The sequence below is a fragment of the Microbacterium phoenicis genome (genome assembly GCF_047302325.1).
Taxonomy (GTDB): Bacteria; Actinomycetota; Actinomycetes; order Actinomycetales; family Microbacteriaceae; genus Microbacterium.
This window is the reverse complement of sequence record NZ_CP154849.1, coordinates 338,834-395,324: the sequence shown is the minus strand read 5'-3', so window position 1 is coordinate 395,324 and position 56,491 is coordinate 338,834. Positions and strand designations below refer to the sequence as shown.

At 70.0% G+C, this 56,491-nt stretch carries 50 protein-coding genes and 1 tRNA gene (2 of these 51 cut by a window edge); 28 read left to right on the top strand and 23 right to left on the bottom strand.

The genetic code is table 11. The features are described from left to right. Positions 1–636, top strand: partial view of a carbohydrate ABC transporter permease gene (locus ABCU91_RS01895; RefSeq protein ID WP_091357480.1) — the 3' portion only. The gene continues 258 nt to the left of window position 1, outside the view; the window shows 636 of its 894 coding nt (coding positions 259–894); its start codon lies off the left edge, out of view; its stop codon occupies positions 634–636. A gap of 2 nt (positions 637–638) precedes the next feature. Next, entirely contained in the window at positions 639–2,549 is a 1,911-nt protein-coding gene (locus ABCU91_RS01890) for a glycoside hydrolase family 127 protein (protein ID WP_413354572.1), read from the top strand. A gap of 686 nt (positions 2,550–3,235) precedes the next feature. Here the strand turns inward: ABCU91_RS01890 and ABCU91_RS01885 are convergent. After that, entirely contained in the window at positions 3,236–3,496 is a 261-nt protein-coding gene (locus ABCU91_RS01885; RefSeq protein ID WP_413354571.1) for a hypothetical protein, read from the bottom strand. A 651-nt stretch (positions 3,497–4,147) separates the two neighbouring features. On the opposite strand from ABCU91_RS01885, the gene ABCU91_RS01880 reads away from it, so the two are divergent. The 4 genes from ABCU91_RS01880 (at position 4,148) to ABCU91_RS01865 (ending at position 6,042) form a co-directional block, all read left to right on the top strand. Continuing rightward, positions 4,148–4,864, top strand: a complete 717-nt coding sequence (locus ABCU91_RS01880) for a hypothetical protein (protein WP_413354570.1) — start codon at positions 4,148–4,150, stop codon at positions 4,862–4,864. Positions 4,865–5,134: 270 nt separating this feature from the next. Next, on the top strand, positions 5,135–5,395 hold the full coding sequence (locus tag ABCU91_RS01875) for a hypothetical protein (RefSeq protein WP_413354569.1): 261 nt from the start codon (positions 5,135–5,137) through the stop codon (positions 5,393–5,395). A gap of 32 nt (positions 5,396–5,427) precedes the next feature. Then, a complete protein-coding gene (locus ABCU91_RS01870) occupies positions 5,428–5,634 on the top strand; it encodes a hypothetical protein (RefSeq protein WP_413354568.1) in 207 nt (68 codons plus the stop codon). 198 nt (positions 5,635–5,832) lie between these two features. Then, on the top strand, positions 5,833–6,042 hold the full coding sequence (locus ABCU91_RS01865) for a hypothetical protein (RefSeq protein ID WP_413354567.1): 210 nt from the start codon (positions 5,833–5,835) through the stop codon (positions 6,040–6,042). A 24-nt stretch (positions 6,043–6,066) separates the two neighbouring features. Here ABCU91_RS01865 and ABCU91_RS01860 read toward each other — a convergent pair whose 3' ends face one another. Together ABCU91_RS01860 and ABCU91_RS01855 are read right to left on the bottom strand one after the other, a co-directional pair. Beyond that, a complete protein-coding gene (locus ABCU91_RS01860) occupies positions 6,067–6,534 on the bottom strand; it encodes a hypothetical protein (RefSeq protein ID WP_413354566.1) in 468 nt (155 codons plus the stop codon). Between the two features lie 62 nt (positions 6,535–6,596). Further along, positions 6,597–6,830 carry a hypothetical protein gene (locus ABCU91_RS01855; protein ID WP_413354565.1) on the bottom strand — a complete coding sequence of 78 codons (234 nt, stop codon included), beginning with the start codon at positions 6,828–6,830 and terminating at the stop codon, positions 6,597–6,599. 142 nt (positions 6,831–6,972) lie between these two features. On the opposite strand from ABCU91_RS01855, the gene ABCU91_RS01850 reads away from it, so the two are divergent. Further along, a complete protein-coding gene (locus ABCU91_RS01850; protein ID WP_413354564.1) occupies positions 6,973–9,024 on the top strand; it encodes a hypothetical protein in 2,052 nt (683 codons plus the stop codon). A gap of 73 nt (positions 9,025–9,097) precedes the next feature. Further along, positions 9,098–13,309, top strand: a complete 4,212-nt coding sequence (locus ABCU91_RS01845) for an AAA domain-containing protein (RefSeq protein WP_413354563.1) — start codon at positions 9,098–9,100, stop codon at positions 13,307–13,309. On the opposite strand, the gene ABCU91_RS01840 is transcribed toward ABCU91_RS01845, so the two are convergent. The 5 genes from ABCU91_RS01840 to ABCU91_RS01820 form a co-directional block, all read right to left on the bottom strand. After that, a complete protein-coding gene (locus tag ABCU91_RS01840) occupies positions 13,306–13,767 on the bottom strand; it encodes a hypothetical protein (RefSeq protein ID WP_413354562.1) in 462 nt (153 codons plus the stop codon). The two genes, ABCU91_RS01845 and ABCU91_RS01840, sit on opposite strands and share 4 nt — an antisense overlap. Beyond that, complete coding sequence (locus tag ABCU91_RS01835; protein WP_413354561.1) at positions 13,760–14,284, bottom strand: ImmA/IrrE family metallo-endopeptidase; 525 nt, start codon at positions 14,282–14,284, stop codon at positions 13,760–13,762. The genes ABCU91_RS01840 and ABCU91_RS01835 overlap by 8 nt, the downstream gene beginning before the upstream one ends. Positions 14,285–14,823: 539 nt before the next feature. Continuing rightward, positions 14,824–14,897 (bottom strand) — tRNA-Gly (locus ABCU91_RS01830). Between the two features lie 62 nt (positions 14,898–14,959). Next, a complete protein-coding gene (locus tag ABCU91_RS01825; RefSeq protein WP_406923204.1) occupies positions 14,960–15,328 on the bottom strand; it encodes a hypothetical protein in 369 nt (122 codons plus the stop codon). A 28-nt stretch (positions 15,329–15,356) separates the two neighbouring features. After that, complete coding sequence (locus ABCU91_RS01820) at positions 15,357–16,547, bottom strand: MFS transporter (RefSeq protein WP_413354560.1); 1,191 nt, start codon at positions 16,545–16,547, stop codon at positions 15,357–15,359. 51 nt (positions 16,548–16,598) lie between these two features. Here ABCU91_RS01820 and ABCU91_RS01815 point away from each other — a divergent pair, with 51 nt between their 5' ends. Both ABCU91_RS01815 and ABCU91_RS01810 read left to right on the top strand, forming a co-directional pair. Continuing rightward, a complete protein-coding gene (locus ABCU91_RS01815; RefSeq protein WP_413354559.1) occupies positions 16,599–17,483 on the top strand; it encodes a LysR family transcriptional regulator in 885 nt (294 codons plus the stop codon). A gap of 19 nt (positions 17,484–17,502) precedes the next feature. Then, complete coding sequence (locus tag ABCU91_RS01810; RefSeq protein WP_413354558.1) at positions 17,503–18,552, top strand: zinc-dependent alcohol dehydrogenase family protein; 1,050 nt, start codon at positions 17,503–17,505, stop codon at positions 18,550–18,552. On the opposite strand, the gene ABCU91_RS01805 is transcribed toward ABCU91_RS01810, so the two are convergent. Beyond that, on the bottom strand, positions 18,536–19,126 hold the full coding sequence (locus ABCU91_RS01805; RefSeq protein WP_413354557.1) for a TetR/AcrR family transcriptional regulator: 591 nt from the start codon (positions 19,124–19,126) through the stop codon (positions 18,536–18,538). The two genes, ABCU91_RS01810 and ABCU91_RS01805, sit on opposite strands and share 17 nt — an antisense overlap. Positions 19,127–19,186: 60 nt before the next feature. Between ABCU91_RS01805 and ABCU91_RS01800 the strand changes: the two genes are divergently transcribed. Beyond that, positions 19,187–21,208, top strand: a complete 2,022-nt coding sequence (locus ABCU91_RS01800) for a beta-galactosidase (protein ID WP_413354556.1) — start codon at positions 19,187–19,189, stop codon at positions 21,206–21,208. Positions 21,209–21,322: 114 nt separating this feature from the next. Next, positions 21,323–21,928: a dCTP deaminase gene (gene dcd / locus ABCU91_RS01795; protein WP_064002633.1), complete on the top strand. Its 606-nt coding sequence runs from the start codon at positions 21,323–21,325 to the stop codon at positions 21,926–21,928. 6 nt (positions 21,929–21,934) lie between these two features. Here the strand turns inward: dcd and ABCU91_RS01790 are convergent, their stop codons facing one another. Next, positions 21,935–22,402 carry a hypothetical protein gene (locus ABCU91_RS01790; protein ID WP_413354555.1) on the bottom strand — a complete coding sequence of 156 codons (468 nt, stop codon included), beginning with the start codon at positions 22,400–22,402 and terminating at the stop codon, positions 21,935–21,937. Between the two features lie 144 nt (positions 22,403–22,546). Between ABCU91_RS01790 and ABCU91_RS01785 the strand changes: the two genes are divergently transcribed. Further along, on the top strand, positions 22,547–23,065 hold the full coding sequence (locus ABCU91_RS01785; protein WP_406923211.1) for a MarR family winged helix-turn-helix transcriptional regulator: 519 nt from the start codon (positions 22,547–22,549) through the stop codon (positions 23,063–23,065). A gap of 16 nt (positions 23,066–23,081) precedes the next feature. Beyond that, positions 23,082–24,890 carry a BCCT family transporter gene (locus ABCU91_RS01780; RefSeq protein ID WP_406923212.1) on the top strand — a complete coding sequence of 603 codons (1,809 nt, stop codon included), beginning with the start codon at positions 23,082–23,084 and terminating at the stop codon, positions 24,888–24,890. A 24-nt stretch (positions 24,891–24,914) separates the two neighbouring features. Here the strand turns inward: ABCU91_RS01780 and nagB are convergent, their stop codons facing one another. Together nagB and ABCU91_RS01770 are read right to left on the bottom strand one after the other, a co-directional pair. Continuing rightward, positions 24,915–25,670, bottom strand: coding sequence for a glucosamine-6-phosphate deaminase (gene nagB / locus ABCU91_RS01775; protein ID WP_413354554.1), 756 nt, complete (start codon positions 25,668–25,670; stop codon positions 24,915–24,917). Positions 25,671–25,724: 54 nt separating this feature from the next. Next, the gene (locus ABCU91_RS01770; RefSeq protein WP_413354553.1) at positions 25,725–26,870 is read right to left on the bottom strand and encodes an ROK family protein; all 1,146 of its coding nucleotides are present in this window, start codon (positions 26,868–26,870) and stop codon (positions 25,725–25,727) included. 97 nt (positions 26,871–26,967) lie between these two features. On the opposite strand from ABCU91_RS01770, the gene ABCU91_RS01765 reads away from it, so the two are divergent. Genes ABCU91_RS01765 through ABCU91_RS01755 form a run of 3 tightly spaced genes read left to right on the top strand, consistent with a single transcriptional unit; the run spans position 26,968 to position 30,990 of the window. Beyond that, the gene (locus ABCU91_RS01765; protein WP_413354552.1) at positions 26,968–27,954 is read left to right on the top strand and encodes an aldo/keto reductase; all 987 of its coding nucleotides are present in this window, start codon (positions 26,968–26,970) and stop codon (positions 27,952–27,954) included. Next, entirely contained in the window at positions 27,951–30,296 is a 2,346-nt protein-coding gene (locus ABCU91_RS01760; protein ID WP_413354551.1) for a glycosyl hydrolase family 95 catalytic domain-containing protein, read from the top strand. The genes ABCU91_RS01765 and ABCU91_RS01760 overlap by 4 nt, the downstream gene beginning before the upstream one ends. Positions 30,297–30,354: 58 nt before the next feature. Continuing rightward, entirely contained in the window at positions 30,355–30,990 is a 636-nt protein-coding gene (locus ABCU91_RS01755; RefSeq protein WP_413354550.1) for an NADPH-dependent F420 reductase, read from the top strand. Positions 30,991–31,087: 97 nt separating this feature from the next. Here ABCU91_RS01755 and ABCU91_RS01750 read toward each other — a convergent pair whose 3' ends face one another. After that, complete coding sequence (locus ABCU91_RS01750; protein ID WP_413354549.1) at positions 31,088–32,494, bottom strand: MFS transporter; 1,407 nt, start codon at positions 32,492–32,494, stop codon at positions 31,088–31,090. A gap of 172 nt (positions 32,495–32,666) precedes the next feature. On the opposite strand from ABCU91_RS01750, the gene ABCU91_RS01745 reads away from it, so the two are divergent. Continuing rightward, complete coding sequence (locus ABCU91_RS01745; RefSeq protein ID WP_413354548.1) at positions 32,667–34,244, top strand: aldehyde dehydrogenase (NADP(+)); 1,578 nt, start codon at positions 32,667–32,669, stop codon at positions 34,242–34,244. A gap of 84 nt (positions 34,245–34,328) precedes the next feature. Here ABCU91_RS01745 and ABCU91_RS01740 read toward each other — a convergent pair whose 3' ends face one another. Beyond that, complete coding sequence (locus ABCU91_RS01740; RefSeq protein ID WP_413354547.1) at positions 34,329–35,333, bottom strand: 2-hydroxyacid dehydrogenase; 1,005 nt, start codon at positions 35,331–35,333, stop codon at positions 34,329–34,331. Between the two features lie 284 nt (positions 35,334–35,617). On the opposite strand from ABCU91_RS01740, the gene ABCU91_RS01735 reads away from it, so the two are divergent. The 4 genes from ABCU91_RS01735 to ABCU91_RS01720 are packed head-to-tail and all read left to right on the top strand — an operon-like array spanning position 35,618 to position 39,899. Further along, a complete protein-coding gene (locus ABCU91_RS01735; RefSeq protein WP_413354546.1) occupies positions 35,618–37,177 on the top strand; it encodes an ABC transporter substrate-binding protein in 1,560 nt (519 codons plus the stop codon). Positions 37,178–37,218: 41 nt separating this feature from the next. Continuing rightward, positions 37,219–38,196 (top strand): ABC transporter permease, encoded by a 978-nt coding sequence (locus ABCU91_RS01730; protein ID WP_091357397.1) that lies wholly within the window; start codon positions 37,219–37,221, stop codon positions 38,194–38,196. Further along, positions 38,189–39,157 carry an ABC transporter permease gene (locus tag ABCU91_RS01725; protein WP_413354544.1) on the top strand — a complete coding sequence of 323 codons (969 nt, stop codon included), beginning with the start codon at positions 38,189–38,191 and terminating at the stop codon, positions 39,155–39,157. Before ABCU91_RS01730 ends, ABCU91_RS01725 begins: the two co-directional genes overlap by 8 nt. A 10-nt stretch (positions 39,158–39,167) precedes the next feature. After that, entirely contained in the window at positions 39,168–39,899 is a 732-nt protein-coding gene (locus ABCU91_RS01720; RefSeq protein WP_413354542.1) for a sulfite exporter TauE/SafE family protein, read from the top strand. A gap of 5 nt (positions 39,900–39,904) precedes the next feature. Here the strand turns inward: ABCU91_RS01720 and ABCU91_RS01715 are convergent, their stop codons facing one another. The 3 genes from ABCU91_RS01715 to ABCU91_RS01705 are packed head-to-tail and all read right to left on the bottom strand — an operon-like array spanning position 39,905 to position 43,084. After that, complete coding sequence (locus ABCU91_RS01715) at positions 39,905–40,858, bottom strand: NAD(P)-dependent oxidoreductase (RefSeq protein ID WP_413354541.1); 954 nt, start codon at positions 40,856–40,858, stop codon at positions 39,905–39,907. Between the two features lie 7 nt (positions 40,859–40,865). Next, complete coding sequence (locus ABCU91_RS01710; RefSeq protein ID WP_413354540.1) at positions 40,866–42,143, bottom strand: glucarate dehydratase family protein; 1,278 nt, start codon at positions 42,141–42,143, stop codon at positions 40,866–40,868. An 8-nt stretch (positions 42,144–42,151) separates the two neighbouring features. Then, positions 42,152–43,084 (bottom strand): 5-dehydro-4-deoxyglucarate dehydratase, encoded by a 933-nt coding sequence (locus tag ABCU91_RS01705; RefSeq protein WP_413354538.1) that lies wholly within the window; start codon positions 43,082–43,084, stop codon positions 42,152–42,154. Between the two features lie 120 nt (positions 43,085–43,204). Between ABCU91_RS01705 and ABCU91_RS01700 the strand changes: the two genes are divergently transcribed. The 3 genes from ABCU91_RS01700 to ABCU91_RS01690 all read left to right on the top strand — a co-directional run bounded on the left by ABCU91_RS01700 (position 43,205) and on the right by ABCU91_RS01690 (position 47,314). Continuing rightward, positions 43,205–44,146 (top strand): LysR family transcriptional regulator, encoded by a 942-nt coding sequence (locus ABCU91_RS01700; RefSeq protein WP_091357378.1) that lies wholly within the window; start codon positions 43,205–43,207, stop codon positions 44,144–44,146. An 82-nt stretch (positions 44,147–44,228) separates the two neighbouring features. Beyond that, complete coding sequence (locus ABCU91_RS01695) at positions 44,229–45,575, top strand: enolase C-terminal domain-like protein (protein WP_413354537.1); 1,347 nt, start codon at positions 44,229–44,231, stop codon at positions 45,573–45,575. Beyond that, on the top strand, positions 45,572–47,314 hold the full coding sequence (locus ABCU91_RS01690; RefSeq protein WP_413354536.1) for a dipeptide ABC transporter ATP-binding protein: 1,743 nt from the start codon (positions 45,572–45,574) through the stop codon (positions 47,312–47,314). The genes ABCU91_RS01695 and ABCU91_RS01690 overlap by 4 nt, the downstream gene beginning before the upstream one ends. Before the next feature lie 7 nt (positions 47,315–47,321). Here ABCU91_RS01690 and ABCU91_RS01685 read toward each other — a convergent pair whose 3' ends face one another. Then, positions 47,322–48,092: a response regulator transcription factor gene (locus tag ABCU91_RS01685; RefSeq protein ID WP_307463352.1), complete on the bottom strand. Its 771-nt coding sequence runs from the start codon at positions 48,090–48,092 to the stop codon at positions 47,322–47,324. A gap of 227 nt (positions 48,093–48,319) precedes the next feature. Here ABCU91_RS01685 and ABCU91_RS01680 point away from each other — a divergent pair, with 227 nt between their 5' ends. The 3 genes from ABCU91_RS01680 to ABCU91_RS01670 are packed head-to-tail and all read left to right on the top strand — an operon-like array spanning position 48,320 to position 52,368. Next, positions 48,320–49,981: a GspE/PulE family protein gene (locus ABCU91_RS01680; RefSeq protein ID WP_406923221.1), complete on the top strand. Its 1,662-nt coding sequence runs from the start codon at positions 48,320–48,322 to the stop codon at positions 49,979–49,981. Beyond that, complete coding sequence (locus ABCU91_RS01675) at positions 49,968–51,137, top strand: type IV pilus twitching motility protein PilT (protein ID WP_231916485.1); 1,170 nt, start codon at positions 49,968–49,970, stop codon at positions 51,135–51,137. The genes ABCU91_RS01680 and ABCU91_RS01675 overlap by 14 nt, the downstream gene beginning before the upstream one ends. Before the next feature lies 1 nt (position 51,138). Beyond that, positions 51,139–52,368, top strand: coding sequence for a type II secretion system F family protein (locus tag ABCU91_RS01670; protein ID WP_413354534.1), 1,230 nt, complete (start codon positions 51,139–51,141; stop codon positions 52,366–52,368). A 60-nt stretch (positions 52,369–52,428) separates the two neighbouring features. Here the strand turns inward: ABCU91_RS01670 and ABCU91_RS01665 are convergent, their stop codons facing one another. The 5 genes in view from ABCU91_RS01665 to ABCU91_RS01645 are tightly spaced (at most 28 nt apart) and all read right to left on the bottom strand, a layout consistent with a single transcriptional unit that may run on beyond the window. After that, positions 52,429–53,097, bottom strand: a complete 669-nt coding sequence (locus ABCU91_RS01665) for a hypothetical protein (protein ID WP_413354532.1) — start codon at positions 53,095–53,097, stop codon at positions 52,429–52,431. Positions 53,098–53,099: 2 nt separating this feature from the next. Further along, complete coding sequence (locus tag ABCU91_RS01660; protein ID WP_413354531.1) at positions 53,100–53,756, bottom strand: hypothetical protein; 657 nt, start codon at positions 53,754–53,756, stop codon at positions 53,100–53,102. After that, positions 53,753–54,850, bottom strand: coding sequence for a type IV pilus biogenesis protein PilM (gene pilM / locus ABCU91_RS01655; RefSeq protein ID WP_413354530.1), 1,098 nt, complete (start codon positions 54,848–54,850; stop codon positions 53,753–53,755). The genes ABCU91_RS01660 and pilM overlap by 4 nt, the downstream gene beginning before the upstream one ends. Positions 54,851–54,878: 28 nt before the next feature. Continuing rightward, positions 54,879–55,817, bottom strand: coding sequence for a prepilin peptidase (locus ABCU91_RS01650; RefSeq protein ID WP_413354529.1), 939 nt, complete (start codon positions 55,815–55,817; stop codon positions 54,879–54,881). Beyond that, a protein-coding gene (locus ABCU91_RS01645) for a type IV pilus modification PilV family protein (protein WP_413354528.1) crosses the window boundary here: on the bottom strand, positions 55,814–56,491 show its 3' end. Its footprint extends 915 nt past the window's final position; the window shows 678 of its 1,593 coding nt (coding positions 916–1,593); its start codon lies beyond the right edge, outside the window — the gene reads right to left on this strand; it ends in the stop codon at positions 55,814–55,816. Before ABCU91_RS01645 ends, ABCU91_RS01650 begins: the two co-directional genes overlap by 4 nt.

Below are 56,491 nucleotides of genomic sequence, written 5' to 3'. Positions count from 1 at the left end.
GTCTACCTCGGCAACTCCCTGTTCGTATCGATCTTGACGGTGGCGCTGACGCTGCTGCTGTCACTGACCGGCGGATACGCGTTCGCCCGATTCGATTTCCCGGGCAAGAACGTGCTGTTCCTCCTGGTCCTCGCGATCTTGATGGTGCCGTACGCGACGCTGTTGATCCCGCTCTACGTCCTGCTGAACGCCGTCGGCCTGCAGAACTCGCTCGTCGGGGTGGCCCTGGTGATCACCATGTTCCAGTTGCCGTTCTCGATGTTCATGATGCGGGTGTCGTTCGAATCGGTGCCCAAGGAATTCGACGAGGCCGCCATGGTCGACGGGTGCTCTGCATTCAGCGCGCTGTGGCGCGTGCTGATCCCCGCCGTCAAGCCGGGATTGATCACCGTCGGGCTGTTCGCCTTCCTCACCGCGTGGAACGACTTCTTCGCCCCGCTCATTCTCATCAACGACTCCGCGCGGATGACGCTGCCTCTCGCCGTCGCCAACCTGCGGGGCCAGGTCCAGGGCGTCGTCGACTACGGCGCGACGGAGGCGGGGGTCGTCGTGCTGGCGCTGCCCTGCATCCTTCTCTTCCTGATCCTTCAACGTCATTACGTCCGCGGCTTCATGTCCGGCGCTTTCAAGGGATGACCATGACCACTCCGATCGTCGACACCGCCGTTTCCCGCCCCATTGCGCCGGCCGATCCCTCGACAGGCCGATTCCGTCCGCTCGGCCTCGGCGAGGTCCGGCTGACCGACGGCTTTTGGGCCGAGCGCCAGAGGCGCAACGCCACAGCGACCATCCCCCACATCCGGGCACGGCTCGAGTCCGAAGGATGGCTCGGAAACTTCGACCTGGCCGCTGCGGGTGACCTTCCCGACGGACGCCGCGGTCGAGAGTTCTCCGACTCCGAGGTCTTCAAGTACTTGGAGGCGCTCGCGTGGGAGCTCGGCCGCGAGCCCGACGAGCGATCCGAGGAGGACTTCCGCGCCGTCGTCGCACGAGTCGCCGCCGCCCAGGAGCCGGACGGGTACGTCAACACCATGTTCGGTCGCCCCCGCCAAGCTCCGCGCTGGTCCGACCTCGAGTGGGGCCACGAGCTGTACTGCCTCGGTCACCTCTTCCAAGCGGCGGTCGCCCGTCACCGCACACGGCCCGACGCAGACGACGGGCTCATCGGTGTCGCTCGTCGTGCCGCCGACCTCGTCTGCCGCACCTTCGGTGAGGGGGGCATCGAGCGCGTGTGCGGGCACGCGGAGATCGAGACCGGCCTGGCCGAGCTCGGCAGAGCATTGGACGAGCCCGGATACATCGATCAGGCGGCCCTGTTCGTCGAGCGTCGCGGCCACGGCACGCTCGCCGACATCGAATGGGGCAGGGTCTACTTCCAGGACGACGTTCCGGTACGCGAGGCCGACTCTCTTCGCGGCCACGCTGTGCGAGCCAACTATCTCGCCGCCGGTGCCGTCGACGTCGCTGTCGAACGAGGGGATGCCGAGCTGTTGGATGCCGTCCGGCGTCAGACCTCACACGCCATCGCCCGCCGTACGTACCTCACGGGCGGTCAAGGATCTCACCATCAGGACGAGGCCTTCGGGCAGGACTGGGAGCTGCCCTCTGACCGTGCTTACTCGGAAACATGCGCCGGGGTCTCATCGGTGATGCTCTCGTGGAGACTGTTGCTGTCAGACGGGTCTCCGGAACACGCGGACCTCATCGAGCGCACCCTCTACAACGTCGTGGCGACGGCGGTGGGACAGGACGGCACGTCGTTCTTCTACGCCAACACTCTCCACCAGCGTGTGCCGGGCGAGCCCGCCGATCCGGAGTCGACGTCCCCGAGGGCATCATCGTCGCTCCGTGCGCCGTGGTTCGATGTGTCCTGCTGCCCGCCCAATGTCGCGCGGACGTTCGCCGCCCTCGCCGCCTACCTGGCCACGGCGGACGAAGACGGTATCCAGGTGCACCAGTACGCCGGTTCCGAGATCCGCACGACACTCCGGCCCGGGGTGACGGTCGGCGTGCGCGTCGAGACGTCCTACCCGGACGCAGGCGACATCCGCCTCGTGATCACGGAATCGACGGGCGGGCCGTGGTCGCTAACTCTGCGTGTGCCGGCGTGGGCGGTCGGGGCGACGACCTCCGATGCGGATGGCACTCGAACCGCCGAGCCCGGGACTGTCAGCGTGCGGCGTTCCTTCGCCGTCGGTGAAGAGGTCGTCCTGACGCTGCCCATGGCGCCTCGTGTGACTCATCCCCACCCGCTCATCGACGCCGTCCGGGGGTCCATCGCGGTCGAACGGGGTCCGGTGGTCTACGCCCTCGAGTCGATCGACCTCGGTGCCGACGTGGATCGAGCCGTCATCGTCGGCGACCCGGAACTGGATGTGCGGGGCGGCGAGATCCTGCTCCGAGTCGGCGTTCGCGCGTCCGAGGAAGCCTCATGGCCATATGGCGACGCGGTCGATCCGGTGGCCGAAGAGACGCGAGTGCGCCTCATTCCCTATCGAGAGTGGGGAAACCGCGGGCCGTCGACGATGCGCGTATGGATCCCGCGGTGATCCCGCGCGAGAATGTCATTTCCAGAGCTAAACCAGACCACCCACCACGCTTTCTGACCTAGACAGGACTGGGAAACACGCGGTTCTGCGGAGCGACAACAGCGAGACGTTCTAAAGCTACTTCAGACAAACACGGCGGGAAAATGCCTGGTGAGAGATATTTAGGTCGGCCGGGCGCCTCCCTGCGAGCGGTCTCCCACCGCCGTCACACCGCTGCCAGTGCTCAGGGCGCCTGCCCGGCACGGCGAGTGCGCCCGGGGGTTCGGATCGTCATCTCTAGCGGTTGCGCAGAAGCAGCGCGACCCGCAGCGAAGCGGAGTTCTGCTTCTGCGTCGGGCGACTTCGTTGGAGAGCTGGTGACGACACGCACACGCCGGTATCGGGGTCGTGCGGAGGGAGCATCTTGCAGGTGCGCCGCTCTGGACGACCTCGCCCGGGGTGCGTGGCGCGGACTTACATCTCGCGTGAGGTGTATGTTGGCGCCACATATTCGCTGGCGTGGGGTGACGACTCGATTTCACCCGGGACCTCTGGGCCGACCCAGCGTTGAGATCCGTGCCATGCCGACGCGCGAGGAGCCCCAGAACAACGACGAGCCGGTCGGTGCTCACGCCGACCGGCTGTCTCTAGTGCTGCAGAATCGAGGCGGGTATGCCTCGACGGTCACGGCTACGCCCGCCCTCTGGTCAGGCGTACGCGTGGTGGACGTGCCATCCGTCGCGGTCTGGATAGACGTCGAAGACGAGGCTCTCGCCGGCGTCGTCGGTGCCTTGGAATCGCCAGCCGTACAGACTTTGGCCGCCGCCCGCGTTCGAGCTCCACACGGAGGCGCGGAGCCTGGTCGGGGTGTCGGTCACTCGCCACCGGCGGCCCGCGAAGAGCATCCGTGACGGGCTGTCGTCCGTCATCCAGATCGTCACTTCGGTCGAGTCGAGTGGAGCGAGCATGCGTGGAAACTATCGAACGCATGTTCTAATCTCAAGGTGCCCGTGGGGAGCGACGCGTGGCCAGGAAGGGGGCGAGCGATGGGCACCAATCGTCGCTACGCTCGCCACTTCGACCGCCTGATGGATGCGCGAATCCTCGAGCGCGTCGCGAACGGCCGCTGCAGTCCCCCACCCCGAATGAACGACAGGACTCGGTCCTGCCCGTCACGCGCGACCCGCAACCGAAGCGATGCGTTGCGTGGGTGTGGTTCGGGCCGACGGCGATACTCGTCGAAGCGAAGGTTGTCGTCTGGAATGACGTCGCCTGCGGCATCGAGTTCACGGCCGGTGAACGGGTGCTTCGCTGCTGGGTCTGGGCCAACGCCGTGACACCTGTTGAGAGCTCATGAACGCTCGGACGGCTCCGGCCTAAGGCGACGGATAGCGTCGCCTTCGAGTACGCCCCTATCCCACCGCGGTGGCTGTGGCGCCGCCATGCGCTTCGCTAACGGCGCGTGCTGGTGCGACGCCATGGCGCCGAGAAGCAAGCCTCCGGCGTGACCTCGTCAGGCAAAGAAAAGCCCCCCGATGCAAGCATCGGAGGGTCGATTCATGTATAGAAACGAGGGACCTTGTCCTCGTATTGCGGAAAGTTTACGTCAGGATGGATCCATGCCGCAAGCCGCCACGGTAACGACTGTAGCCGAGCACCTGCACGTGTCTCGGATGAGCACCTACGCGGCTGCCGCGGACGGGGATCTCAAGCGCGCACTCGACCTGTACCTCTGGAATGCCCGCATCTCCGCGGCCGTCTTTGAGACGCTCAGCGTCACTGAGGTGATTCTTCGAAACGCCATCGACGCCGCGTTGAAGAACTGGAATGTGACTCGCGGGGACTACCCGGCAGAGTGGACGAGTTCAGCGGCCGCGCCGTTGAACTCACTGATCAGCGGAGCCCTCCCACCTGCTCGGAGCAACGCAGGGAAGGCCCGCGCCAAACGCGCCCCGGACCATCCGAGGAAGACTGCAGAAATCACCCACGACGACGTGGTGGCGCAGCTGACCTTTGGCACGTACGCGAAGCTGATGCCCTGCTCGGACGAGAGTGACGACACTTTCGTCCGACGCCAGATTCTCTGGGACGAAGCTCTGAAAGACTCGTTTCGAGGCCGCCCCGGTGACGACTACCGAGTGCACGCCGGCAGGGTCGAACGCCTGCACGCGCTGCGCAACCGAGTCGCACACGCAGAGCCTGTGCTCAGCGTGAACTTCCGCAGCCGTATGAAGGACATGGCCAGACTGATTGACAGCATCAACCCGGAACTCACCGGCTGGCTCTCGGGAACCACGCGAATCCATGATGTTCTGCGGGAGCGACCGGGAACCTGAGCCGCTCGAATGAAGGTGACGACGATGGATGACGCTTTCGAGTACGCGACCGAGCCCCACTGCGACAGGTGCGGCACCGTCATGCGCTTCGCGGACGGTGCGTATCGGTGCGGCGCGTGCGGCACCGCCTAGCAGATTCCAGAGGCGCCGCGACCATCGAGCGCTGACGACCTCCCAGGTATCGCCGGGGCATGACCGCCCTGCGGGGCGGGTGATGCTGTGCGTGCACTCGCAGCGGACAGCGGAAGCTCGAAAGGGGCGTCAGCTCTGATGTTTGAAGAGGGCGAACCCGACGAGGTGGAGGAGAAGCTGCACCAGCAATGGACCGCCGTGCGGCTGCGTCTCCAAGGGGTGATGGACCGCCGGAGCGTATTGGACGCAGCGCTCTCTGCTTACGCGATAGACCACGCAGGCGACCTCCGGCTTGAAGACGTGCGGGCGATCCGCACCGAGTACGGCGTCGCCGCCGACCCGCCAGCAGAGGAGTTGCTCCCGCTGCTACGGATCACTGAGCAGCCAAGCATGGGCTAGGCGAGGCCCGCTCGGGTTCGTATTCTTCGAGCATGAACAAGCCGATCCTCATCCAGGTCGCAGTGTTCCTCCCGCTCGCAGGCGCCGCATCCATCCTCTTCACGCTCGGATGGTGGATTCCTGCCGTCGCCGCGTCCTTGGCCGCTGTCGGGGCGCTCATCTGGGTCAGGCGTGCCGTCGTCAACATGCGAACCGACGAAGCGCTCGCGGCCGCCGAAGAAGAGACGGGGGCAGAATGACCTTCAGGGCGGGGCGGTAGGTTCATTCGTTCGATCCGAGCCGTCGATGAACGCCTCAGCCGTCGATGAACGCCTCTTTACGTCGTGAACGACTGGAGTCACCCTGAGATCAGATAGTGCAGTGCAGAAGCCGACTCGGCTGCGCGTCGTTCTGCTCGCCCTGCTGGCTACTGCCGTGCTCGCGGGTGCTGCCGCCACGTGGATCCAGGGTGGCTCGCGCTGGCGCGGATGGTGTGGTTCCCGCTGTCGCCGCGGCTCATCGTGCAGTTCCGTGCCCCTGACTTCGACACGCGAGCCCACGGTCTCCCCGCCGAGGCTGACGCGCTCGCATCGTTCGTGAACGCTCAGGTCACCTTGCAGGCAGAGCGCTGGATCATCGAGCACCCTGACGACGCTGCTGACCTCTAGCCCCTCATAGGGAGCTCAGAGCTTTCAGCGGGGAGCCGCTGCCCGGAGCAGGCGCGCTACTTCGGGTGTCATCGAGTACCGCTCGCCGTCCCAGCCCCAGACGTAGTGCCATTGGCCGCCGTTCGGTGTCCGGTACATCGGGAGGTCCGCGCGGCGAATCGCCTTTCCCACACCGCCGAGCAGGCCGGCGATGCTAGAGGCACCCTTCGGGTGCTGCATCACGTCGGCCAGTTCCTGCGGACGGAAATACGCAGTCTCCTCCCGTGCGGCGTCGCAGAGGTAGCGGAGCACGATGAGGCCGGGCAGGGATACTTCGTTCATGAACTTCTTCGCCGTGGCTTCGGCAGATTCAGAGACCGCCCAGGCGGGCACCGTTCCAGATGCTGTCCGGGCGGGATCAGCGGCATCGGGGACGTTGGTAATGAACTCCGCGAACCGTACGTAGAACTCTTCAACGCGACTCTCGCGAACGTGGACTGTGATCGGGATCATGCTGACTCCAAGGTGGCTAAAAAGCGGGCTTGCACTGAGGGTGCCATTTTGCACGCCCACCGTCAAGCCTGCTTGTAAGCCAGCTCGTCCAGGGTTGAATGCCAGTTATCGCGGACGGCGACTACCGCGTCCGACTCCAGGCGCTGGAGGGCAGTCAGCGCTGACTCCTCGTGAGAAATGACCCGCCCGTTCTCGTCTCGGCTGAGGTCCAAGCCCGGGTAGCGGGCGACCAAGGCATCGTGCGCTTCCTCCGCCCACCGCTCGCCGCGGCTGGCCCAGTAGGACAGCATCAGCATGATCTCGCTCGGTCCGGGCACCGCGTGTAACGTTTGGCTCATGCGTCCCGCATGCGCAGTATGACTCGCGCTGCGAGGACACTCGCCCACGGTTGGATCAGGCAGAATGGGCCAAACCGTCGCCATGACCCCGGAGCCGCCCATGACCGGATCGCGCTCCTTCGAGAGCATGCTGGATGCGGCGACCCTTCCGATCCTCGAACTCGGCCAGCTGGCACAGCGGGAGTCGCACCGACCCCGACCCGTGTACACCGCACACAAGTGGTTCGCGCGGCGGTTCGGCACTGCAATGCGGGGGCTTCTCGTCGCCGCGACGCTCGGGCGAGACGACGATTTCTGGCGGGCGTTTCACGGCGACGCGGACCTTCGCGGCACCGATGTCGCCGACCTATTCATCGGCGGTGGCACGAGCCTGTACGAGGCGCATCGTCTCGGCGCGAACGTCGTCGGCGTCGACATCGACCCGGTTGCGTGCATGGTGACCGACTTCGAGTTGCGCGCACACCAGACGCCGGACCCCACCGTTCTCTTGGACGACCTCATCGTCGGTGCCGCCGACCAACGTGCGCTGTACGCGACGACGGGCCCAGACGGTTCCACGCGTGAAGGTCTGCACTACCTGTGGGTGCAGCAACTCACGTGCGGGGAGTGTGCAACGGAGTTCGATGCGCACCCCAGCTACGTCGTCGCGAAGGCTGGCGACCAGCGTTGGGTCGTCTGCGCGGGCTGCGGTCAGCTCACCACACAGCCTGCCGAGGCTACGCGTTTCCGGTGTGATTGCGGTCACTCGACCAGCCTTACGACCGCGCCGCTATCGCGGGGACGGGCAACATGCGTGGGATGCGGCCACGAGGAAAGGCTCATCGACTACGCCCGCCGGACGGGGGAGCGACCTCGCTACCGCATGTTCGCCATCGAGTCAGTGCCCGCCGGCCGCGAAACCACCCGATCCGTGCCGATTCGGCAGCGTCTGTTCCACGCACCGACGCCAGCGGACCTTGCGCTCTACGAACAAGCGCGAGCTGCGCTCCATGCGCGCCGCGATGCCGTGCCGGACCGCCTCATCCCGGTGCGCGACCGCAGCGACACTCGGCTCGTCAGTTACAACTACCGCACCTACGCCGACCTGTTCAACGACCGCCAGCTGCTACACCTCGTGCGGCTTATCGAGCAGATCGCCCATGTGGATGAGCAGCATCGACCAGCGCTGTCCATCGCCCTGTCGAACCACCTCACCTCCAACTGCATGCTGACCAGGTACAGCGAGGGATGGCGACAGGTCACCCCCCTGTTCTCTCTCCGCGCGTACGCCCACGCTCCCCGCCCCGTCGAACTGAATCCGTGGCTCCGCGGCACCGGTCGGGGCACGTTCCCTAACGCGGTCCGAAAGGTTGCGAACGCCATTGCCTTCGCAAGAGACCCCAAAGAGCTGACGGCAGAAGGGTTCATTCCGGTTCCTACCCGTGCTGAGGGCGCTGGAGCAACTATCATCACCGGGGACAGTCGACACCGTCCTGAAATCCCTGACGCCAGCGCGGACATCATCCTCACCGACCCGCCGTACCTCGACAACGTCGACTACAGCGAGCTATCGGACTTCTTCGTTCCCTGGCTGGCCGCGACCGGCCAGATCGTGGATCCCGGCGGTCCGTCCGCGCTGTCCCTCGCAGCCAAAGCGCGCCGCGGGGACAGTCTCGTGCGCTTCCAGGATGGCCTCACGGACTGCTTCACGGAAGCTGCCCGGATCCTAAGGCCGGCCGGGCGTCTCATCTTCACATTCCAGCATCAGACGGACGGCGCCTGGGCCGCCCTCGGCGAGGCGCTCGCCGCCAGTGGTCTGCAGGTGGTCAACGTGTTCCCGATGCGCGGCGACAGCGAATCCAGCCCACACCGCCACGACGGGTCAACTACTTGGGACGCCGTCTTTGTGCTCCGTCACCCGGCCACCCCGCTGCAAAGCAGCTCTGGTGTCAGCCGCACCAGCGTCGAGCGCGCCGTGACCCATGCGCGCGGGTATGCCGAACTGCTCGGTCTGCGCCATCCGGACGAGGAAAATCTCGTGCGAGGCACGCTCGCCGCCTCCGCTGCGGGCTTCTTCCCCGGAGCGCAGGGTGAAGACCACCTTCCGCTGCTGGACGCGCTCCGGGCCCACCGCGCTTCGACAGCGGATTCCGCTTCCGTCGCCGCATCCTGAGTCGTACGGCTCAGGCGCGTCTCGCCCGGTTAGAGTGCCTTGACGCTCAGTTCAGCTGAGCCATGGGGGGACCATGCCACGCATAGACAAGACGGCGTTCGTCGATTTCGCATCGACGGGGTGCGAAAAACAGTTGCGGATCGATCTGCACCCGCAAACCAGCCGCCATCAGCGGGAGCGGGACCGCTTCGGGATCGTCCGTCCGCAGGTGCGCCCGGTGCTCCGGGAGATGACGGCGGCCGGCAATGAATGGGGTGAAGCGAAGGTCCGCGAGCTGGAAGTCGCGTTTGGCGAGGCGCGCTTGATGGGCGGGCCACGAACTCTTACCGGCAGCCCGCCGGCCGAGCGACTCCAGTTTGCGAAGAGCGAGCTTCGACCGCATTTGAGTGGCCCGGTGCGTGCCGGCGACTTCTTCATCGAAACGTCCTTCCCTGTCGCAACTCAGACGTTCCGCGACATCCATGGCCTGGCGGATGTGGATGTGGAAGGTCGGGAGATGCCGCTGGACTTCAGCGACGCGAGGCCCGACATTATCGAAGTGCTCGCGCCGCAAGCAGGTCGCGAGCTCTTGACGGCGACGGGTGCGCTCGTCCGTGCCGACGCCGCGGATGGCCGATTGGTCCTGCGCGTCATCGACGTGAAACTGACCAGTGAGCCCGGCCCTCGTTATTTCTCGGAACTCGCGTACTACTCCCTCGCCCTGGCCGCATGGTTACAGGAGAACCACCTCGACGACCGGTTCGCGGTCAGTGCTGACGCGGCGGTGTGGCCGGGCAGTGAGACGACAACCACCTTCGCTGAACTCATCGCGACAGGCGTCACGGAGGGGCGGTACGAGGCCCTTCACGCGCTGCTAGAACTCGCACCGCTCCGCATTTTCGTCGCCGAGGTGCTCCGCCTACTCCGTCAGGTGATTCCGCGACTACTCGCCACCCCGTTCGATGAAATCCCTTGGTCTGTCACGCCCGCATGCCAGGGTTGCGAGAACCTCGGCCAGCGGTTCCGTGACGAACCTGGCGACCAAGCCTCTGACTGGGACCCCGCACACTGCCTGCCAGTCGCTCGCGCGCAGCAGCACCTTTCTCGACTGCCCTACCTTTCGCGAGGGTCGCTGAAGGTACTCAAGGACCACGGCCACGCAGATGTGGGCGCGGTTGCCGACCTGGACCCAGAAGACCCCACGTACAGCGCCCATCACCGGTTGCGCGCGCAGCGTGCAGTCCTGAGCACGCGCGCTCGCGCGCTTCGAGGTGACGAAGTCGAGCCAGTCGACGTCGCCTCCGCCTCGACAGCGGCGATCCCCTCGTACGCGAAGCTGCGCATTTACATCACCGCCGATTTCGATCCCGGTAGCGCCATCACCTTTGCCTTCGGTCTCACCTACGCGTGGATGTCCAAGGACGAGCCGAAACCGACATTCCCCAGGATGCGGTTGCACTACACACGAGCCCGAACCACCGATGAAGAGTGGCAGGCAGTCTCGGCGCTGCTCGGCGAGATCGACAGTATTCTTCGCCAGGCCGAGGCCATCGACCGCAACGCCCCCTTCCAGGTCTACGTGTGGGACCAGCTCACCCTCGACCATCTCACCCGGGTCATATCCCGACACCTACCCCGCATCCTCGGCAGCAACCTGTCCCGCCTGGCGTGGTTGTTCCCGCCGGCCGAGGTGGTCGGCAACGCCCGCATCACCTCGACGCCCGCCGTCAGTGTGGTGAAAGACGCAGTTCGAGGGCTGGTATCCCTCAACCTGGCTCACAACTACAACCTCTTGGACACCGCACGCCGGTTCCACCGGGGCACTACCCCGAACGCGGAGTTCCGAACCCCGACGTTCTGGACGGACCCGTTCTCAGATCAGATCCCGCCCGAGCGAGCGCACCAGATGTGGCAGAACCGTCACGTCTCAGGCCGGCAGACACCTGCGCAGCTCTCCCGCGACCTGCAGCAGACCGTCAACTCTAAGCTCGCTGCCCTCTCCAACGTCACCGACCACCTCACCACCCTGTTGCGCGGGAGACTGCCGCGATCCGCGCCCAGCATCCGCCAGCTTCAGCCGCCGGAGGACCTCAGCGCGTCCAGCCACCTCGGGGCGCTCCTTTACGCGCACACCAGGTTGGAAGCGGCTCTCACGACCATCGAAGTGTCACTGAACCGTGCACTGCCGTTGGATGAGCGGGAAGCGAAGTTCCTCGCGGCCCATCTCCTTGAGCGCGCGCCCGTCGCCGAAGCCGAGCAGTGGCTCGCAGACGCCGGCATACCAGGTGCCCCAGACGTTTACGTCCTTTCGCTCGACTCCACTGAGTTCAAGGGCAAGGAGGGCGACTTCACGTGGACGATGCTGCCCGCCGAACTTGTCCATCTCGCAGACACGAGCGTCGGCGCCTTCCTCACTCGCGAAGGCGAGACCACGCTTCTCAGCGAAGCAGCCTGGCGGACGAGGATGGGGGACATTTTCGGCGTCACGATTCGTGGCATCGACCGGCGTGCTCGGCTCATCGCCGTCGAACTGACGGCGTGGGACGCGGACCTGCGCAATGCGATTCTAGGTGCGGGGCTCGTGAACCTGGATCGAGACCTCGTGTTGGACGAGACAAGCAAGGATTTTCTCAGTAAACCACTGAGCGAAGCCATCAAGGCCATCGGGACACCGCCGTCAGCGGCGCGCGATCCGCGCATTCAGCAGGCGCTGGGCTCAGCCAGGCGGCCGCGGACCACCGCAGCCCACCCCGCCGAACACTTTCTATGGACCCCGACCAACACGGCCACCACGCCTGTCACCCGCGACCTCCCAGCCCTTCGCGCGCAGATCGACCAGCGTCACCGCCTAGACGACAGTCAGCAGCGCGCATGGGAAGCCGCACTGTCCCGGCGGCTGACCCTGATCTGGGGGCCTCCCGGCACAGGTAAGACGCAGACTGTCCGCGCCATCCTGGCGGGCCTCCTCGCCGAGGCCAGCGCTCGCCCGCTGCGGATCGCGGTCACCGCGAATACCAACTCCGCCATGGACAACGTCACGCAGCCCATACTCGAGGAGATCAACTCGTACACCGGGGCGGTGGAGTTCTACCGCCTGCTGAGCGCCGCATCGACACCGCCGGCGTGGCTACCCGCGCGGCACGTCGTTTCTACGGCCGCGGACAGCGCAACTCTGCGACCCCTCTATCAGCGGTTGCGTCGCGGTGAGTCGACCGTGGTTGCCGGCCTCACCCAACAATTGACGAAACTCATCAAGTTGAGCCGCTCCAAGCAGAACATCGGGCTGTTCGATGTGCTCATCATCGACGAGGCCGGCGCGCTGGACGTCCCTCGGGCGCTCCTCGCCCTTGAGGGAGTTGCCGACGGTGCCACCGTCATCGTCGCCGGCGACCCGCTGCAACTCCCGCCCATCCGGCACGGTGAACCCCCGCTCGGCCTGGAAGCGATGGTCGGGTCGATTTACGACTTCTTTGCCGTCGGTCACGGAGTGCCCGCCGTGGAACTTCACAACAACTATCGGTCGAACACCAGCATCGTTGATCTTGCCCGCCGGGCCGGCTACCCGGCTCAGCTGCAAGCGATCCGCCCTGACCGTCGGATCGCTTACGCGAGCGAAGCGGACGGGCGTGAGGACTGGCCAGACGCCATTCCCTATTCGGACGAGGTCGCACGCATCGCGGACCCGCAGCTACCCGTTGTCTGCGTGACCTACGATGAAGGTGTCTCGGGGCAATGGAATCAATTCGAAGTCGAGCAGGTCGCTGCGCTCGTGATCTGGTACCGCAAGACCCTCTTTGCCGGTGTCGACGGAACGCACGTGCCCCTGACGGACGAGTACTTCTGGAATGAGGCGGTCGGTGTTGTGACCCCGCACCGTGCGCAGCGTGCCCGCATCGTGGACACACTGGTACGTACATTCGCAGTTCCTGGTAGCGACGCGCGCCTCCCGGAGTGGATCGCCGGCGCCGTTGACACGGTGGAGCGATTTCAGGGACAGGAACGCGACGTCATCGTCGCCAGCTACGCGGTCGGAGACCCCGACACCATCGCTGAGGAGGCGGAGTTCCTGCTCAACCTGAACAGATTCAACGTCCTCGCGACCCGAGCGAAAGCGAAGCTGGTGGTATTCGCCTCGCGAGAGTTGGTCTCGTACCTCGGCTCCGACCTCAAGGTGCTTCGTTCAAGCGGTCTGCTCAAGGATTTCGTCGGGGTGTTCTGTGACCAGACCCGCGACGCTGTGCTCAGTTGGCAGGAGCGCGGCGTCGTCCACGATGTAGGCGTTGAGGTGCGCTGGGCGGGTGTTTAGTTGCGGGATTTCCCGCGCCCACCGTTCTTCTTCTTCTTCTCGGGGGACTGGTTGCCGCTCTGTTCGAACAGATAGTTCGCGATGATGTAGCCCAGTCCGAGGGTCTCCACGAGCCCGGAGGAGAGCCAAGCGATGATGACCGCCGGTTCGGTCTGGTTGCCCTTCACCAGCATGTATGCGGTCATGAAGATGGCTGAGGCGACCAGGACCGCGGAGATCGCGAACATCGCCCAGACGAAGAACGTGCGTCGTTGGCGCTGCTGCTGCCTCAGCTTATTGAGGTGCTCTTCCTCGATGGCGTTCCGCGTCTCTTCGCTGGAAACCTGCGCTTCACGCATCCGGCGGTCATACGCGGTTGCCGCGGCCGAACCGCGGATCACTACCGCCCGCGCAGGTATGTCCACGCCCTTCAGCTGGTCAGCGGGACGATCTCCTGGGTCGTTGCTCTGGTCAGGCATAGCGGGGCTTCAAGACGTTCTCACGCTTCAGTCGGTCAAGGCGAGTGTGAATTGCGGCTCGAGTCACAGAGAAGATGTCCGCCATCTCCGAGACGCTGACGTTCTCCTCGTACAGCTCTTTCACCCGGGGCGTCGGCATCAACAGGTTCCCGGCGAACTCGTCAGCGTAGAACTCGTGGAGGTCCCAGCCGCGCCCGCGGGCTGCCTGTAGCTCCGCTTCGCTCTCTTTGAACGTGTAGTTATCGTCCTGCGCTTCGGCGCGCTCCATGAAGTGGCCGATTTCGTGCGCACACGTGAAGAGCTGGCGCTCGAACCGTTCCTTGTCCGACAGAAAGATCTTCACGTTGCCTGCAGTAGCCGTGATAGCGCCCGACAGCTCAGGGTCTTCGAACTCGACGAAAGAAACGTCGATGTCGAGCTTCTCGGCTATCGCCACCGGATCAACGGGAAGCGTCCCGTCCCAGTACTGCTCGAGAACCTTCGCAGCTGCCTTCTGGGCAGCATCCTTCACCAGCACGTGAGCCCCCTTTGCTTCGACAAGCGCGACCCCTACTATCGCCGATTCTGACGATACTCGTCACATCGGACACCGGTCCCCGCTCCGGCGCGGCGGATGATTCCACCGCACCTCGACACCTCTGCGGGCAATTTTGACGTGGAGTCAGCGTGGAACGCAGCAGGCGCGTCCTCGGCCGGCGAGCGCATGGTGCGGCGAATGAGCGGGGAGAGTCTTCGCCGCGACCTCATCGAGATGCTGACTGAACAGCACGGAGACGAGCATCGAGCGGCCTTCGCGACGTGGCTTCGGGATCTGGATTCGGGGGTAGTTCTCGACCGCCTCGAACCCGAAATCACGGCCGTCGCTCAAGGAGACCATGCCGCGTGGGACCGGGGGGCTGTGCCGCAGTGGCTCGCAGAGGCGGGCGTAATCGCCTGAGCGTGCCCGCCCTGATGATGCCCCCGAGGCGTCGCACCGTGACGCCGTCGGGCGGTAACCAGTCCGAACTATGTCTGGAATGTCTGGAGTGGGTCTGGAACTGACAGAGAAGTCACAATTGGAGGGGCTGACGGGAATCGAACCCGCGCTATCTGCTTGGGAAGCAGATGTTCTGCCATTGAACTACAGCCCCACTGCGCCCGGAGGCGCCTCGTAAGCCTAGCAAGGCTCCGAGGCGTCCGCCCGTCGCAGCGATCAGTCGTTCGTGGGGGGCGCCGGCGGAGCCTGCGGAGGCGTCTGCGGCGGAACCGGGGGCTGACCCCCCACCGGGGGCTGACCTCCGACTGGGGGCTGACCAGGGTACGGCGGCTGAGCTCCGGGGTGTCCGCCTCCGGGGTAGGGCGGCTGAGCCCCGGGCTGCCCGCCCCCCGGATAGGGCGCACCCGGCCGCGGAGCGAAGATCATGCCGCTCTCCTGCATCGCGCGGAGCATGCCGTTCTTCACCGCGGTGCGCTGGATGAGGTACCCGATCCAGATCGCCAGAGCGAAGAAGCCGATGTAGAGGATGATCCCGAAAATGATGACCCCGGCGCCAAGCCCGGCGTAACCCCCGTAGTTGTCCATGCATCGCACTGTATCGAGCGCGGAGACGTTAGTCCCGCACCTTGACGGAAGCGCCCACCACCAGCAAGCCGAGCCCAGCGACGAGCCCGGCCAGCGCCATCCACCCGCCGGCCGTCCATGCCGCCGCGCCGATCGTCCCGATCGCGCTCGACCCGACGTAGTACGCGACGCTGTACAGCGCCACCGCGTGCTGTCGGCCCGAGCCACCGGCTCGCGCGGTTGCGGCGTTCGCCGTCGCGTGGGCCAGGAACATGCCCGCCGTGATGAGCAGGACTCCGAGCACGATGACGACCACCGGCGACGCGAGGGTGATGACGGCGCCGACGGCCATCGCAGCGCCGGCGGCGACCAGCGGCATCCGGGTCCCGAAGCGCTGGACGAGCGCGCTGGACAAACGTGAGGTCACGGTGCCCGACAGGTACGTCAGGAACACGAGCGAGACAGCCGTCGCCGACAGGAAGTACGGCGCGGCTTCGAGGCGGAAGCCCAGCGCATTGAAGACCGCGACCATCGCCCCGACGACCATCGCGCCGATCGCGTACAGCGGGAGTGCGCGCGGGTTCACGGCCTGGCGCCCGAGGACGCGCAGACTGCGTGCCACCGGCATCGGCCGGTGCTCCTCAGTCGGCGGCAACAGGACCGCGAACAGCACCGTCAGTGCCGCCGCGAGGGTGCCGAGCAGCTCCAGCGACAGCCGCCATCCGACGACCTCGCCCACCGGCGCCGCGACGAGCCGCCCCGCGAGCCCGCCGACGCTCGTCGCGGCGACGTACGCTCCTGCAGCGACCCCCGCGCGCTGCGGACCTGCGGCCTCGTGCAGATAGGCGACCGCGAGAGCCGGGATGCCGCCGAGCGCCGCGCCGAGCAGGAATCTTCCCACCAGCAGCCCGGCGAACCCCGGCAGCAGAGGCGATGCGACGGCGATGACCGCCGCAGTCACGGCGGCGACGCGCAGCATCCGTCTCCGTCCGAAGCGGTCGGCAGCGAGCGCCCACGGCAGGATCGCCAGGGCGAGCCCGAGCGTCGCGGCTGACACGACCCACGACGCGTCGGCCGCGGTCAGCCGGTACGTCTCGGCGATGCCCGTGAGCAGGCCCTGCGGTGCGTAGAGCACCCCGAACGTCGCGATGCCCGTCGTCCACATCGCCGCGCCGAGCCGACGGGGCGACGCGGTGAGGGGAGGGATGCCGACGGTCGTCACACGCTCCACGGTAGGCACGCATCGCATTCAGATCCAATACCTATGTGCGTGAAGCGATAGCGTTCGTGCATGAGTCACGATCGCCTCGTGGACCTGCTGCCGCACCTCCCACTGCTCGACGCACTGGGTGAGGACGAGCACGTCACCCGTGCGGCCGAGGCGCTCGGGGTGCCGCAGCCGACCGTGAGCCGTGCGCTCCGCCAGCTCGAGTCGCGGCTCGGCGTCGCGCTGGTCGCGCGGGACGGCCGCGGCATCCGACTCACCGACGCCGCTCGTCGCATGCTGCCCGGCGTCCGCGTCGCCCTCCGTGCGGCGCAGGACGCGCTCGACTCTCTCGACGACGCCCGGTCGACCGTCGGGCTCGCGTTCCAGAATTCGCTCGGCGAGCACCTCGTCCCGCGGCTCGTCCGGCGGCTGCGCGAGGAGCGCCCCGACATCCGGGTGCAGCTGTGGCAGGGCGCGCGCGACGCCTGTCTCGCCGAACTCGACTCCGGAAGAACCGACCTCGCGATCGTCTCGGGGGCCGCCGCGACGCATCCCTCCGGAGAAACGCTCCACCTCTACGACGAGCCGCTCGTCGTCGTGGTCCCCGAGGGGCACCGGCTCGCGACGGCCGCGCGGGTCTCGCTCACGGACGTCGTCGGTGAGACGCACGTCACGCTCAAGCCGGGGTACGGGCTGCGCCGCACACTGGAGCAGCTTTTCGCCGCCGAGGGCGTGCCGCTCGACATCGCCTTCGAGGGCGACGACCTGCGCACCCTGCACGGACTCGTCGCCGCGGGGCTCGGCATCGCCATCGGGCCGGAGGTGCCGCATCCGCTCGACGGGTGCGTGCAGCGGACCATCGACGATCCGCGCGCCGCGCGCGACATGGGTGTGGTCTTCCGGGCAGGCCCCCGTCCGCCCGCGGTCGACGACGTCATCACCGTGCTCCGCGAGCTCACCAGGTCCTAGAGCCCGGCAGAATCGGAGCATGCGCGCGATGGTGATGGAACAGATCGCAGGACCCCTCGTCGTCACCGAGGTCCCCGATCCGGTCGCCCCCGAGGGCGGGGCCGTCATCGAGGTGCACGCGACGGGTCTCTGCCGCAGCGACTGGCACGCCTGGGTCGGACACGACGACATCGCCCTTCCCCACGTTCCCGGGCACGAGCTCGCGGGCGTCGTCGTCGAGCTCGGCGCGGGCGTCGAGAACTGGTCGGTCGGCGACCGGGCCACCGTGCCCTTCGTCTGCGGATGCGGCCGGTGCGAGTGGTGCCGCAGCGGCAATGCGCAGGTGTGCCCCGACCAGCAGCAGCCCGGCTTCACCCACTGGGGATCGTTCGCCGAGCGGGTCGCCCTCCACGCCGCCGACCGAAACCTCGTCGCCGTGCCGGCGTCGATCTCGTTCGCCGCTGCCGCCGCACTCGGATGCCGCTTCGCCACCGCCTACCGTGCGCTCACCGCCCGTGCGCAGCTGTCCGCGGGGGAGTGGGTCGTGATCGTCGGGGCAGGCGGGGTCGGCCTCAGCGCGGTCATGATCGCGAAGGCGCTCGGCGCGAAGGTCGTCGCGGTCGACCGCTCGGCCGCGGCGCTCGACGTCGCCCGCACGCTCGGCGCGGACGAGGTCATCGTCGCGGACGGGCGTGACGTGCCCGAGGCCGTCCACGCGGTCACGGGCGGCGGCGCCCACGTGTCGATCGACGCCGTCGGCAGCGAACAGACCTGCGCGGATGCCATCCACAGCCTGCGCCGCCGGGGACGGCACGTGCAGGTCGGGCTGCTGCCCTCGGCATCCGGTCTCACTCCAGCACCGCTGGCACGCGCCATCGCGTGGGAACTCGACCTGCTCGGCAGTCACGGCATGGCGGCCGAGGACTACCCCGGGATGATGGAGCTCATCGCCCGCGGCGCACTCCGCCCGCAGGACCTCATCGAGCGGACCGTGTCGCTCGAGCGGGCCGCCGAGCTGCTGCCGGTCATGGACTCCGCGTCGCCCGCGGGGATGACGATGATCGACCCGCGGCTCACTGTCGGGGTGTGAGCAGAGCGTCCAGCGCGACGCGCATCGCCGCGACGGGGTCGGTGCCGTCGGCGAGCCAGCGCACCTGGATGCCCTCCCACGTCCCGATCACGAGGTCGGCGAGCATGGTGGCGTCTTCCGTCGTGGTCAACCGTCCGGCCGCACGGTCGTGCTCGATCGCGTCGCGGTAGTCGGGGATGACCGACGCGTAGCGCTGCCGCAGCCACTCGTGCGCCTCGTGGTCGGCGTGCGTCGCCTCGGCCTGCACGACGGTGAACATGCGCACGAGTTCGCGTCGCGCGATGTTCCGCTCGACGATTGTCAGCACCGTCGGGATGAAGCCGTCCCGGGCGGAGCGCTCGAGGAAGTCCGTGTCGGCGGCATCCTCCTGCGAGAGGACGGCCGCGAGCAGCGACACCTTCGTGGGGAAGTGGTGCATGACGGTCGTGAGCCCGAGGTCGAGCTGCTTCGCGATCTGGCGCAGCGATCCGCCCCGGTACCCGTGCGCCCCGAAGACGGCCGTCGCCGTCGCGATGATCTCGCTGCGCCGCGCGGCGGACTTCGCGTACGGTCCGCGGGCCGGTGCATCGGTCATAGTCGAACAGTAGATCACGTGAAACCGTGCACCTGCACGTTTTTGGGCTAGCGTGGTCGTGTGCAGAACTATCGCTGGGTGAAGGACGGCTCGCAGGAGCCCGGGACCATGCGCTACGGCGCCGACTACAACCCCGAGCAGTGGCCTCGCGACGTGTGGGACGACGACATCCGGCTCATGCGCGAGGCGGGCGTGAACATCGTCTCGCTCGGCATCTTCTCGTGGGGCCTCCTCGAACCGCGTCCCGGCGAGTTCGACTTCACGTGGCTCGACGAGATCATCGAGCTGCTGCACGCGAACGGCATCGACGTGGACCTCGCGACCGCGACGGCGTCGCCGCCGTCATGGATGGCCCGGCGGCATCCCGAGATCCTGCCGCAGACCGTCGACGGGACGATCCTCTGGCCCGGTGCCCGCCAGCACTGGCGGCCGACGTCGCCGGTCTTCCGCGAGTACGCGCTGCGCCTGGTCCGCGCGCTCGCCGAGCGCTACGGCGACCACCCCGCCGTCGTCGCGTGGCACATCTCCAACGAGCTCGGGTGCCACAACCTCTACGACTACTCCGACGACGCCGCGCGCGCGTTCCGGGTCTGGCTCGAAGCCCGCTACGGCACGATCGAGGCGCTCAACGACGCGTGGGGCACGGCCTTCTGGTCGCAGCACTACGAGGAGTGGGACGAGATCCTGCCGCCGCGCTCCGCGCCCACGATCCGCAACCCCGGGCAGCAGCTCGACTTCGAGCGGTTCTCCTCGGATGCCGTCCGCGACCACCTGCGCGCCGAGGCGGCCGTGCTCGCCGAGGTGACGCCCGACATCCCGCGGACGACGAACTTCATGGTCGCGCAGAACGTCCGCGACATCGACTACCCGTCGTGGGTGGGCGACGTCGACTTCGTCTCGAACGACCACTACCTGCGACCCGGCGAGCTCGGCCGCGACGACCTCTCGTTCTGGGCGAACCTGACCGGCAACATCGCCGGGGGCCTGCCGTGGTTCCTTATGGAGCACGCGACGAGCGCCGTGAACTGGCGCGAGGTGAACCCGCCCAAGCGCTCCGGCGAGCTCCTGCGCGATGCGCTCACGCACGTCGGGCACGGCGCCGATGCGGTCTGCTACTTCCAGTGGCGGCAGTCGCGCGCCGGCGGTGAGCGGTACCACTCGGGCATGGTGCCGCACGCCGGTGAGCACAGCCGCGTGTTCCGCGACGTCGTCGCCCTCGGCGAAGCGCTCCGCGACCTCTCGCCGGTGCACGGCTCCCGGCGCGAGGCCGCGCGCGTCGCGATCGTCTTCGACTACGAGTCGTGGTGGGTCAGCGGGCGCGACGCCCACCCGTCGGACTCGCCCGCCTACGACGTCGAGACCCTCGCCTGGTACCGGTCCCTCCTCGACCTCGGCGTCCGCGCCGACGTCATCCCGGTCGGTGCGGCGTTCGACGGGTACGAGGTGCTCATCGCGCCGATGCTGCACGTCGTGCCCGAGGACCTGCGGGCACGTCTGACGTTGTACGCGGATGCCGGTGGCCACCTCGTCACGACCTCCTTCTCGGGCATCGTCGACGAGAACGATCGCGTCTGGCTCGGCGGATACCCCGGCGCGCTGCGCGAGCTGCTCGGCGTCCTCGTCGAGGAGTTCGTGCCGCTGCTCCCCGGGGAGCGCATCGCACTGTCCTCCGGCGCCGCGGCGCACGGCTGGACCGAGCGGATCGTCCACGTCGGCGACGACGTCGAGGTGCTCGACACCTACGCCGAGGGTGACCTCGCCGGTGCGCCGGCGGTGACGCGGCGGACCCTCGCGGCCGGTGGCAGCGCGACGTACGTGTCGGCCGACATCGGTCGCGACGGCGTCCGCGCGGTGCTCGCGGGGCTCGGGCTCGAGGCGCTCGCCGGCGACCCGCGGTCGGCGGACGGCCGGCTCGACGTCATCGAGCGCGGCGACGGTGAGGCGCGCTACGTCTTCCTCTCGAACCGCACCGACGAGGAGGTCGCGGCGCCGGTGGTCGGCGACGTGCTCGTGGGTGCGGCCGCGGCATCCGGTGTCGTCGTCGCGCCGCGCAGCGTGGTGGTGGTCCGCGTCGCGCGCTGAGTCGCGAGGCGGCCGTGAGGCTGGGCGCGTGCTGCCCGGTCGGCCGGGAGGCGGGCCGGGTGCTGCCCTCGGTCACGTGCTGACTGGCCGTTCGGCGGCCAGTAGGCTGGCCGCGTGCTGCTCAGCGACCGCGATATCCGACTCGAGATCGACGGCGGCCGCATCGGCCTCGACCCGTGGGACCCGGCGATGGTCCAGCCGTCGAGCGTCGACGTGCGGCTCGACCGGTACTTCCGGCTGTTCGACAACCACAAGTACCCGTTCATCGACCCGGCTGAGGATCAGCCCGAGCTGACCCGGCTGATCGAGGTCGCGCCCGACGAGCCGTTCATCCTGCACCCCGGCGAGTTCGCGCTCGGCGCGACCTTCGAGCAGATCACGCTGCCCGACGACGTCGCCGCGCGCCTCGAGGGAAAGAGCTCGCTCGGCCGCCTCGGTCTCATCACGCACTCGACGGCCGGGTTCATCGATCCTGGCTTCTCGGGGCATGTGACGCTAGAGCTCGCGAACGTCGCGACCCTGCCGATCAAGCTGTGGCCGGGCATGAAGATCGGACAGTTCTGCTTCTTCCGCCTGACCTCGCCGGCCGAGAACCCCTACGGCACCGGCTCGTACAAGAACCGGTACCAGGGGCAGCGGGGGCCGACGGCATCCCGCTCGTTCCAGAACTTTCACCGCACCGACGTCGGGACGACCGACGCCGGTGCAAAGGGGAACTGACCGCGCTCAGTCGCGCTGCGCCTGCTCGTAGCCGCGGGTGAAGCCGCGCTCGAAGGCCTCGGCGACGGCGGGATGCTGCGCGAAGCCGCGCTGCTCGCCGTGACCGTGCCGGTGGCCGCAGCCGCGACCGTGCTCGCTGTGCCGGTCGTGGTGACCGAAGCCGTGGCCGCGGTGCGGGCCGAACCCGTGGCGCGGACCGAAGCCGCCGCGACGGTGGCCGCGTCCGGGACGGGCCGGCATCGGCTGCGAGTCATCCCAGCCGAGTTCCCGCGCGATCGCGTCGAGCGAGCGGAGCAGGGTGTCGTAGTCGTCCTCGGGGACGGCGGCGGAGACCCGGGCCTGCACGGCGGCGACGATGTCGTCGCGCCGCGCGTCGGGCCCGGCCTGCGCGGCCTGCGCGTGGAGCTCGCGCGCCACGAGGCGGTGAACGAGCTTGAGGCGGTATCCGAGGGTGTCGTTGGATGAGGTGTTCATGAGGTGTCCTTCCGGGACGTCGTGTCACCGGCGGACGTTCCGCGATGACCATTGCATGTCAATCTGCAAGTACATGCAGTGTGACATGCATCTGCGGTACATGTCAAGTGACATGGATGCCGTCGCTGCCGGTATCGTCGAAGCGTGACCGATCCCACCGGCGACCTCGACGCCCTCCTCGCGGCCTTCGCACAGATGCGCGGACGCGGCGGGCCGCATCGGCATCACCCCGGCGGGCCTCACGCCCGCGGCCCGCACTCGGACGGCGGGCCGCCGCCGTGGATGCGCGGCGAGCGCGGCTTCGGTCCCGGCGCGCGCCTTGCGGGCGCACCCGCCCGCATCCGTCTGCTCGACGCCCTGGTCCACGCCGAGCACCCGCTCTCGGTGAGCGAGATCGCCGACGCGATCGGCGTCGACCAGCCGCGCGCATCGCGGCTCGTGCAACAGGCCGTCGAACTCGGGCTCGCCGCTCGTGAGGCCGACCCCGACGATGCGCGGCGCACGCGCATCGCGCTGACCTCCGAGGGGCGGCGCCGTGCCGGGGACTTCCGAGGCGAGCGCCGCGAGCGGCTCTCCCGCGCGCTGGCCGACTTCACGGACGAGGAGCGCGCGGAGCTCGTCCGGCTGCTGGGCAAACTCGCGGCATCCTGGCCCCGCGATTGAGGTACTAACCCGGCCTATGGCCCGCGCGCAAGAAGGTGAGCGGATCGGCGTCCGATGTCACCCTGGAACGGTGAGCACCGAGCAGCAGCAGTCCTCCGGGGAAGCAGACCAGCCGTCCGCCTCGACGCCCGTCGTCCCCGATGCGTCAGGAGGAACGAGCCCCGCGGGGTTCACGCGGGCTATCGCCCCCTGGGTGTTCTGGCCCGCGGCGGTGCTGATCGTCGGCTTCAGCCTGTTCGCCATCCTGCTCCCTGCACAGGCCGAGGCGTTCTTCGGCGGGGTGCAGACGACGATCGTCAATGCCTTCAACTGGTACTACGTGCTCATCGCCGCGTTCTTCGTCGCGTTCGCGATCTTCATCGGCTTCAGTCGGTTCGGTGACATCAAGCTCGGTCGCGACGATGACGAGCCCGAATTCTCGACGGGGGCATGGTTCTCCCTCCTCTTCGCCGCGGGGATGGGCATCGGTCTCGTCTTCTACGGCGTGAGCGAGCCGCTCAGCCACTTCGTCACCCCGCGCCCCGGGGTCGAGGGCAACAATGCACAGCTCGCGAGCGCGGCCCTCACTCAGACCTACCTCCACTGGGGTGTTCAGGCGTGGGCGATGTACGTCGTCGTCGGTGTGGCGCTCGCCTATGCGATCCACCGCCGCAAGCGACCCATCTCCATCCGGTGGGCGCTCGAGCCGCTGCTCGGCAAGCGGGTTCACGGCGCTGCCGGGAACGTCATCGACGCGGTCGCCCTCGTCGGGACCCTCTTCGGCGTCGCGACGTCCCTCGGCCTGGGTGTGACGCAGATCGGGTCCGGATTGACGGCTGCAGGGATGCCGGAACTCAACGAGTTCACCGAGATCATCCTCATCTTCGTCATCTCGGTGTTCGTCCTCATGTCGGTGATCTCGGGGGTGACCAAGGGCATGAAGTGGCTCTCGAGCCTCAACCTCATCCTCGCGGGCCTCCTCCTGCTCTTCCTGCTGTTCTTCGGCAGCACCGAGTACCTCCTGCGGGAGTGGGTGCAGTCGATCGGCGCCTACATCCAGAACTTCGTCGGGCTCTCCTTCACCGTCAGTGCTTTTCAGGGCACCGAAGGCGAGGAGTGGCAGGCGGCATGGACCTCGTTCTACTGGGGCTGGTGGATCTCGTGGGCGCCCTTCGTCGGCATCTTCATTGCCCGCGTGAGCAAGGGGCGCACCGTCCGCCAATTCGTCGCCGGTGTGCTGCTCGTTCCGACACTGGTGGGTGTCCTCTGGTTCGCCGTGCTCGGCGGCTCGGCGATCCTGAAGGAGACGAACGATCCCGGTTCGATGCTGGGCGCCGACGGCGAGGTCGACCTGCAGGGTGCGCTCTTCCAGCTGTTCTCCTACCTGCCGGGCGGAACCATCCTCACGTTCGGCGCGATCATCCTCATCGCTGTGTTCTTCGTGACGTCGGCCGACTCGGGCGCGCTCGTCATGGGCATGATCGCCTCGGGTGGCAATCCCGAGCCGAAGCGCTGGGTGCGCGTATTCTTCGTCGCGCTGACCGCCGTTCTGGCCAGCGCCCTCCTCCTCGCGGGAGGCCTCGAGGCGCTGCAGACGGCCGCCATCCTCATCGCCCTGCCGTTCTCGGTCGTCATGCTGTTGATGTGCTGGTCGACGGTGCTGGCGTTCCAGCGCGAGCGGGCGGCGTACGCGCGTGCCGAACGCCGGCGGTTCGTCGCCGACATCGGCGATCACTACGGTCTCGAGGTCGAGGAGCCGAACGAGCGGGGTCTCAGCCTGCCGGCGTTCGTGCGGCGGGCCATCCCGGTCAAAGCGCGGCGAGGCGGCAGCGAAGACGCCCCGTAGCAGGCCGAGTGACCCTCCTGGGGATCACCAGGATTCGACGGGGAGCGAGGCGGAGCTCAGCCTCGAGGCGGCCGCGGCGTCGAGGACGAGCGTGACGCGGTCGTGGCGCTGCAGGAAGGATGCCGGGAGCTCCGCCGTCTGCGGACCCTCGACAGCGTGCGCCACGGCGTCGGCCTTCGACTCGCCCCACGCGATGAGGACGATCTCGCGTGCCTCGAGGATCGTCCCGATGCCCTGCGTCAACGCCCGGGTCGGCACGAGGCCGGCGTCGCCGTCGAAGAACCGGCTGTTGTCGGCGACGGTCCGCGGAGCGAGATCGACGACGCGCGTGCGGGAGTCGGGCGAGGAGCCGGGTTCGTTGAACCCGATGTGCCCGTTCGCCCCGATCCCGAGGATCTGCAGGTCGACGCCGCCGGCTGCAGTGATCGCCGCCTCGTAGCGCGCCGCTGCGGCGACGGGGTCGGCGGAGACTCCCTCGGGGATGTGCACGCGGGAGGGGTCGAGGCCGAGGGGGCCGATCACCTCGCGGGCGATGACGGAGTGGTAGCTCTCGGGGTGGTCGACCGGCAGGCCGACGTACTCGTCGAGCGCGAACGCCGTCGCGCGCGCGAGGTCGAGGCCGGCCCGCACGCGGTCGGCGAGCGCCCGGTAGAGCGGCTGCGGGCTCGATCCGGTCGCGACGCCGAGCACCGGCGCGGCGCGGTCGCCGATCGACGAGGCGATCACCGCGGCGGCGGCGGCACCAGCGCCGGCGGCATCGGGGGAGAGCAGGATCCTCACGAGAGCACCTTTCGGAGAGAGGGGGCGAGCGCGCCGCGGTTCGGTTACCGGATCTCAGGCAAGGTAGACCGCTCCCTGCACGTGCTCGATGGTGAGCTGGCCGACCCCTACGAGCGCCGCGTCCTCGCCGAGCGCCCCGACGACCAGGGTGGGAGGGCGGGGGATCCGGCCGGCCAGGCGCTCCGAGACGCCGTCGATGAGCCGGTCCGTGCGCCGCGGCAGGCGTCCGGCGAGGATCACGACGCGGCAGTCGAGGATCACGGCGAGCGCGGCGACCGACATCGCGATGTGGTCGAGCAGCTGCTCGGCTCGCGGGTCGTCCCCCTGGTCGAGGACGGCCATCGTCGAGGCGTCGTCGTCCGCCCCGGCGCCGAGCGCGAGCACGCGCGTCTCGAGATCTCCGCCCGTCCTCGGGTTCTGCGCGAACCCCGTCGGATCGGTGAGGAGGTAGCCGATCTCGCCCGCCGCGGAGCCCGCTCCGCGCACGAGGCGGTCGCCCGACACGATCCCGGCGCCCACGCCGACCCCGAAGACGAGGGCGGCGAGGTCTCCGGTGCCCTGCCCGGCGCCGCGGGTCCACTCGCCGATGGTGACGGCGTTGGCGTCGTTCTCGACGACGACGGGAAGCCCCGTGCGCCGGTGCATCAGGTCGCGGACGGCGACGCCGTGCCAGTCGAGCTCGACCGAGTCGCTGACGGTCCCGTCCGGGTCGACGACGCCGGGAACCGACATTCCGATGCCCTGCGCAGGCGTCCCGAGCTCGGCGGCTGTGCGTATGAGCCTGTCCGCGAGCCGGCCGATGCCCTCGAGGCGAGAGGATGCCGACTGTATCCCGTCCTCACCGCGGAGGGATTCGCGGGCCTCGTGGCGGATGTCGCCGTTCAGGTCGATGAGCGCTCCGCGGGCGACGGTGGCGGTGACGTCGAGGGCGACGACGGTGCGCGCCTCACCGAGCGGCCGGTAGCGGTGCGTCGGGCGACCGACACCGCCGGCGTCGCGCTCGACGGCGAGGAGCCCGTCGGCGACCATCCGTGCGCACAGGCGGTGGACCGTTGCCGAGGCGAGCCCGGTCGCCTCGATGAGCTCCGCGCGGGTGAGAGCGCCACCCGCCTGCAGGGCGTCGAGGATGGCGGTGCGGTTGATGCGGGTGACGTCGGCGTTGGTCGCCGTGCCCCTGCTCGCCGCGCGTTCGCCGCCCATTATTCCCCTGACGCTCTTTTCGTCTTACTCTGAGATAAAAGCAGACGGATGCCGCTCCCGCAAGACCGCCGGCACCGTCCCCGACATCGGAGCAGCCGTGGCCCCCATCTCCTCCTCTCCCACCGCGTCCCTGCGTCGCGCCGGCCGATTCGGCCTCGGGGCCGCACCGCTCGGCAACCTGTTCCAGGCGATCGACGACGCCGAGGCCGCGGCGATCGTCGACGGCGTCTGGGACAGCGGCATCCGCGTCTTCGACACCGCTCCCCACTACGGACTCGGCCTCAGCGAGCGACGCCTCGGCGCCGCACTCGCCGACCGACCGCGCGACGAGTTCGTCCTCTCGACGAAGGTCGGACGGCTGCTCGAGCCCGACCCGAGCGGTGCCGGTCGCCTCGATGACGAGGGGTTCGTGGTCGAGGCGACGACGCGGCGCCGGTGGGACTTCTCGGCCGACGGTGCGCGCCGATCGCTCGAGTCCTCACTCGAGCGGCTGGGGATGGACCGGGTCGACATCGTGCACCTGCACGACCCCGAGGGTCGCGTCGACGAGGCGATCGACGGTGCGCTCCCCGCCCTCGTTGAGCTGCGCGACGCGGGTGTCATCTCGGCCGTCGGCGTCGGGTCGAAGGACACTGCCACCCTCACCCGCATCATCGAGACGGGCATGGTCGACGTCGCCATGGTCGCGGGGCGGTACACGCTCCTCGAGCAGCCCGCCGCCGACGACGTCCTGCCCGCCGCGCTCGCCCACGGGGTCGACATCATCGCCGTCGGCGTCTACAACTCGGGGCTCCTCGCGACCCCGCATCCGGATCCTGTCGCGCCCTATGAATACGGCTCTGCGCCCGAAGCCGTCTATCGTCGAGCTGTACGTCTTGCGGACGCGTGCGCGGCGCGTGGAGTGCCGTTGCCCGTCGCCGCCCTGCACTTTCCGCTGCGGCATCCGGCCGTGGTGAACGTGACGGTGGGACTCGGCAGGGCGTCGCACGTGGCGCAGACAGCCGGATACATCAGCGAGCCGCCGACCGAGGAGTTCTGGCGCGGTCTCGAAGAGGAGGGCCTGGTGCCCGAAGGAGAACGATGACCGAGCACGTCCTGTGGTACCGCCGACCCGCGGAGACCTGGAACGAGGCCCTGCCCCTCGGCAACGGTGCGCTGGGAGCCATGTGCTTCGGCGGTGCGACCGACGCGCTCCTGCGCCTCAACGACGAGACCCTCTGGTCGGGGAGCCCCGCGAGCGAGCTCGCCGCCCCCGTCGTCACCGCCGACGAGGCCCGCGAGGCGCTCGCCGAGGCGCGTGCTGCCGTCGCCGACGGGCGTGAAGAGGATGCCGACCGTCACGTCCGCCGCCTGCAGCACCGCCACGCGCAGTCGTTCCTCCCGTTCGCCGACCTGCGCCTGCGCATCGACGGCGCGACCCCCGACCAGGTCGAGGACTACCGCCGCGAGCTCGATCTGGCGACCGCGACCCACGTCGCCACCGGAACGCGCGCCGGGGCGGGGCTGAGCCACCGCACGTGGATCAGCGCCCCGCACGGCGTGCTCGTCCACGAGCTCGAAAGCGACGAGCCGATCGACGTCCGCGTCGAGCTCGAGACGCAGCTGCGCGAGCTCGGCCGCGTCGAGATCGACACCGCGACCACCCTGCTCGTGCAGGCACCCTCCGACGTGACGCCCCCGCACGACGAGGTCGACGAGCCCGTCGTCTACGAGGATGGCGCCGTCTCGGTGCGCGGCGCCCTGCACGCCCGCATCCTCACCGACGGCACCCCCGTCCGCGGCGGCCGCGTGCTGCGCGCGACCCGAGTGACCGTCGTGCTCGCGACCGCCACGACCTTCACCGGGATGGGACGGATGCCGGCCGGCACCGAGCGTGCCGCGGCCCGCCGCGCAACCGAGCTCGTCGACGCCGCGATCGCCGCGGGGCTCGACGAGGTGCGGGCGGCGCAGCTGGCCGACCACGCGGCGCTGTACGACCGGACCGAGCTCGCGATCGGCGCCGCGCAGGGCCCCGAGCGCGACACCGCCGAGCGCCTGCGCGACCTCGCCCGGGACGGCGCCGTCGACATCGGCCGAGACCCGGGGGTCGCCGCGCTCCTCTTCCACTACGGCCGCTACCTGCTGATCTCGTCGTCGCGTCCCGGGGGGCTCCCCGCGACGCTGCAGGGCATCTGGAACCAGGACCTCCGCCCCGATTGGAGCTCGAATTACACGACGAACATCAACGTCGAGATGAACTACTGGGGCGCCCACACCGCCAACCTCAGCGAGACCGAGGAACCGCTCCTCGACCTCATCGAGGCGCTCGCCGACAGCGGCGCCGAGACCGCGCGTCGCCTGTACGACGCTCCCGGCTGGGTCGCTCACCACAACACGGATGCCTGGGGCTACACGCAGCCCGTCGGTGACGGTGTGCACGATCCCTCCTGGGCGTTCTGGCCGATGGCGGGCTTCTGGCTCTGCCTGCACCTCGCCGAGCGCGACGCGTTCGGTGTCGCCGACGAGTCCGAGCGGCGCCGTGCGTTCCGTCTGCTGCGGGGCGCGACCGCCTTCGCCCTCGCGTGGATGACACGCACCGAGTCGGGCGAGCGGGGCACCGCGCTGTCCACGTCTCCCGAGAACACGTTCCGCACCCGAGACGGCGGTTCGGCCGCCGTGGCCGAGTCGGCCACCCTCGACATCGTGCTGCTGCGCGCGCATCTCGACGAGTTCGTGCGCCTCGCACACCTCCTGGGGCATGAGGACGATCCGCTCGTGGCCCGGGCGCAGGACGCCCGTGCCGGCCTGCCCGAGATCCCCCTCGAAGACGGCGCGATCGCCGAGTGGCCCGGTGGCCGGGAAGCCGTCGACCCCCACCATCGTCATGTCTCGCCGCTCGTGTTCGCCTACCCGGGGACGGAACCCCTCACGCCCGAGCTCGGGGCTGCGGCATCCCGCTTCCTCGACCTTCGCGAGGACGAGTCGACCGGATGGTCGCTCGCGTGGAAGATCGCCCTGCGCGCCCGGCTCGGTCAGGCGGATCGCGTCGCGGACCTGCTCGCGCTCGTGTTCCGCGACATGTCGGTCGCCCGCGGGGACCACTCCGGCGGCCTCTACGACAACCTGCTCGCCGCGCACCCGCCGTTCCAGATCGACGGCAACCTCGGCTACGTCGCCGGCCTCGCCGAGTGCCTCATCCACTCGCACGGCGACGCGATCGGGCTGTTGCCGTCGTGGCCGTCGGCGCTCGGAGCGGGTTCGGTGCGCGGTCTCGTGGCGCGTCCCGGTGTCGAGGTCGACCTCGCGTGGGACGACGCCGGCGCCGTGACCTCCGCCCGCGCACGTGCCCGGGTCGCGTCGGCGCACGGCGCGAGCACCTTCCGGGTGGGCGACCGCGAGATCGAGGCGACGCTCGACGATGCGTGGAGCGTCCTCATCGGCGAGTGATCGCCTTCGCACAGCGCCTGTCGGGAATGCGCGCGTGACGCAGGCGTTTCCCCGACGTATGACACACGTAGGAATCATCGGAGCAGGTCACATCGGTTCGGCTGTCGCGCGCGGACTCGTCGCGCAGGGGCACCAGGTCGCGATCAGCAACTCGCGCGGTCCCCAGACGCTCAGCGATCTCGTCGCCGAACTCGGTGAGAACGCTCAGGCCATGACCGCGAAGAACGCCGCAGCATTCGGCGAATGGGTCGTCGTCACCGTCCCGCTGAAGGCCATCGACGACCTCCCCGTCGACGAGCTCGCCGGCAAGATCGTCGTCGACACGAACAACTACTACTGGGAGCGTGACGGCCACATCGCCGAGCTCGACGAGAAGAAGACCACGACCTCGCGCATGCTGCAGGACCGCCTGCCGCAGTCGACCGTCGTGAAGGGCTTCAACCACATCCCCGCCGCCGACATCACCACCGACGGCGCCCCCGCGGGCACGCCCGGCCGTCGCGCACTGGCGACCTCGAGCGACTCGGCCGACGCCGTCACCTTCATCACCAAGGTCTACGACGACTTCGGCTTCGACACCGTCAACGTCGGCGGCCTCGACGAGAGCTGGCGCGTCGAGCGCGACCAGCCCGCCTACGTCATCCGCCAGAACGCCGACGAGCTGCGCGAGAACCTCGCCCGCGCCGAGCGCTGAGCCCCGGCATCCGCGTCGAGCCGACGCGATCTGCGCTCATCTTCTCCGGATGGATGCCGATTGCGTCGGCTCGACGGCGTCGCGGGAGCTGCCGCGGTCAGCGCAGGTGCGCCGGCCGCGGCAGCTTCACGAAGAGCATGAGGACGAAGCCCACCACGAGCACGATCGCGATGCCGAGGATGCCCCAATAGGTCGCACCGAAGACCGTGATGAACAGCGTCCACATGCCCGGCGCCAGGAAGCTGACGACGCGTCCGGTCGTCGCGTAGAGGCCGAACACCTCGCCCTGCATGTGCTGGGGGGTCACGCGAGCCAGGAGCGAGCGCGTCGAGGCCTGCGCGGGACCGACGAAGGCGCAGAGCGCGAGACCGAGGATCCAGAACGGCAGCTTGCCCGCGTCGTGCAGGAGGAACACCCCCAGGGCCGACGCGACGAGACCCACGAGCGACGTGAGGATGATCGCGCGGGCGCCGAAGCGGTCATCGAGGCGGCCGGCGAGCACCGTCGAGATGCCGGCCACGAGGTTCGCGGCGATGCCGAAGAGGATGACCTCGTTCGGCGAGAACCCGAACGCGACGGCGGCGAGCACACCGCCGAAGGCGAAGACGCCGCCGAGGCCGTCGCGGTAGACGGCGCTCGCGAGCAGGAACCATGCCGTCGGGCGGTGCGAGCGGAACAGGTCGCGGATCGAGCGGAAGAACGCGCGGAACCAGGCGGTGAACCCGAGCGGCGGCTCTCCCGGGGGAGCAGGCGGTTCGGGGACGTTCCGGAAGAGCGGGATCGCGAAGACGATCGTCCACACGGCGCAGCCCGCGGCGATGAGCCGGTACGCGAGGCCGTCGGACGTGTCGAGACCGAACCACTCGACGGCGTTGAGGACGACGACGGCGACGAGGGCGAGGATTCCGCCGATGTAGCCGAGTCCCCAGCCGAGTCCCGAGACCTTGCCGACCGTGCGGGGCGTCGAGACGCTGACGAGCAGCGCGTTGTAGTTGACGCCGGCGATCTCGGAGGCCACGGCGCCGAGCGAGACGATGATCGCGCCGAACCAGAAGTAGGTCGGGTCGGCGAAGACGAAGAAGAGGCTGAACTGCAGAAGGGCGAGCAGCGCCGTCGCGATGAGCAGCCACCGCTTCTTGCGGCCCTTGCGGTCGGCGACCTGTCCGAGGATCGGCGCGAGCAGCAGGATCGCGAGTCCGGCGATCGTCGAGACGAGGCCGTATCCGCTCGACAGCTCCGCGAGCGCGGACTCCTTGATCGGGTCGTCGTCGGCGAGGCGGGCGACGTTCTCGGGAAGGAACGTGTCGGACACGAGGTACAACGACACGAAGACGAAGGTCAGGATGACCGAGTTGAACGGCTGCGTCGCCCAATCCCACATCGCCCAGGACACGACGTTCCTGCGGGCGACCGGTCGCTCCTCGAGGTCTTGGAACATCACGGGGAGGGCGCCGCTGTCGGCGGTGGCGGGGATCTCGGGCGTCCCGCCGGTGGTGCGCGTCATGAGCCGCACCCTACCCCGCGGCGGGGTCCTCGCGGTGACGCCGCGGGTGCGGCTCCGGAGAGCCGGGCGGATGCCGCATCCGCATCGGACGATGCAACATCGGCCACGGCGGGCGTCGGGGCCGCTCCTACGCTGGAATCGGGGCGACGTCGCGCCCGGGAAACGGAGCATCATGGAGCGCACACTCTCCATCCACTCGATCATCGCGGGGGCGCCGGTCGCCGGCTCAGGTGAGGAGATCTCGGCCGTCGCCGCCTTCGACGGCTCGCCGCTGGAACCCGCCTACCGGGCGACGAGCCCCGAGGAGTTCGAGCGCGCCGCATCCGCAGCCGCCGACGCGTTCGACGCCTACCGCGCGACCGACCACGAGACGCGCGCCGCCTTCCTCGAGCGGATCGCGGACGCGATCGAGGCGCGCGGCGCCGAGATCACCGAGCGCGGCGTCGTCGAGACCGGCCTGCCCGCGGCTCGCCTCGAGAACGAGCGGGGCCGCACGACGGGGCAGCTGCGCCTGTTCGCCGCCGTCCTCCGCGAGGGCAGCTGGGCGGGTGCGCGCATCGACCGCGCGCTGCCCGACCGTGCGCCCGCGCCGCGGCCGGACCTCCGCCGCCGCCTCGTGCCCCTGGGCCCGGTCGCCGTCTTCGGCGCCAGCAACTTCCCCCTCGCGTTCTCGACCGCCGGCGGCGACACCGCGTCGGCGCTCGCCGCCGGTTGCCCCGTCATCGTGAAGGCCCACCAGGGGCATCCCGGCGTCGCATCGCTCGTCGGCGACGCGATCGCCGAAGCCGTCGAGGCGTCGGGACTGCCCGGTGGCGTGTTCTCGCAGGTCTTCGGCTCGGGCCGGGACATCGGCCAGCGCCTGGTCGCCGACCCGCGGATCGCCGCCGTCGGCTTCACCGGCTCCCGCGCGGGCGGGCTGGCGCTCGTCCGCACCGCGCAGCAGCGCCCCGTGCCGATCCCGGTCTACGCCGAGATGAGCAGCATCAACCCCGTCGTCGTGCTGCCCGCGGCCGTCGAGGCCGACGGCGGGGCCATCGCGGCCGGGTACGTCGACTCGCTGACGCTCGGCTCGGGGCAGTTCTGCACGAACCCGGGCATCCTCGTCGTGCCCCGCTCCGCGGCGGGAGACGAGCTGCTGGGCCGCGTCGCCGAGCTCGTCCGCGGCCGCACGGGGCAGACCATGCTGACCCCCGGCATCCACTCCGCCTTCCGCGAGGGCGTCGACGCGCGCCGAGCCGCCGACACGGCGATCGTCGGCGAGGGTGCGCCCGGCGAGGGCCCTCACGCGCCCGCGCCGATCGTGTTCGAGGCGGATGCCGCATCGTTCGGCGACGCGCTGGCCGACGAGGTCTTCGGCGCCGCGGGCTTGGTGCTGCGGTACGACTCGGCCGAGCAGCTGCACGGCCTCGTCGACGGCCTCGAGGGACAGCTGACCGCCACCGTGTTCGCCGCGGAGGCCGACCACGAGGTGGCTCGCGGCCTGCTACCGGTGCTCGAGCGGCGCGTGGGACGCATCCTGTTCAACGGCTGGCCGACAGGGGTCGAGGTGACGTGGACGATGGTTCACGGCGGACCGTTCCCGGCAACCTCGGACTCGCGCAGCACGTCGGTGGGGGCCGCCGCGATCGAACGCTTCCTGCGGCCGGTGGCGTACCAGAACGTGCCCGCCGGGCTGCTGCCCGAGGTCGTCCGCGACGACAACCCGTGGGGCGTCCCGCAGCGCGTCGACGGCGGGATCGTGCTGCCCTGACGCCGGCGCCGCAACTCCTCAGATTCGGTGCGCGCCGCCCATCGGTCGAGGTGCAGCGCGCTCGTGAGCTGAAGATCTGAGGAGTTAGCGCCGCCCCGGCCGCGCTACTGGGCGAGCGCGGCCGGTCTCGGGCACCGGCGTGACGAGCCGGCCGTCCGCGAGGTAGGCGCGCAGGTTGTCGAGCACGAGCGCGGCCATGTCGGCGCGGGTGTCGACGGTGCCGCTGCCGAGGTGGGGGAGCAGCACGACGTCGTCGCGACCGAGCAGGGCGCTCGGCACGTGCGGCTCGTCGACGAAGACGTCGAGCCCGGCGCCGCCGAGGCGGTCCGCCTCCAGCGCGGCCACGAGGGCGTCCTCGTCGACGACCGACCCGCGGGCGATGTTGACGAGGTAGCCCTCCGGCCCGAGCGCGTCGATGACCGCGGCATCCACCAGTCCGACGGTGCCCGCCCCGCCGGCGACGGCCACGACGAGCGCGTCGCTCTCCCGGGCGAGGGTCACGGGGTCCGGAACGAACCGGTACGGCACGCCCTCGACGGGCCGCCTGCCTGAGTACGAGACCTGCACGCCGAAGGCGTCGGCCCGCACGGCGATCGCGCGGCCGATGCGGCCGAGCCCCAGGATGCCGAGGCGCGAGCCCGAGAAGCGCCGCGTGAGGGGGAAGGCGGATGCCTCCCACCGCCCCGCGCGGACGAACCGGTCGGCGGCTGAGAAGCCGCGGAAGACGTCCAGCAGGAGCCCCAGGGCGGTGTCGGCGACGCAGTCGGTGAGGACGTCCGGCGTGTGCGAGACGACGATGCCGCGACGGGATGCCGCGTCCACATCGGTCGTGTCGTAGCCGACGCCGAAGTTCACCACGGCCTCGAGGCGCGGCATCCGCTCGACGAGGTCGGCGTCGACGCCGGTGCGTCCGCTCGTGACGACGACCCGGGCGGCCTCGGCGACGGCGGCGAAGCCGGGGTCCGTGCGATCCGCCGGCAGGAGCGCGGCGGCGAAGTCCTCGCGGAGGGTCGCCGCCAGGTCGGGCAGCAGCGGGCCGACCTGGACGATCTCACCGGGGGTGGGACGGGATGCGGGGGGCGTCGTCATGCGGCCGATGCTAGGTTCGCGCAACGATGCGCGTCCAAGATCGAAAAGGCATGGATCGATCCGCTTACGACATGCAAGCCCGCGATCCGCGTGATCCTGCGGCAGACGGCGGCGCAGCGTCGCCCGAGAGGGCCGCCCCGCGGAATCGCGCGGAATCCCGCGGGTCCCGGCGTATTGACCTGACTCGGCGGTCTTCCACATTCTGAAACCGTCTCCGACCCGAGAGCGCTCCACCGGCTCCGGACCCGCGATGCCGCAGGAGACTCGATTCTGGAGGAACAACGATGTCTTCTTCTTCTTCACCCCGAACCCGCCGATTCGCGGGAGTCGCCGCCGGCGCCGCCGCCGCGGTCTTGTTCACCGGATGCGCCGTCGCGAACTCCGAGGGAACGTCGACCGGTGCCGACAGCGACGCCCTGCGCGTCGTGCTCTCGCAGGAGCCGCCGACGCTCGAGCCCTGCGAGGCGAACCTGACCTCGACCGGCGTGGTGGTGCGCAGCAACATCACCGAGCCGCTCGTCGAGCGCGACCCCACGACCGGTGAACTCGACCCGCTGCTGGCGACCGCGTGGGAGCAGACCGGCGACACCGAGTGGACCTTCACCCTGCAGGAGGGCGTCACCTTCCAGGACGGCTCGCCCTTCAACGCCGAGGCCGCCGCGTTCTCGATCGACCGCGCCGTGAACTCCGACCTCGGCTGCAACGTCGAGGGCTACGTCTTCGGCGACGACGACCTGGGCGTCGAGGCCGTCGACGACACGACCCTCGTGATCACGACTCCGAGCCCCGACCCGATCCTCCCGCTGAAGCTCTCGTTCATCGAGATCGTGCCGACCTCGACCGACACGTCGGCGAAGGTCCGCGAGCCGATCGGCACCGGCCCCTACGCCGTCGCGCAGTGGGATGCCGGGACCCGCCTCACGCTCGAGCGGTACGACGACTACTGGGGCGACGCTCCGGAGTTCGCCTCCGTCGAGTACCAGTGGCGTGACGAGGGCACCGTGCGCGCGGCGATGATCACGAGCGACGAGGCCGACATCGCGACCGGCCTGAGCGTCGACGACGGCATCGGCGACCTCGGCGTGGCGTACCCGAACAACGAGACCGTGGCGCTCCGCTTCACCGGCGACATCGCGCCGCTCGACGACATCCGTATCCGTCAGGCCATCAACTACGCGGTCGACCGTGAGGGCATCGTCTCGTCGCTCTACCCCGACGGCGACGTCGTGGCCGCGCAGCTGATCCCCGAGGGCGTCGTGGGCCACAACCCCGACCTCGAGCCGTGGGAGTACGACCCCGAGCGCGCCGCCGAGCTGGTCCAGGAGGCCGCCGCCGACGGCGTCGCGGTCGACACCCCGATCACGCTCGTCGCCCGCAACGCGCAGTTCCCGAAGGTCGGCGAGATGGCAGAGGTCCTGCGCGAGCAGATGGCCGCGGCGGGCTTGAAGGTCGAGCTGCGGATGGTCGACACGACGCAGCACCTGCAGTACCAGCTGCGTCCGTTCGTGACCAACGAGGGCCCGATCGCCCTGCTGGTCCAGCACGGCAACCAGGCCGGTGACGCCCAGTTCACCGTCGAGCAGTACATGTCCTCCACGGGCGCGCAGAGCACCTTCGGCACGGACGAGTTCGACGCGATCCTCGACGCTGCCTCGCAGCTGTCGGGCGACGAGCGCCAGCAGGCGTACGCCGACATCTTCGAGTACCAGAACGAGGAGATCGTGCAGTTCTCCTTCATCGCCCACCAGACCGGCATGCTCGGCATCTCCGACCGCGTGTCGTACGAGCCGAACTCGGCCTCGGGCGACGAGCTGCGGATCTCGCAGGTCACCCTGGCCGGCTGACGCCGAGTCGTACCGCTCGCCGAATTCGGGAGGAATCAGCCATGTGGAGCTACCTGCGCGGACGCATCCTGCAGAGCGCACTGCCCCTGGTCGCGGTGGTGCTGGGAGTCTTCCTCCTGGCGCGCCTGACCGGCGACCCCGCCAGCCTCTACCTACCGCTGAACGCGACGGAGGAGATGAGGGCCGACTTCAGCGAGCGGTACGGGCTCGACAAGCCCGTCTGGGCGCAGCTGGGCGACTACCTGGCCGGCGTCGTCCGGTTCGACTTCGGCGTCTCGATGCGCACGGGGGAGCCCGCTGCCGACATGGTGCTGCGGGCCTTCCCGGCCACGCTGCAGCTGGCCGCCGCCACGATGCTGCTCGCGGTGATCATCGCGGCAGTGGTCGGATGCTGGGCCGCGCTGAAGCCGAACGGCGCCGCCGACCGGGTGGCCAGCTTCACCTCCATGACCGCGGCCAGCGTGCCGGACTTCTGGCTCGCGATCATGGGCATCTGGATCTTCGCCATCTGGCTGGGCGTCCTGCCGACGTCCGGCACCGCGGGCGCCGCGGCCTGGATCCTGCCGGTCGCGGTGCTCATGATGCGCCCCGTCGGCGTGCTGACCCAGGTCGTGCGCGGCTCGATGGTCACCGCCCTCGGCCAGCCGTACGTGAAGGTCGCCCGCAGCAAGGGAGCGGGCGAGTTCTACATCGTCTCGCGTCACGCGCTGCGGAACGCTGCGGCTCCGGCGCTCACGGTCGCGGGCGATCTCACGGTCGGATTCATCAACGGCGCGGTCGTGATCGAGTCGATCTTCGGGTGGCCCGGCATCGGCAAGCTGATGATCGACTCGATCCTCATGCGCGACTTCCCCGTGTTGCAGGCCGCCGTCCTGCTCACCGCGATCGCGATCTTCGCCCTCAACATCCTGATCGACGTCTGCTACGCGCTGCTCGATCCGCGGGTCCGCCCCGCGGCCAAGCGGCGCCGCACGTCGAAGCCCACCACCGAGTCGACGAAGGAGCCGGCCCATGTCTGAACTCCCGGCCACGCAGAACATCCTCGCGCTCGAGGACCGCGCTCAGACGGGCCGGCGGGCGAGCCTGTTCCGGATGCTGCTGAACGACCCGGTCGCCACGGCGGCCGCCGTCATCCTCATCATCGTCGGCCTGACCGCGATCGTCGCGCCGCCCCTGCTCGGCGACCTCGCCCGCGCGCAGGATCTCGGCGCCCGCAACCTGCCCCCCTTCAGTGTCGCTGAAGGCTGGCAGTACATCCTCGGCAGCGACAGCCTCGGCCGCAGCATGATCGCGCGCATGATGGTCGCGGCCGGCACGACGCTCGGCGTCGCGGTGCCTGCGGTGCTGGTGGCGGCCCTCGTCGGTTCGGCCTGGGGCATCTGGGCCGGCTTCCACCGCGGCTGGCGCGAGGCGGTCTCGATGCGCATCGCCGACGTGATCATGAGCTTCCCGTCGCTGCTGCTCGCCGTCGTCGTGCTGTACATCTTCAACCCGAGCGCGGCGAACATCGTCCTGGTCCTGGCGGTCACCCGCATCCCGGTCTACCTCCGCACCGCACGCGCCGAGGCGGCCGAGCTGCGCTCGCGCATGTTCGTCGACGCGGCGCGCAACTTCGGCACGCGTCCGAACGCCGTCATCCGCCGGCACATCGTCCCGAACGTCCTGCCGACCCTCGTCACCCTCGCCACGCTCGAGTTCTGCTACGTCATGCTCGCCGAATCGTCGCTCAGCTTCCTCGGCATCGGCATCCAGCCGCCGGACGTCAGCTGGGGCCTCATGGTCGCGCAGGGACGCGAGTACCTCTCGCAGGCGTGGTGGCTGTCGGTTCTGCCGGGCCTCGCGATCGTCATCACGACCGTGGCGGCGAACGTGGTGGCCGCGTGGCTGCGCCTGGCGACCGACCCCGGGCAGCGCTGGCGGCTCGCTTCGAAGGGGCGCCGCCGGTTCATCGGCCGGGTGACGCCGCGCGCCACGCGTTGAGGACCGTCCGATGAGCGTCGAGGCGCTCCTCTTCCTCGCGCTCATCGTCTTCGTCGCCTCGTGCCTGCAGGCCGCGATCGGGTTCGGGCTCGGCATGGTCGCCGCCCCCTTCATCGCGATCGTCGACGCGTCGCTCCTGCCCGCGGTCGTCATCATGCTCGCGATCATGGTGTCGGCGGTCATCGCGGTGGTCGAGCGGGCCGCGCTCGACGTCCGGGGCGCGGGGTGGGCGCTCGTCGGACGGGTGCCCGGCAGCATCCTCGGTGCGGTCCTCGTCGCCGTCGTGTCGGCCCAGGCCATCGGCTGGCTCGTCGCCGCGACCGTCCTCGTCGGCGTCGTCGCGTCGCTGCGGGGGTGGATGCCGCGAGTCACCCGGACCACGCAGGTCGTCGCCGGAGGCCTCTCGGGGGTCATGGGCACCGCGACCTCGATCGGCGGTGCGCCGATGGCGCTCGTCTGGCAGGGGTCTGACGGACCGCGCCTGCGCGGCACGATGTCGGCGTTCTTCCTCGTCGGGTCGGTGGTCTCGACCATCGCGCTCGCGGTGCTCGGTCAGATCTCCCTGCACACGCTCCAGATCACGGGCCTGTTAATGCTCCCTGCGGCGCTCGGCATCGTCGCGTCGCGCTTCGCCGTCCGCCACCTCGACAAGCGGCGCGTCCGTCTCGTCGCGCTCGGCGCCTCACTCCTCGGCGCGGTGCTGCTGATCGGCACGCAGACGGCGGCGCTGCTCGCCGGCTGAGCGGCTCAGCGCACGCGGCGCTCGAGGGGTGCGCCGGCGGCGAGCAGCTCGAGGTTGCGGGCGATGTCGGCGGCGCGTGCGGCGAAGACCTCGCGCGCGTGCCCCGAGTGGTGCGGGGTGAGGACGGTGTGCTCGAACGCGGCCAGGCGGGCGACGGATGCCGGTGCCTCGGCGCCGGTCGGCGCTCCCCACCAGACGTCGATCGCGGCGCCGGCGAGCCGGTCGCCCGCCAGCGCCTCGCAGAGCGCGTCGAGGTCGATGACCGGCCCGCGCGCCACGTTGACGACGATCGCACCCGGCGGCAGGAGCGCCAGCTCGTGCGCCCCGATCGCGCCGCGGGTGGCGTCGCTGAGCGGGATGGTCACGACGAGCACATCGGATGCCGCGAAGAACGCGTCGCGCTCGTCCTCGCCGTACACCGTCGCATCCGTGAGGCCGTCGGGGAGCGCTCCGGTCACATGCCGGCGGAGGAATGCGATGCGCATCCCGAACGCCTGGGCGAGCCGCGCGACGGCGCCGCCGATCTCGCCGGCGCCGGCGATGCCGATGGTGCCCCCGGTGAGGGCGCGGTGGAACGGCACGTCGTCCGTGTTCATGACCGTGCGCCACGCGCCGGCCCGCATCTCGGCGTCGGCCTGCCGGGCACGGCGACGGAGCATGAGCGTCGTCATGAGCACGTGCTCGGCGATCGCCTCACCGTGGTGGCCGGTGTTGCATACGGCGGCACCGCCCGGCACCGAGCCCGGTTCGAGGCGGTCGACGCCCGCGCCCGTCACGTGGACGAGGCGGAGGCGCCCGGCATCCCTCGTCATCGCCGGCGTCAGCCGCGAGCACACGACCGCGTCGGCGTCGGTGAGCGCGTCGGCGATCTCGTCGTCGGTCGCTGCGGGCAGCAGCACGACGTCGCCGAGGACGTCGGCGAAGCCGCTGATGACGGGATCGGTGACGACGACCTTCACGACCGGGTCACCACCGCGGGCTGGCGAGCGTGTAGTCGGGGACGTGCCGCTGCATGTAGCCGGTGTCGTCCCGCTCGCGGATGCCGGAGTCGAGGTACTGGCGGTGCAGGCGCTGCAGGGCGTCCTCGTCGAGTTCCACCCCGAGGCCCGGACCCGTCGGCACCGCCACGGCACCGCCCGAGAACGACAGCGCGCCCGGGACGATGACGTCCTCGTCCGCGCGCTTCCACGGCCAGTGGGTGTCGCACGCGTAGTCGAGGACCTCGGTCGCCCCCGCCAGGTGCACCATCGCGGCGAGGCTGATGCCGAGGTGCGAGTTCGAGTGCATCGACAGCCCCCAGCCCACCGTCTCGGCGATGCCGGCGAGCAGGCGCGACCGTTCGAGCCCGCCCCAGAAGTGGTGGTCCGAGAGCACGACGTCGATCGCGCCGGCGCGGATCGCGGGTGCGACGTCGGCGAAGCTCACGACGCACATGTTCGTGGCGAGCGGGATGCCGGTGCGCGCCCGCACCGCGGCCATGCCGTCGATGCCGGGGGTCGGGTCCTCGAGGTACTCGATGACGCCGGTGAGCGCGTCGGCGACCCGCACCGAGGTCTCGACGCTCCACGCGCCGTTCGGGTCGATGCGCAGCGGGTGCTCGGGGAACGCGTCGCGAAGGGCCAGCACGGCCGCGATCTCGTCGTCCGGGTCGAACACGCCCGCCTTGAGCTTGAGCGCGCCGAAGCCGTACTCGTCGACGATCCGCCGCGCCTGCGCGACGATCCCCTCGGGGTCGAGCGCCGGTCCCCAGGCATCTGCGGGCGAGCCGGGGTGGCCCTCCCACTTGTAGAAGAGGTAGCCGCTGAACGGCACCGTCGCGCGGACGGCGCCGCCGAGCAGATCGCTCACCGGCAGACCGAGCGCCTTGCCTCGGACGTCAAGCGCCGCGACGTCGAACGCCGACAGCACGCGGTCGGCGGTGCTGCTGCCGGTGACCATGCCCGACATCCCGTGGCCGCCGGTGCCCGTGTCGGAGCGCAGCGACGCGCGCACCCGGGCGCGCAGCTCGTTCGTCGCGAAGACGTCGCATCCGATCAGCAGTGACGCCGCGGCTTCGAGGCGACGGAGGTGCCCCTCGTCGCCGTAGGTCTCCCCGAGTCCGGTGAGGCCGCTCTCGGTGCGGATCTGCACGATCGCGCGCAGCGCGTACGGCTCGTGGACCCCGACGGTGTTCAGCAGGGGGAGGTCGGCGAAGGCGACCGGGACGACCCGGACGTCGCGGATGGCGTGCTCGGCGCGGCGCACGATGGGCCTCAGCGCGCGGCGACGAACGAGTCCGCCAGCACGCGGCGCGCGTCCGAGACGAGTTGCTCGAGGTGGTCGGCGTGCTCCGGCAGGGCGTCGACCAGGGGAGGTCGGACGTGGCCGGCATCCACTCCGGTGAACCGCGTGACACCGGCCTTGATCAGCGAGACCGCGTACCCCGGGACGACGTTCCGGAGTCGGACCAGGGGGTGGAAGAACGCGGCGTCGAGCGCTGCGATCGTCGCGGTGTCCTCGTTCTCGACGGCGGCGAAGTACGCCAGTGCGATGTCGGGCGCGAAGGCGAAGGATGCCGACGAGTACAGCGGCACGCCGATCGCCCGGTAGGCCACCTGCGCGATCTCGGCCGTGGGGAGGCCGTTGAAGAACTGGAAGTCGGCGGCACCGGGCACGTCGCTGTCGCGGACGGCGCGGATGATGCGGGTGATGACGTCGATCTCGCCGACGCCGTCCTTCAGTCCGATGACGTTCGGGATGCGGGCGATCTCGAGGGTCGTCGCCTCGGTGAAGCGCGCGGTGCCGCGGTGGTAGGCGATGATCGGCAGGCTCGTCGCCGACGCCACGCGCCGGACGTACTCGACGAGCCCCGCGTCGGGACCCACCGTGAGGTACGGCGGCAGCAGCAGGATGCCGGTGGCACCCGCACGCTCGGCGACCTGCACCTGCTCGATCGCCGCCGGCAGCGGACCGCCGGCGCCGACGAACAGCGGGGTGCGCCCGCCGATCACGGCGGCGCTCGTCTCGACGACCGTGGCGTAGTCGGTCTGCCCGAGCGCGTGGAACTCGCCCGTGCCGCACGCCGCGAAGATGCCGCCAGGCCGGTGCTCGAGGCCCTGGGCGATGTGGTCGCCGAGGGCGACGCGGTCCACGGTGTCCTCCCGGGTGAACGGGGTCACGGGGAAGAAGAGGATTCGGTCCAGCACGGCAACTCCCTAGATCCTCGGCCCGCTCCGATGCGAAAGGCCGATCACGCTCGACGCTAGGGTTGCGATGGATACAGTCGCAAACCATAATTTGCACCGATTGATATCGGGAGGGTATGGATGCTGTCGCTCGTCCAACTGGAGTGCTTCGTCGCCGTCGCGGAGGAGCTGCATTTCGGCCAGGCCGCCGCCCGGCTGCGGATGACCCAACCGCCGCTCAGCCGGCAGATCCAGCAACTCGAGCGCGAACTCGACACCCGCCTCTTCGAGCGGACGAGCCGGCGCGTGCAGCTGACGGAGGCCGGCCGCACCCTGCTGCCGAGCGCCCGACGCATCATCGACCTCGCCGCCAAGGCCACCGCCGATGTCCGCTCGGTCGGGCACGGGGCGTCCGGCACGCTCACCGTCTCGTACACGGCGATGGCGGGGCAGAGCGTGCTGCCCGCGTTCCTGCGGCGCGCGGCGCGCGAGCTGCCCGGCGCGACGCTGCTGCTGCGCGAGCTCGTGACGGCCGATCAGATGGAGGAGCTGGAGAAGGGCACCGTGGACGTCGGCCTGCTGCGGCCGATCGTCGAGCGCCCGGGGGTCTCGTCGCGGTCCGTCCTCGACGAGAAGCTCGTGCTGGCCGTGCCGTCCGACTCCCGACTGGCGGAGCTCGCCGACCCGATCTTCCTCTCCGACACGAGCGACCAGCCGCTGCTCATGTACTCGCCGGGCGGCGCGCGCTACTTCCACGACCTGCTGCTGTCGATGTTCGTCCGGGCCGGCGTGCACCCCCGCATCGTGCAGTACGCCGGTCAGGTGCCGGCGTTGCTGGCGCTCGTGAGCGCGGGCCTCGGGTTCACGCTCGTCCCGGAGTCGGCGCAGGGGCTCCCCATCGCGGGCGTGACCTTCCGGCGGCTCTCGCCGGACGACCGCTCCGACGACGTCAACCGGGTGCGGCTCGACGTCGCGTGGGCGACCGAGTCGACCAATCCGCTGCTTCCCGAGGCCCTGCGCGTCCTGGATGCGACGCTGGAGCAGCACGCCGCGGAGTCGGGGATCGATGCCGTCGGCGCATGAGTCGATGCCCTAACGGCCTTTGATGGCACCGGTCGGCTGTGCATAGGGTGGGGCCACTACCGACGTCGAAGGCGAGGATCGGATGAGCACCCCCGTTGTGGTCTCCTACGACGTGATCCCCGTGGCGGGTCACGACAGCATGCTGCTGAACCTGAGCGGTGCGCACGCCCCCTACTTCACGCGCAACCTCGTGCGCCTGACGGACATCGACGGTCGCGTCGGCATCGGCGAGGTGCCCGGCGGCGAGCCCATCCGCGCCGCGCTCGAAGCCTCGGGCGCGCTGCTGGTCGGCACGCCCGTCGCGGCGTACCGCGAGACGCTGCGATCGCTCACGGCATCCCTCGCCCACCTCGATGCCGCGGGGCGAGGCGACCAGACCTTCGATCAGCGCATCGCCGTGCACGCCGTGACCGCCTGGGAGAGCGCGCTGCTCGACCTGCACGGCAAACAGCTCGGCCTGCCGGTGAGCGCCCTCCTGGGCGACGGGCGCCAGCGCGACGAGGTCGACGTGCTCGGCTACCTCTTCTTCATCGGCGACGCGGATGCCACGGACCTGCCCTACCTGCAGTCGGAGGGCGCCGCCGGGTCGTGGGAGGACGTGCGGCGCCGGACGGCCCTCGACGCGGACGCCGTCGTCGGGCTCGCCCGTGCCGCGCAGGAGCGCTACGGGTTCAGGGACTTCAAGCTGAAGGGCGGCGTCCTGCTGCCCGAGACCGAAGCCGACGTCGTCACGGCGCTCGCCGAGACGTTCCCCGGTGCGCGGGTCACGCTCGACCCGAACGGCAGCTGGCCCCTCGCCGAGGCGATCCGGCTGGGTGGGCGCCTGCGCGACGTGCTGGCCTACGCCGAGGATCCCGTGGGGCCCGAGGGTCGCTACTCCGGCCGCGAGACGATGGCCGAGTTCCGTCGGGCGACCGGCATGCGGACCGCGACGAACATGATCGCGACCGACTGGCGCGAGATGGCCCACGCGGTCCGCACGCAGGCCGTCGACATCCCGCTCGCCGACCCGCACTTCTGGACGATGGCCGGTTCGGTCCGCGTCGCCCAGCTGTGCGACGACTTCGGCCTCCAGTGGGGGTCGCACTCCAACAACCACTTCGACGTGAGCCTCGCGATGTTCACGCACGTCGCCGCCGCGGCCCCGGGCACGCCGACCGCCGTCGACACCCACTGGATCTGGCAGGACGGCCAGCGCCTCACCGTGCAGCCGCCGATCATCCGGAACGGGCGGATCGCCGTCTCGTCCGCGCCCGGGCTCGGGGTCGAGCTCGACGACGCGCAGGTCGCCGCCGCACACGAGCTGTACCTGCGCGAAGGGCTCGCCGGCCGGGATGACGCGCACGCCATGCGCTACCTCGTGCCCGACTGGGAGTTCCACCCCAAGCGCCCCGCCCTGCAGCGAGCCCAGCTGGAGCGCACCGCATGAGCACGCCGTCGTCCGCAGAGGAGTCCCCCGTGTCGACCACCACCGCCGCGCCGCGCGCCGAGGCATCCGTTCCCTCCCGTACCGAGCGGGCCGTCCTCCTCGAGGTCCGCGACCTCACCGTGGCCTACCGCATGGGCGACCGCGAGGTCGAAGCCGTCCACCACATCGACCTGACGATCGGCGCGGGCGAGGTCGTCGCCGTCGTCGGCGAGTCCGGGTCGGGCAAGAGCACCATCGCGCACGCCATCATCAACCTCCTCCCGCCCAACGCGCGCGTGACGTCGGGGAGCGTGAGCCTCGGCGGCGACGACCTGACGGCGAAGCCCGAGGCGCAGTGGCGGAAGGTCCGGGGCAAGCGCATCGGCCTCGTGCCGCAGGACCCGTCGCTCTCGCTCAACCCGGTGCGTCGTGTCGGGCCGCAGGTCGCCGAGCCGCTCCGCATCCACAAACTGGCGACGCGCGCCGAGGCGAACGCCCGGGCGGTCGAGCTGCTCGAGATGGCGGGGATCACCCACCCGGCCGAGCGCGCGAAGCAGTACCCGTACCAATTCTCCGGAGGGATGCGCCAGCGCGCCCTCATCGCGACCGCGCTCGCCGCACGGCCCGAGCTGATCATCGCCGACGAGCCCACGAGCGCCCTCGACGTCACCGTGCAGAAGCAGGTGCTCGACCACCTCGACCACCTCGCCGACGAGTTCGGCACCTCGGTCCTGCTCATCACGCACGACCTAGGGGTCGCCGCCGACAGGGCCGACCGCATCATCGTGATGAAGGACGGCGCGGTGGTGGATGCCGGGCCCGCCGCGCAGGTGATCTCGTCGCCGACCGCCGAGTACACGCGCCAGCTGATCGCGGCATCCCCCGACATCTCCTCGCACGTGCGCCGTGCCGAGGCGACGACCCGGCGCGGCCTCGACGACAGCGACTGCATCGTCCGGCTGTCGCACCTCGTGAAGACCTTCCCGCTGCCGGCCTCGTCGCGTCGCGACGGCGCGCGCGAGGTCACCGCCGTCGACGACATCTCACTCGACATCCGTCGCGGCGAGACGCTCGCCGTCGTGGGGGAGTCCGGCAGCGGCAAGTCGACGCTCGCGCGCCTCGTGCTGCGGCTCGAGGAGCCGAGCTCGGGCTCGATCGAGTTCGACGGCGCCGACATCACCGAGCTCGCGCCGGCACCGCTGCGGCAGCTCCGGCGCAAGTTCCAGCTCGTCTATCAGAGCCCGTACGACTCGCTGAACCCGCGGCTGACGATCGAACAGCTCATCTCCGAGCCGCTGCACTCGCTCGGTTCGATCGACGGCACGGCTCGGCTCCGCAAGGTGCGGGAGCTCGTCGAGCAGACCGCGCTGCCGCAGGGCGTGCTCGCGCGCTACCCCGACGAGCTGTCGGGCGGACAGCGACAGCGCGTCGCGATCGCGCGTGCTCTCGCGCTCGATCCGGAGTTCCTCGTGCTCGACGAGGCGGTCTCGGCGCTCGATGTGTCGGTGCAGGCGCAGATCCTCGATCTGCTCATCACCCTGCAGGCCGAGCGCTCGCTCAGCTACCTCTTCATCACGCACGACCTGGGCGTCGTCGCCGAGATCGCCGACCGGGTGGCCGTCATGCGCCACGGACGCCTCGTCGAGGCGGGTACGGCGGCGCAGATCCTGACGGCGCCGACCGATCCCTACACGCAGGCGCTCATCGCCGCGATCCCAGGGCAAGGTCGGCATGTGCGCCGGAAGGGCGCGTCGGTCTGAGACCGCGTCAGAGCTTCGCCGGCGCGAAGCGGTAGCCGATCCCGCGGACCGTCTCGATCCAGCGGCATCGCCGGGCCGTGCCGCCGAGCTTGCGCCGTAGATTCATGACGTGCACCTCGATGGCGTGCAGGTCGTGCGCGTTCACGTGATCGCCGTTCCCGCCGTTCTGGCGACGCAGCAGCAGGACGATCCAGGACTTCTCGAGGACGACGTCGGGGTTCCGGACGAGGGCCAGCAGCAGATCGAATTCCGACCGAGTGAGGTCGATGCGGCGGTCGGCGAGCTCCGCCCGACGGGATGCCGGGTGCAGCCGCAGTCCGTCGACGACGAGCCAGTCCGACTCGGTCGGCGGCAGGGCGTCGGCGGCGCCGAGCGTACGACGCAGGATCGCATCGAGCCGGGCGCGCAGCTCGAAGGGGCGCCACGGGCGCAGGATGTAGTCGTCCGCGCCACTGCGGAACGCCTCGACGGCGGCCGTCTCCTCGGTCATGTCCGAGAGGATGACGACCGATCCGGCGTGGAACGAGCGGATGCGGCGCACCACTTCGAACCCGTCGATCCCCGCAAGGGTGGTGTCGACGGTGACGAGGTCGGGCTGCAGGCGGTCGACGGCCTCGACGGCGGCGAAGCCGTCGGAGAACGAATGCACCTGGAAGCCGTGCTGCTGCAGCGTGGTGGAGAGGCGGTCGCGAGCCGTGCCGGCGTCCTCGACGAGGACGGCCACGCGTGTGACCGGTCCCAGGGTTCGCGCGGGAGCGGGGTGTTCGAGAAGAGTCATGTGTAGTCCGATGGGGTCCACGACTGTCGCTTCCCCCGCTTTCATTAAAATGCATTAATCTTCCGGCGCAACTCAGCGCGCCCCAGCGCTACCTCAGCTTTGCCTCAGTTGCGGTCGGCGCCGTGTGTCGCTGCAGCCCTGCTGTCTACTCTGGCGAGGCGCGCTCGGACTGGGTGGGCACGTGCGCGCCCCGACCTGAGTCCGGCCGCCGATACAGGGGGTGCAGGATGCGGGGGATCGCACAGACACTGGTGTTGACCGGGGCCGTGCTCGCCGGCGAGGTCGCGACGCTCGTCGACGAGTACGGCGAGACGGACGAGCTGATGCAGCAGCTGCTGGCGCGGGGCGTCGTCACGCCCAATCAGTTGGCAGAGGCCGTGGCCCTCCACACGGGGCACCGCTACATGGACCTCTCGGGACGCCAGCTCGACGCGGCGGTCGTCGCGCTGCTGCCCGGCGGCATGTGCCGCAAGCACCGCGTGCTGCCGGTCGAGCGCACCGGCGACCGGCTCGTCCTCGCGATGGCGGACCCGTCCGACATCATCGCCCTCGACGATGTCGCGACGATCACCGACCTGCACATCTCGCCTGTCGTCGTCGCCCTGGATGCGCTCGAGAGCGCTTTCCAGCGCTACGTCCGCTCGGACGACGAGATCTCCGACCTGTCGGCCGCCCTCGAGGAGTCCGCCGCGGCGGAGGTCTCGGTCGAGGAGCTCGACCAGTCCGACAGCGACGCGCCCATCGTCCGCTTCGTCAACCTCCTCATCACGCAGGCGATCGACGACCGTGCGAGCGACATCCACGTCGAACCCGGCGAGACCCACCTCGCCGTCCGCTACCGCATCGACGGGGTGCTGCACGAGATGCAGCGCGCCGACCGCGCGATCCAGGACGGTGTCGTCTCGCGCCTGAAGATCATGGCCTCGATCGACATCGCCGAGCGCCGCAAGCCCCAGGACGGCCGGCTCTCGGTGACCCACGTCGGTCGCAAGATCGACCTGCGCGTGGCGACGCTGCCCACCGTGTGGGGCGAGAAGATCGTCATGCGCATCCTCGACAACACCGGCGTGAGCCTGTCGTTGCGCGACCTGCAGATGGGGCGGGGGAACCTGGGGCGGTTCCGCTCGGCCATCACCCGCCCGCACGGACTGGTGCTCGTGACCGGCCCCACCGGCTCCGGCAAGTCGACGACGCTCTACACGGCGCTCCGCGAGGTCGCGAACCCCGCCGTCAACGTCATCACCGTCGAGGACCCGGTCGAGTATCGGATCCCCGGGATCAATCAGGTGCAGGTCAACGCGAAGGCGGGCCTCACCTTCCAATCGGCGCTGCGCAGCATCCTCCGTTCCGACCCCGACATCGTGCTCGTCGGCGAGATCCGCGACACCGAGACGGCGATCATCTCGATCGAGGCGGCCCTCACCGGTCACCTCGTGCTCTCGACGCTGCACACCAACGACGCCCCCGGCGCCGTCGCGCGTCTCACCGAGATCGGCGCCGAGCCCTTCCTCGTGGCGACAGCCCTGTCGGCGGTCGTCGCCCAGCGCCTCGCTCGGCGCCTGTGCACGGCGTGCCGCCAGCCGTACCGCGAGGACCCCGCCGTCCTCGAGCGCCTCGGCTTCCCGTTCGATCCGAGCGATCCGCCCGAGCTGTTCCGCAAGGGCGGATGCCCCGAGTGCTCCGGCACGGGCTACCGCGGCCGTGTCGGCCTGCACGAGGTGATGGCGATGTCCGACGAGATCGAACAGCTCGTGGTCTCGCATGCGACCGGCAGCGACGTCCGCGCGGCGGCGCTCCGCGACGGGATGACGAGCCTTCGCGAGGACGGCTGGTCGAAGGTCGTGCTGGGGGCGACGACGATCGAGGAGGTCCTGCGTGTCACGGTCTGAACTGCGAGCCCGGGCGGTGTCGTCCGACGCCGGCGCGACCGCTCTGCTCGACGGCATCCTCGGAACCGCCGCGGGGATGGGGTCCTCCGACATCCACTTCTCGGCGGATGCCGTGACCCTCCACCGTCACGACGGACACCTCATCCCGGTCACGGGCTTTGAGGCGCCGATCCCGGGACCGACGCTGCTCGACGCGCTCGTGTCGATCATGACCCCGTCGCACCGGGAGTCCTTCCATGCGACCGGCGACGTCGACCTCTCGTACACGGTCGCCGGCGTCGGCCGGTTCCGCGTCAACGTGTTCCGCCAGCTCGGCCAGGTCGCCGCGGCCTTCCGACTCATCGCGAGCCGCGCCTTCACGCTCGCCGAGCTCGGCGCGCCCGAGGTGGCCGGCGAACTCGCCCTGCGCCCGCGCGGTCTCGTGCTCGTCACCGGCCCGACGGGCTCCGGGAAGTCGACGACCCTCACCGCGATGATCGATCTCATCAACCGGACCAAGCAGGATCACGTCGTCACGGTCGAGGACCCGATCGAGTTCGTCCACACCTCCCGGCAGTCGCTCATCCATCAGCGAGAGGTCGGCGCCGACACGAGCTCGTTCGCCGAGGCGCTGCGCCGCGTGCTGCGTCAGGACCCCGACGTCATCCTCATCGGCGAGCTCCGCGACCCCGAATCGATCTCGACCGCGCTCACGGCCGCCGAGACCGGTCACCTCGTCCTCTCCACCCTCCACACGCAGGGTGCGGCCAAGAGCATCAACCGCATCGTCGACGCCTTCCCCGCGCACCAGCAGAACCAGGTCCGCACACAGCTCGGCGACGCGCTGCAGGGCGTCGTCAGCCAGACGCTGCTGCCCCGCGCTCACGGGGGCGGCCGGGTGATCGCGACCGAGGTGCTCGTCTCGACGCCCGCCGTCGCGAACCTCATCCGCGAGAACCAGATCGCGCAGCTCTACAACGCGATGCAGGCCGGGGCGGGGCACGGCATGCACACGCTCGACCAGTCGCTGCGGCTGCTGGTCGAGCGCGGTGAACTGAACCTCGCCCTCGCCAAGCACTACCTGACCGACCCGAAGGCCCTCGACGGCGTGCGTGTGCAGCCGGCCGGCGTGCACGCCGACGCGTGGGCCGACCCGATGGATGCGTGGACGCGCTGATATGCCTCTTCAGGAGTACACCTACCGAGCCGTCGGCGCGACCGGCGGCCCCGTCGTCAAGGGCACCGTCGAGGCGGCCAGCGAGAGCGCCGTCGTCTCGAAGCTGCGCGCGCAGGGCCTCGCGCCCCTGCAGGTCGCGCCGATGTCGACGACCGGCCTGCACCAGGAGATCTCGATTCCCGGGTTCGAGAAGGGCGTCAAGGTCGAAGACCTCGCCATCTTCGCGAAGCAGCTCTCCGGGCTGATCAACGCCGGCCTGCCGCTGATGCGCGCGCTCGCCGTCATCTCCGAGCAGACCGAGAGCAAGAAGCTGGCGTCCGCCCTCGTCGCGGTGCAGACCGACATCGCCGCCGGCAAGTCGTTCTCCGCCGCCATGGCGGCGCAGCCCAAGGTGTTCCCGCCGCTCATGGTGAGCCTCGTGAACGTCGGCGAGACCGGTGGTTTCCTCGGCGAGTCGCTCGTCGCGGTCGCGAAGTCGTACCGCTCCGACGTCGACCTGCAGCAGAAGATCAAGTCCGCGATGACGTACCCGATCGTCGTGCTCGTCATCGCCATCCTGGGCGTCCTCGCGATGATCACCTTCGTCGTGCCGATCTTCGAGAAGATGTTCGCCAGCATGGGCGGGGAGCTGCCCATCCCGACGCAGATCCTCGTGACCCTGTCGCGCAACATGATCTGGATCGGGCCGCTGCTCGTCGTCGCCGTCGTGGGCGGGGTGGTCTGGTACCAGCGCGTGAAGGACACCGACCGCTTCCGCGGCGCCGTCGACCCGTTCCGGCTGAAGATGCCGATCTTCGGCGCCTTCATCACGAAGATCGCCGTCGCCCGCTTCGCGCGCAACCTCTCGATGATGCTCAAGGCGGGCGTGCCCCTCCTGCAGGCGCTCGAGCTCGTCGGCAAGGCATCCAACAACAAAGCCATCGAGGACGCCCTCGGCGAGGTGCGCGAGTCGGTGCGCCACGGCAGGTCGTTCTCGACGCCCCTCGCGAAGGCCGAGGTGTTCCCGGCCATGGTGTCGCAGATGGTGTCGGTCGGTGAGGAGTCGGGCACGCTGCCCGACATGCTCGAGTCGATCGCGGACTTCTACGAAACCGAGGTCAAAGCTGCCTCCGAGCAGCTGACCAGCATGATCGAGCCGATCATGATCACCCTGCTGGGTGTCCTCATCGGCGGCATGGTGGTCGCCCTCTACATGCCGATGTTCACGATGTACGAGCAGCTCGGCAGCTGAGACCCACGCGAAAAGCCCCGGACCGTCGCAGGTCCGGGGCTTTTCGCGTGCCGCGGGTGGTCAGCCGGCGACGTAGAAGGCGAGCAGCGTGACCTCGGCGGTGACGGTGCCGTCGTCGTCGGTCGTGATGCCCGCGTTCGTGACGGCGACTGCGCGCGGTCCCTTGCGCAGTTCGTCGATCACGGCGGTCGCCTTCGTGCTGTCGGGTGCCGTGATGCTGACGGTGATGCTCACCTGCTGCGGTCCCTCGCCGGCCGGGGCGGCAACGGGGTCGGCGGGAGTCGCGGCATCCGCTCCTTCGTCCGATCCCGTCGTCTCGGCCGTCGTCTCGGTGGCGGCCGGGGTGGTGCCGTCGGCAGCACCCGCGGCCGCATCGACGGTGCGCGCCGCGAAGGCCGTCGTCTCGCCGACCGTGACGGTCACGACGCGGCCGTCGTGCTCCGAGGCCGCGTCGGCGGCGAGCTGGACGACGTCGTCGGCGCGGACGGATGCCGGGACCACCCGGCGCAGTTCCGCGACCTCCGCGTCGAGCTCGGTCATGTCGGCGGCCTGAGCGGCGAGGCCGTCGAGCACGGCCTGCTGAGTCGCGTTGGACTGCTCGACGGATGCGGCATCCGCGGTGATCCGCTGCGCACCCGTGAACTGCGGCAGGGCGAACAGGAGGGCACCGGCGAGCAGGATGCCGAGGGACGCCACGGCCCCGATGAGGTTGACCAGCTGCTTCGTCATCGTCACTCCGTCTCGGTCGCCTGCTCGGGTGCGAAATCGCCCGAGTAGATGGTCTGGTCGAGCTGCACCTCGACGGTGTAGGTGTAGAGGCCCTCCTCCTCGGCGAGCGTCTGCACGCTCACCTCGAGGATCGCGTCGACGCCGCGGAGCGCCCGCGTCGCCTCGACCAGGCTGATGGGCTCGTCGCTGACGACGGTGACCGAGCCGGCCGCGCCGACGGTCTCCTCCGGTGCGGTGTCTCCGGGCACCTGGCCTGCGGCCAGCGCGTAGCCGGTGACCGTGACGCCGGAGGGCAGCGCGTCGGCGATCGTTCCCACGGCCTTCCGCCAGGCGATGTCGCCGGCCATGGCCTGCGTCACGAGCCCCGACAGTTCGGTCCGCTGCGCCACGGCCTGGCTCACCGGCGCGAGCTCGGCGATCTCCGCGATGACGCGCTCGGTGTCGGAATTCGCGGCGACGAGCCGGAGGGCCGCTTGCACGTTCAGTGCGAACGCGCCGCCGATGAGCAGGAGCGCGACCACGAGCGAGCCGAGTCCGATGGTGACCCACGACCGCCCGATGCGCCGGACCTCACGGCGACGCGTCTCGGACAGCGGCAGCAGGTTGGCGCGGGGGAGGGACCCCGGCTTGAAGGCGGGGGTGCGCACGAGCGTGCTCATTTGGTTCCTCCGAGGAGCAGGGCGACGGTGGGCGCGATGCGCTCGTCGACGGCGGGGTGCAGCCCGTTCTTCACCCGGACCAGGTCGGCCCCGGTGATCCGGCGGACCTCGGTGCCGGCGACCTGCGCGAGGGCGGCCTGCAGGCGCGGGTGGTCGGTGTGCAGGCCCGTGATGAAGGTCGCGGCGACGGGCGCGGCATCCGTTCGATCCCGGTAGAACGAGACCGTTCCGCGCAGGCGGGTGACGAGATCGATCAGGACGTCCTGCAGGTCGGCCGACATCGCGTCGGCGGCCGGCGCCTCGGGCACGCCCGCCGGCGGCGTCGCGACGGCGGTACGGGCACGCCGCAGGTCGCCGCGCGAACGGATGGCGCCGTCGGCGGCCTCCTCGACCCCGCCCGCGCGGAACCCGGTGAGGGTTTCGAGCTCGGTCGGGGCGGCCTCGACCTCGGCGACGCGGGCTTCGCCGCGCGGCACGTCGATCGGGATCGCGCGGGCGAACTGCGGCACGCCGTCGGTCGCGATCACGACCTGGGTCGTGTGCTCGCCGATGCCGATGAGCATGCCGGTGACGCCCTTCGGGGCGAGCCCCGCGAGGGCACGGCAGTAGCCGAAGGCGAGCAGATCGATCGAGTCGGCGGTGAGCCCCGCCTCGGCCAGGACCGAGACGAGGTCCTCCATCTGCTCCGAGACGGCGGCCACCATGAGGCCGTGCATGCCCTCGTCGTCGACGTGCGTCGGGATGAAGTCGAGCACCGCCTGGTCGACGGGGACGGGCAGCCGGTCCTGCACGTCGAAGGGCAGCGCCTGGCGCACGAGAGCCGTCTCGCGCAGCGTCGAGCTGTGCTCGCGGACGAGCACGCGGCGGCCGCCGACTCCCAGGACCACGTTGCGGCCTTTGATCCCGGCATCCGTCCACAGTCGGCGGAGCGCACCCACGACGACGTCGCGGTCGACGATCTCGGAGTCCCTCGCCGCGCCCGGGGGCAGCATCACCTCGCCGGCGGCGAGCAGGGTGGGGGAGCGCCCGTCGGTCACCTCGACGGCGCGGACGCTGTCTTCGGTGATCTCGAGCGCCACACGTGTCTTGGCCATCAGAGGACCTCCTTGCCTGGGCGACGGGTCATGACATCAGCCGACCGTCGAGAAGTGTGAGGTAGCCGCCGGCGATCGCGTCGCCGGCGACGATGCCGACCCACGCTCCGAGGATGATCCACGGGCCGAACGGGATGGCGGTGCGGCGACCCGCCCGCCGAGAGAACAGGAGAGCGACGCCGTACACGCCGCCGAGCACGAACGCGGCGAACGCGCCGACCACGAGCGGGCCCCACCCGAGCCAGCCGAGCAGAAGTCCCGCATAGGCGGCCAGTCGCACGTCGCCGCCGCCCATGCCGTCGGGGCGGACGAGGCGCAGGAGGCCGTAGAAGAGGTACAGCGCGACGAATCCGATGCCCGCGCGCACGAGCGCCCAGGCGTCGGCGCCGAGCAGGGCGGCGCCGACGAGCAGAGCGATGGTGACGAGGATGCCGGGTGTCGTGATCGCGTGCGGCAGGCGGCGGGTGTCGAGGTCGATCAGCGTCAGGACGATGCCCGCCGCCGCGAACCACAGGAACGCCGCGAGGACGAGCGCCTGCGCGAGCGTGGGTCCCGCGAGGCCGTCGGCGGCGGTGATGGCGGCGAACGCGGCGCCGACGGAGTCGAGCGAGGGTGCGGCGGGGAGCGGGATGCCGGAGCCCGGTCGCCCCGTCGCGAGCAGCCAGATGAGCGCCACGGCCGCGAAGGAGGCACCCGTCGCGAGTTCGACGAGCGGGTAGCGCGCGCCGATCGCGGAGCGGCACGATCCGCACCGGCCGCGCAGGAGCAGCCACGACAGCACGGGCACGTTCTCGTACCAGCGGACCGGTTGGTCGCACGACGGGCAGCGGCTCTCGCGGAGAAGCGAGATGCCGGCGGGCACCCGGTAGGCGACGACGTTGAGGTACGAGCCGATGATGAGGCCTAACCCGCCGGCGATCACGCCGACGAGCGTGACGATGGTCGCCGGGCCGAGGAGGGCGGTCATCCGGCGCCGTCCGTCCGGGAGAGCAGCCCGCCCAGGCTCACCGTGGTCGTGCCGCCGCCGGGTGTCGAGCCGGGGCCCGACGATCCGCCGCCCTGGCCGGGGAGCAGCAGGGGGCGACCGTAGAAGTCCATCAGGCCACCGTGGTTCAGCCCGCCGCCGTAGAAGGTGCCGTGCCATTCGCCGCCGCCGGTGATGCTGATGCGGCACGGCGTGTAGATCATCGCCGAGATGCCCTCGCCCATGACGGTCGTGTTGATGTTGACGGTGCCTGCGGGGCTCACGCAGCTCGGCGTGCCGTCGGCGATGCGGTCCTCGACGATCCACCAGACCTTCGGGGTCTTGCCGGTGGCGGCCTTCATCGTGAGCGCCGTGATGTCGTAGTCGTTGGCGAGGAAGGCGATGTCGGTCTGCAGCGTCACGACGGGCTTCGAGCCGTTGTTGGAGCTGAGGGTTCCGCAGGGGCGCGCGTCGACGACGGTCGGCGTCGTGAGCGCCGACAGCTCGCGCCAGCCCGCCGCGTTGCCCGTCGACGGGTTGTTGTCCCTGAACCGGTTGCAGGTCCACGGCCCGTCGCCCGAGGTCGCGAGGGTCTTCACAGTGAAGCCCGGCCAGTCGGATGCGGAGTAGCTGTAGTCGAACCAGCTCTGGAAGGTCGGCGCGGTGGGCGGGACGGT

What these genes read in the sequence shown, in the direction of transcription:
- ABCU91_RS01890 (WP_413354572.1), top strand. Translation starts at nt 639, where the DNA reads ATGACCACTCCGATCGTCGACACCGCCGTTTCCCGCCCCATTGCGCCG.
- ABCU91_RS01885 (WP_413354571.1), bottom strand. Translation starts at nt 3,496, where the DNA reads ATGCTCGCTCCACTCGACTCGACCGAAGTGACGATCTGGATGACGGAC.
- ABCU91_RS01880 (WP_413354570.1), top strand. Translation starts at nt 4,148, where the DNA reads ATGCCGCAAGCCGCCACGGTAACGACTGTAGCCGAGCACCTGCACGTG.
- ABCU91_RS01875 (WP_413354569.1), top strand. Translation starts at nt 5,135, where the DNA reads ATGTTTGAAGAGGGCGAACCCGACGAGGTGGAGGAGAAGCTGCACCAG.
- ABCU91_RS01870 (WP_413354568.1), top strand. Translation starts at nt 5,428, where the DNA reads ATGAACAAGCCGATCCTCATCCAGGTCGCAGTGTTCCTCCCGCTCGCA.
- ABCU91_RS01860 (WP_413354566.1), bottom strand. Translation starts at nt 6,534, where the DNA reads ATGATCCCGATCACAGTCCACGTTCGCGAGAGTCGCGTTGAAGAGTTC.
- ABCU91_RS01855 (WP_413354565.1), bottom strand. Translation starts at nt 6,830, where the DNA reads ATGCTGATGCTGTCCTACTGGGCCAGCCGCGGCGAGCGGTGGGCGGAG.
- ABCU91_RS01850 (WP_413354564.1), top strand. Translation starts at nt 6,973, where the DNA reads ATGACCGGATCGCGCTCCTTCGAGAGCATGCTGGATGCGGCGACCCTT.
- ABCU91_RS01845 (WP_413354563.1), top strand. Translation starts at nt 9,098, where the DNA reads ATGCCACGCATAGACAAGACGGCGTTCGTCGATTTCGCATCGACGGGG.
- ABCU91_RS01840 (WP_413354562.1), bottom strand. Translation starts at nt 13,767, where the DNA reads ATGCCTGACCAGAGCAACGACCCAGGAGATCGTCCCGCTGACCAGCTG.
- ABCU91_RS01825 (WP_406923204.1), bottom strand. Translation starts at nt 15,328, where the DNA reads ATGGACAACTACGGGGGTTACGCCGGGCTTGGCGCCGGGGTCATCATT.
- ABCU91_RS01815 (WP_413354559.1), top strand. Translation starts at nt 16,599, where the DNA reads ATGAGTCACGATCGCCTCGTGGACCTGCTGCCGCACCTCCCACTGCTC.
- ABCU91_RS01810 (WP_413354558.1), top strand. Translation starts at nt 17,503, where the DNA reads ATGCGCGCGATGGTGATGGAACAGATCGCAGGACCCCTCGTCGTCACC.
- ABCU91_RS01805 (WP_413354557.1), bottom strand. Translation starts at nt 19,126, where the DNA reads ATGACCGATGCACCGGCCCGCGGACCGTACGCGAAGTCCGCCGCGCGG.
- ABCU91_RS01790 (WP_413354555.1), bottom strand. Translation starts at nt 22,402, where the DNA reads ATGAACACCTCATCCAACGACACCCTCGGATACCGCCTCAAGCTCGTT.
- ABCU91_RS01780 (WP_406923212.1), top strand. Translation starts at nt 23,082, where the DNA reads ATGGCCCGCGCGCAAGAAGGTGAGCGGATCGGCGTCCGATGTCACCCT.
- ABCU91_RS01770 (WP_413354553.1), bottom strand. Translation starts at nt 26,870, where the DNA reads ATGGGCGGCGAACGCGCGGCGAGCAGGGGCACGGCGACCAACGCCGAC.
- ABCU91_RS01760 (WP_413354551.1), top strand. Translation starts at nt 27,951, where the DNA reads ATGACCGAGCACGTCCTGTGGTACCGCCGACCCGCGGAGACCTGGAAC.
- ABCU91_RS01755 (WP_413354550.1), top strand. Translation starts at nt 30,355, where the DNA reads ATGACACACGTAGGAATCATCGGAGCAGGTCACATCGGTTCGGCTGTC.
- ABCU91_RS01750 (WP_413354549.1), bottom strand. Translation starts at nt 32,494, where the DNA reads ATGACGCGCACCACCGGCGGGACGCCCGAGATCCCCGCCACCGCCGAC.
- ABCU91_RS01745 (WP_413354548.1), top strand. Translation starts at nt 32,667, where the DNA reads ATGGAGCGCACACTCTCCATCCACTCGATCATCGCGGGGGCGCCGGTC.
- ABCU91_RS01740 (WP_413354547.1), bottom strand. Translation starts at nt 35,333, where the DNA reads ATGACGACGCCCCCCGCATCCCGTCCCACCCCCGGTGAGATCGTCCAG.
- ABCU91_RS01735 (WP_413354546.1), top strand. Translation starts at nt 35,618, where the DNA reads ATGTCTTCTTCTTCTTCACCCCGAACCCGCCGATTCGCGGGAGTCGCC.
- ABCU91_RS01730 (WP_091357397.1), top strand. Translation starts at nt 37,219, where the DNA reads ATGTGGAGCTACCTGCGCGGACGCATCCTGCAGAGCGCACTGCCCCTG.
- ABCU91_RS01725 (WP_413354544.1), top strand. Translation starts at nt 38,189, where the DNA reads ATGTCTGAACTCCCGGCCACGCAGAACATCCTCGCGCTCGAGGACCGC.
- ABCU91_RS01720 (WP_413354542.1), top strand. Translation starts at nt 39,168, where the DNA reads ATGAGCGTCGAGGCGCTCCTCTTCCTCGCGCTCATCGTCTTCGTCGCC.
- ABCU91_RS01700 (WP_091357378.1), top strand. Translation starts at nt 43,205, where the DNA reads ATGCTGTCGCTCGTCCAACTGGAGTGCTTCGTCGCCGTCGCGGAGGAG.
- ABCU91_RS01695 (WP_413354537.1), top strand. Translation starts at nt 44,229, where the DNA reads ATGAGCACCCCCGTTGTGGTCTCCTACGACGTGATCCCCGTGGCGGGT.
- ABCU91_RS01690 (WP_413354536.1), top strand. Translation starts at nt 45,572, where the DNA reads ATGAGCACGCCGTCGTCCGCAGAGGAGTCCCCCGTGTCGACCACCACC.
- ABCU91_RS01685 (WP_307463352.1), bottom strand. Translation starts at nt 48,092, where the DNA reads ATGACTCTTCTCGAACACCCCGCTCCCGCGCGAACCCTGGGACCGGTC.
- ABCU91_RS01680 (WP_406923221.1), top strand. Translation starts at nt 48,320, where the DNA reads ATGCGGGGGATCGCACAGACACTGGTGTTGACCGGGGCCGTGCTCGCC.
- ABCU91_RS01670 (WP_413354534.1), top strand. Translation starts at nt 51,139, where the DNA reads ATGCCTCTTCAGGAGTACACCTACCGAGCCGTCGGCGCGACCGGCGGC.
- ABCU91_RS01665 (WP_413354532.1), bottom strand. Translation starts at nt 53,097, where the DNA reads ATGACGAAGCAGCTGGTCAACCTCATCGGGGCCGTGGCGTCCCTCGGC.
- ABCU91_RS01660 (WP_413354531.1), bottom strand. Translation starts at nt 53,756, where the DNA reads ATGAGCACGCTCGTGCGCACCCCCGCCTTCAAGCCGGGGTCCCTCCCC.
- pilM (WP_413354530.1), bottom strand. Translation starts at nt 54,850, where the DNA reads ATGGCCAAGACACGTGTGGCGCTCGAGATCACCGAAGACAGCGTCCGC.
- ABCU91_RS01650 (WP_413354529.1), bottom strand. Translation starts at nt 55,817, where the DNA reads ATGACCGCCCTCCTCGGCCCGGCGACCATCGTCACGCTCGTCGGCGTG.